This is a genomic window from Microbacterium aerolatum, from assembly GCF_007988825.1.
Lineage (GTDB): Bacteria > Actinomycetota > Actinomycetes > Actinomycetales > Microbacteriaceae > Microbacterium > Microbacterium aerolatum.
Genome location: NZ_BJUW01000010.1, coordinates 1 through 56,521, shown reverse-complemented (window position 1 = coordinate 56,521; position 56,521 = coordinate 1). Strand labels below are relative to the sequence as shown.

55 protein-coding genes, 1 tRNA gene and 1 pseudogene (1 of these 57 cut by a window edge) are annotated in these 56,521 nt (G+C 68.2%); 32 read left to right on the top strand and 25 right to left on the bottom strand.

Annotated elements, in window-relative coordinates; translation table 11 throughout:
- A protein-coding gene (locus MAE01_RS11430) for a hypothetical protein (protein WP_147039686.1) crosses the window boundary here: on the top strand, positions 1-226 show its 3' portion. 227 nt of this gene lie to the left of the window's left edge; 226 of the gene's 453 nt are visible here — the last part of the coding sequence; the start codon falls outside the window, past its left edge; its stop codon occupies positions 224-226.
- Between the two features lie 6 nt (positions 227-232).
- On the opposite strand, the gene MAE01_RS11425 is transcribed toward MAE01_RS11430, so the two are convergent.
- The 3 genes from MAE01_RS11425 to MAE01_RS11415 form a co-directional block, all read right to left on the bottom strand.
- The gene (locus MAE01_RS11425) at positions 233-2,035 is read right to left on the bottom strand and encodes a thioredoxin domain-containing protein (protein WP_147039685.1); all 1,803 of its coding nucleotides are present in this window, start codon (positions 2,033-2,035) and stop codon (positions 233-235) included.
- Positions 2,036-2,161: 126 nt separating this feature from the next.
- The gene (gene msuE, locus MAE01_RS11420; RefSeq protein WP_147039684.1) at positions 2,162-2,728 is read right to left on the bottom strand and encodes an FMN reductase; all 567 of its coding nucleotides are present in this window, start codon (positions 2,726-2,728) and stop codon (positions 2,162-2,164) included.
- Between the two features lie 91 nt (positions 2,729-2,819).
- Positions 2,820-3,656 (bottom strand): aldo/keto reductase, encoded by an 837-nt coding sequence (locus tag MAE01_RS11415; RefSeq protein ID WP_147039683.1) that lies wholly within the window; start codon positions 3,654-3,656, stop codon positions 2,820-2,822.
- Positions 3,657-3,710: 54 nt separating this feature from the next.
- Between MAE01_RS11415 and hrpA the strand changes: the two genes are divergently transcribed.
- Together hrpA and MAE01_RS11405 are read left to right on the top strand one after the other, a co-directional pair.
- Positions 3,711-7,709 carry an ATP-dependent RNA helicase HrpA gene (gene hrpA, locus MAE01_RS11410; RefSeq protein WP_147039682.1) on the top strand — a complete coding sequence of 1,333 codons (3,999 nt, stop codon included), beginning with the start codon at positions 3,711-3,713 and terminating at the stop codon, positions 7,707-7,709.
- A gap of 124 nt (positions 7,710-7,833) precedes the next feature.
- A complete protein-coding gene (locus tag MAE01_RS11405; protein ID WP_147039681.1) occupies positions 7,834-8,778 on the top strand; it encodes a quinone oxidoreductase family protein in 945 nt (314 codons plus the stop codon).
- 10 nt (positions 8,779-8,788) lie between these two features.
- Here MAE01_RS11405 and MAE01_RS11400 read toward each other — a convergent pair whose 3' ends face one another.
- Positions 8,789-9,145: a winged helix-turn-helix transcriptional regulator gene (locus MAE01_RS11400; protein ID WP_147039680.1), complete on the bottom strand. Its 357-nt coding sequence runs from the start codon at positions 9,143-9,145 to the stop codon at positions 8,789-8,791.
- A gap of 117 nt (positions 9,146-9,262) precedes the next feature.
- Between MAE01_RS11400 and MAE01_RS11395 the strand changes: the two genes are divergently transcribed.
- From MAE01_RS11395 to MAE01_RS11330, 14 genes are all read left to right on the top strand, one after another.
- A complete protein-coding gene (locus tag MAE01_RS11395; RefSeq protein ID WP_147039679.1) occupies positions 9,263-9,904 on the top strand; it encodes an NADPH-dependent F420 reductase in 642 nt (213 codons plus the stop codon).
- 29 nt (positions 9,905-9,933) lie between these two features.
- Complete coding sequence (locus tag MAE01_RS11390; RefSeq protein WP_147039678.1) at positions 9,934-10,971, top strand: LLM class flavin-dependent oxidoreductase; 1,038 nt, start codon at positions 9,934-9,936, stop codon at positions 10,969-10,971.
- Between the two features lie 188 nt (positions 10,972-11,159).
- Positions 11,160-12,542 (top strand): LLM class flavin-dependent oxidoreductase, encoded by a 1,383-nt coding sequence (locus MAE01_RS11385; RefSeq protein ID WP_147039677.1) that lies wholly within the window; start codon positions 11,160-11,162, stop codon positions 12,540-12,542.
- 58 nt (positions 12,543-12,600) lie between these two features.
- Positions 12,601-14,142, top strand: a complete 1,542-nt coding sequence (locus MAE01_RS11380; RefSeq protein ID WP_222591676.1) for an ABC transporter substrate-binding protein — start codon at positions 12,601-12,603, stop codon at positions 14,140-14,142.
- Between the two features lie 19 nt (positions 14,143-14,161).
- Positions 14,162-15,196: an ABC transporter permease gene (locus tag MAE01_RS11375; protein ID WP_147039676.1), complete on the top strand. Its 1,035-nt coding sequence runs from the start codon at positions 14,162-14,164 to the stop codon at positions 15,194-15,196.
- Positions 15,193-16,053 (top strand): ABC transporter permease, encoded by an 861-nt coding sequence (locus tag MAE01_RS11370; RefSeq protein ID WP_147039675.1) that lies wholly within the window; start codon positions 15,193-15,195, stop codon positions 16,051-16,053. Before MAE01_RS11375 ends, MAE01_RS11370 begins: the two co-directional genes overlap by 4 nt.
- A complete protein-coding gene (locus tag MAE01_RS11365; RefSeq protein WP_147039674.1) occupies positions 16,050-16,862 on the top strand; it encodes an ABC transporter ATP-binding protein in 813 nt (270 codons plus the stop codon). The genes MAE01_RS11370 and MAE01_RS11365 overlap by 4 nt, the downstream gene beginning before the upstream one ends.
- A complete protein-coding gene (locus MAE01_RS11360; protein ID WP_147039673.1) occupies positions 16,855-17,691 on the top strand; it encodes an ABC transporter ATP-binding protein in 837 nt (278 codons plus the stop codon). The genes MAE01_RS11365 and MAE01_RS11360 overlap by 8 nt, the downstream gene beginning before the upstream one ends.
- Positions 17,692-17,755: 64 nt before the next feature.
- Positions 17,756-18,439, top strand: coding sequence for an alpha/beta hydrolase (locus MAE01_RS11355; RefSeq protein ID WP_147039672.1), 684 nt, complete (start codon positions 17,756-17,758; stop codon positions 18,437-18,439).
- Positions 18,436-19,749 carry an O-acetylhomoserine aminocarboxypropyltransferase/cysteine synthase family protein gene (locus MAE01_RS11350; RefSeq protein WP_147039671.1) on the top strand — a complete coding sequence of 438 codons (1,314 nt, stop codon included), beginning with the start codon at positions 18,436-18,438 and terminating at the stop codon, positions 19,747-19,749. Before MAE01_RS11355 ends, MAE01_RS11350 begins: the two co-directional genes overlap by 4 nt.
- A gap of 10 nt (positions 19,750-19,759) precedes the next feature.
- On the top strand, positions 19,760-20,818 hold the full coding sequence (locus MAE01_RS11345; RefSeq protein ID WP_229718284.1) for an LLM class flavin-dependent oxidoreductase: 1,059 nt from the start codon (positions 19,760-19,762) through the stop codon (positions 20,816-20,818).
- A 4-nt stretch (positions 20,819-20,822) separates the two neighbouring features.
- The gene (locus MAE01_RS11340; RefSeq protein ID WP_147039670.1) at positions 20,823-21,818 is read left to right on the top strand and encodes a Gfo/Idh/MocA family protein; all 996 of its coding nucleotides are present in this window, start codon (positions 20,823-20,825) and stop codon (positions 21,816-21,818) included.
- Positions 21,811-22,782, top strand: coding sequence for an NYN domain-containing protein (locus MAE01_RS11335; RefSeq protein WP_147039669.1), 972 nt, complete (start codon positions 21,811-21,813; stop codon positions 22,780-22,782). The genes MAE01_RS11340 and MAE01_RS11335 overlap by 8 nt, the downstream gene beginning before the upstream one ends.
- Positions 22,782-23,744: an epimerase gene (locus tag MAE01_RS11330; protein WP_147039668.1), complete on the top strand. Its 963-nt coding sequence runs from the start codon at positions 22,782-22,784 to the stop codon at positions 23,742-23,744. The genes MAE01_RS11335 and MAE01_RS11330 overlap by 1 nt, the downstream gene beginning before the upstream one ends.
- On the opposite strand, the gene MAE01_RS11325 is transcribed toward MAE01_RS11330, so the two are convergent.
- Positions 23,741-24,148: a PLD nuclease N-terminal domain-containing protein gene (locus MAE01_RS11325; RefSeq protein ID WP_229718283.1), complete on the bottom strand. Its 408-nt coding sequence runs from the start codon at positions 24,146-24,148 to the stop codon at positions 23,741-23,743. The genes MAE01_RS11330 and MAE01_RS11325 overlap by 4 nt on opposite strands.
- Positions 24,149-24,157: 9 nt before the next feature.
- On the opposite strand from MAE01_RS11325, the gene MAE01_RS11320 reads away from it, so the two are divergent.
- Together MAE01_RS11320 and MAE01_RS11315 are read left to right on the top strand one after the other, a co-directional pair.
- The gene (locus MAE01_RS11320; RefSeq protein WP_147039743.1) at positions 24,158-24,751 is read left to right on the top strand and encodes a GNAT family N-acetyltransferase; all 594 of its coding nucleotides are present in this window, start codon (positions 24,158-24,160) and stop codon (positions 24,749-24,751) included.
- A gap of 70 nt (positions 24,752-24,821) precedes the next feature.
- The gene (locus tag MAE01_RS11315) at positions 24,822-25,436 is read left to right on the top strand and encodes a flavodoxin family protein (protein WP_147039667.1); all 615 of its coding nucleotides are present in this window, start codon (positions 24,822-24,824) and stop codon (positions 25,434-25,436) included.
- Between the two features lie 55 nt (positions 25,437-25,491).
- Here the strand turns inward: MAE01_RS11315 and MAE01_RS11310 are convergent, their stop codons facing one another.
- The 7 genes from MAE01_RS11310 to nrdH form a co-directional block, all read right to left on the bottom strand.
- On the bottom strand, positions 25,492-27,003 hold the full coding sequence (locus tag MAE01_RS11310) for a glycoside hydrolase family 3 C-terminal domain-containing protein (protein ID WP_222591675.1): 1,512 nt from the start codon (positions 27,001-27,003) through the stop codon (positions 25,492-25,494).
- A complete protein-coding gene (locus MAE01_RS16105; RefSeq protein WP_222591674.1) occupies positions 27,000-27,383 on the bottom strand; it encodes a hypothetical protein in 384 nt (127 codons plus the stop codon). The genes MAE01_RS11310 and MAE01_RS16105 overlap by 4 nt, the downstream gene beginning before the upstream one ends.
- Before the next feature lie 416 nt (positions 27,384-27,799).
- Positions 27,800-28,009, bottom strand: a complete 210-nt coding sequence (locus tag MAE01_RS11305; protein WP_147039665.1) for a hypothetical protein — start codon at positions 28,007-28,009, stop codon at positions 27,800-27,802.
- A gap of 49 nt (positions 28,010-28,058) precedes the next feature.
- Complete coding sequence (nrdF, locus tag MAE01_RS11300; RefSeq protein ID WP_147039664.1) at positions 28,059-29,036, bottom strand: class 1b ribonucleoside-diphosphate reductase subunit beta; 978 nt, start codon at positions 29,034-29,036, stop codon at positions 28,059-28,061.
- 43 nt (positions 29,037-29,079) lie between these two features.
- A complete protein-coding gene (gene nrdE, locus MAE01_RS11295) occupies positions 29,080-31,224 on the bottom strand; it encodes a class 1b ribonucleoside-diphosphate reductase subunit alpha (RefSeq protein WP_147039663.1) in 2,145 nt (714 codons plus the stop codon).
- Positions 31,221-31,673, bottom strand: a complete 453-nt coding sequence (gene nrdI / locus MAE01_RS11290; RefSeq protein WP_147039662.1) for a class Ib ribonucleoside-diphosphate reductase assembly flavoprotein NrdI — start codon at positions 31,671-31,673, stop codon at positions 31,221-31,223. The genes nrdE and nrdI overlap by 4 nt, the downstream gene beginning before the upstream one ends.
- A 34-nt stretch (positions 31,674-31,707) precedes the next feature.
- Positions 31,708-31,941, bottom strand: a complete 234-nt coding sequence (nrdH, locus tag MAE01_RS11285; protein ID WP_147039661.1) for a glutaredoxin-like protein NrdH — start codon at positions 31,939-31,941, stop codon at positions 31,708-31,710.
- Between the two features lie 368 nt (positions 31,942-32,309).
- On the opposite strand from nrdH, the gene MAE01_RS11280 reads away from it, so the two are divergent.
- The 4 genes from MAE01_RS11280 (at position 32,310) to MAE01_RS11265 (ending at position 36,503) form a co-directional block, all read left to right on the top strand.
- Complete coding sequence (locus tag MAE01_RS11280) at positions 32,310-33,524, top strand: MFS transporter (RefSeq protein WP_186806220.1); 1,215 nt, start codon at positions 32,310-32,312, stop codon at positions 33,522-33,524.
- The gene (locus tag MAE01_RS11275) at positions 33,521-34,432 is read left to right on the top strand and encodes a sugar kinase (RefSeq protein WP_147039659.1); all 912 of its coding nucleotides are present in this window, start codon (positions 33,521-33,523) and stop codon (positions 34,430-34,432) included. Before MAE01_RS11280 ends, MAE01_RS11275 begins: the two co-directional genes overlap by 4 nt.
- 146 nt (positions 34,433-34,578) lie before the next feature.
- On the top strand, positions 34,579-35,334 hold the full coding sequence (locus MAE01_RS11270) for an alpha/beta fold hydrolase (RefSeq protein WP_147039658.1): 756 nt from the start codon (positions 34,579-34,581) through the stop codon (positions 35,332-35,334).
- Positions 35,331-36,503 carry an acyl-CoA dehydrogenase family protein gene (locus MAE01_RS11265; RefSeq protein WP_147039657.1) on the top strand — a complete coding sequence of 391 codons (1,173 nt, stop codon included), beginning with the start codon at positions 35,331-35,333 and terminating at the stop codon, positions 36,501-36,503. Before MAE01_RS11270 ends, MAE01_RS11265 begins: the two co-directional genes overlap by 4 nt.
- Before the next feature lie 323 nt (positions 36,504-36,826).
- Here the strand turns inward: MAE01_RS11265 and MAE01_RS11260 are convergent, their stop codons facing one another.
- Entirely contained in the window at positions 36,827-37,099 is a 273-nt protein-coding gene (locus tag MAE01_RS11260; protein ID WP_147039656.1) for a metal-sensitive transcriptional regulator, read from the bottom strand.
- A 57-nt stretch (positions 37,100-37,156) separates the two neighbouring features.
- On the opposite strand from MAE01_RS11260, the gene MAE01_RS11255 reads away from it, so the two are divergent.
- The 3 genes from MAE01_RS11255 to MAE01_RS11245 all read left to right on the top strand — a co-directional run bounded on the left by MAE01_RS11255 (position 37,157) and on the right by MAE01_RS11245 (position 39,860).
- Positions 37,157-38,434 (top strand): DUF445 domain-containing protein, encoded by a 1,278-nt coding sequence (locus tag MAE01_RS11255; RefSeq protein WP_147039655.1) that lies wholly within the window; start codon positions 37,157-37,159, stop codon positions 38,432-38,434.
- Between the two features lie 2 nt (positions 38,435-38,436).
- Positions 38,437-39,375 carry an arginase family protein gene (locus tag MAE01_RS11250; RefSeq protein WP_147039654.1) on the top strand — a complete coding sequence of 313 codons (939 nt, stop codon included), beginning with the start codon at positions 38,437-38,439 and terminating at the stop codon, positions 39,373-39,375.
- A gap of 68 nt (positions 39,376-39,443) precedes the next feature.
- A complete protein-coding gene (locus tag MAE01_RS11245) occupies positions 39,444-39,860 on the top strand; it encodes a hypothetical protein (RefSeq protein ID WP_147039653.1) in 417 nt (138 codons plus the stop codon).
- Here the strand turns inward: MAE01_RS11245 and hutI are convergent.
- From hutI to hutH, 3 genes are all read right to left on the bottom strand, one after another.
- The gene (hutI, locus tag MAE01_RS11240) at positions 39,857-41,011 is read right to left on the bottom strand and encodes an imidazolonepropionase (protein WP_147039652.1); all 1,155 of its coding nucleotides are present in this window, start codon (positions 41,009-41,011) and stop codon (positions 39,857-39,859) included. The genes MAE01_RS11245 and hutI overlap by 4 nt on opposite strands.
- Positions 41,012-41,102: 91 nt before the next feature.
- On the bottom strand, positions 41,103-42,827 hold the full coding sequence (hutU, locus tag MAE01_RS11235) for a urocanate hydratase (protein WP_147039651.1): 1,725 nt from the start codon (positions 42,825-42,827) through the stop codon (positions 41,103-41,105).
- Entirely contained in the window at positions 42,820-44,367 is a 1,548-nt protein-coding gene (hutH, locus tag MAE01_RS11230) for a histidine ammonia-lyase (RefSeq protein ID WP_147039650.1), read from the bottom strand. The genes hutU and hutH overlap by 8 nt, the downstream gene beginning before the upstream one ends.
- Before the next feature lie 52 nt (positions 44,368-44,419).
- Here hutH and MAE01_RS11225 point away from each other — a divergent pair, with 52 nt between their 5' ends.
- Positions 44,420-45,184, top strand: coding sequence for an IclR family transcriptional regulator (locus MAE01_RS11225; protein ID WP_371861774.1), 765 nt, complete (start codon positions 44,420-44,422; stop codon positions 45,182-45,184).
- 73 nt (positions 45,185-45,257) lie between these two features.
- Here the strand turns inward: MAE01_RS11225 and MAE01_RS16245 are convergent, their stop codons facing one another.
- The gene (locus tag MAE01_RS16245; RefSeq protein WP_267237934.1) at positions 45,258-45,392 is read right to left on the bottom strand and encodes a hypothetical protein; all 135 of its coding nucleotides are present in this window, start codon (positions 45,390-45,392) and stop codon (positions 45,258-45,260) included.
- Between the two features lie 144 nt (positions 45,393-45,536).
- Here MAE01_RS16245 and MAE01_RS11220 point away from each other — a divergent pair, with 144 nt between their 5' ends.
- Together MAE01_RS11220 and MAE01_RS11215 are read left to right on the top strand one after the other, a co-directional pair.
- Positions 45,537-46,457: an AEC family transporter gene (locus MAE01_RS11220; protein WP_147039649.1), complete on the top strand. Its 921-nt coding sequence runs from the start codon at positions 45,537-45,539 to the stop codon at positions 46,455-46,457.
- 30 nt (positions 46,458-46,487) lie between these two features.
- Positions 46,488-47,393 (top strand): metallophosphoesterase, encoded by a 906-nt coding sequence (locus MAE01_RS11215; RefSeq protein WP_147039648.1) that lies wholly within the window; start codon positions 46,488-46,490, stop codon positions 47,391-47,393.
- Between the two features lie 106 nt (positions 47,394-47,499).
- On the opposite strand, the gene MAE01_RS11210 is transcribed toward MAE01_RS11215, so the two are convergent.
- From MAE01_RS11210 to galU, 5 genes and pseudogenes are all read right to left on the bottom strand, one after another.
- Positions 47,500-48,582 (bottom strand): PQQ-dependent sugar dehydrogenase, encoded by a 1,083-nt coding sequence (locus MAE01_RS11210; protein ID WP_147039647.1) that lies wholly within the window; start codon positions 48,580-48,582, stop codon positions 47,500-47,502.
- A 72-nt stretch (positions 48,583-48,654) separates the two neighbouring features.
- Positions 48,655-48,730, bottom strand: a tRNA-Ala gene (locus MAE01_RS11205).
- Positions 48,731-48,784: 54 nt separating this feature from the next.
- On the bottom strand, positions 48,785-49,657 hold the full coding sequence (locus tag MAE01_RS11200) for a hypothetical protein (protein ID WP_147039646.1): 873 nt from the start codon (positions 49,655-49,657) through the stop codon (positions 48,785-48,787).
- A gap of 74 nt (positions 49,658-49,731) precedes the next feature.
- A pseudogene (locus MAE01_RS11195) lies at positions 49,732-50,362 on the bottom strand (GNAT family N-acetyltransferase).
- Positions 50,363-50,384: 22 nt separating this feature from the next.
- Positions 50,385-51,272: a UTP--glucose-1-phosphate uridylyltransferase GalU gene (gene galU / locus MAE01_RS11190; protein ID WP_147039645.1), complete on the bottom strand. Its 888-nt coding sequence runs from the start codon at positions 51,270-51,272 to the stop codon at positions 50,385-50,387.
- A 51-nt stretch (positions 51,273-51,323) separates the two neighbouring features.
- On the opposite strand from galU, the gene MAE01_RS11185 reads away from it, so the two are divergent.
- The 3 genes from MAE01_RS11185 to mscL are packed head-to-tail and all read left to right on the top strand — an operon-like array spanning position 51,324 to position 52,647.
- The gene (locus MAE01_RS11185) at positions 51,324-51,920 is read left to right on the top strand and encodes a 5-formyltetrahydrofolate cyclo-ligase (protein ID WP_147039644.1); all 597 of its coding nucleotides are present in this window, start codon (positions 51,324-51,326) and stop codon (positions 51,918-51,920) included.
- 16 nt (positions 51,921-51,936) lie between these two features.
- The gene (locus MAE01_RS11180; RefSeq protein ID WP_147039643.1) at positions 51,937-52,209 is read left to right on the top strand and encodes an FmdB family zinc ribbon protein; all 273 of its coding nucleotides are present in this window, start codon (positions 51,937-51,939) and stop codon (positions 52,207-52,209) included.
- Positions 52,210-52,233: 24 nt separating this feature from the next.
- Positions 52,234-52,647, top strand: a complete 414-nt coding sequence (gene mscL / locus MAE01_RS11175; RefSeq protein ID WP_147039741.1) for a large conductance mechanosensitive channel protein MscL — start codon at positions 52,234-52,236, stop codon at positions 52,645-52,647.
- Between the two features lie 103 nt (positions 52,648-52,750).
- Here the strand turns inward: mscL and MAE01_RS11170 are convergent, their stop codons facing one another.
- The 3 genes from MAE01_RS11170 to MAE01_RS11160 form a co-directional block, all read right to left on the bottom strand.
- Entirely contained in the window at positions 52,751-53,689 is a 939-nt protein-coding gene (locus MAE01_RS11170) for a putative endonuclease domain-containing protein (RefSeq protein WP_147039642.1), read from the bottom strand.
- Positions 53,690-53,843: 154 nt separating this feature from the next.
- On the bottom strand, positions 53,844-54,041 hold the full coding sequence (locus MAE01_RS11165) for a hypothetical protein (RefSeq protein WP_147039641.1): 198 nt from the start codon (positions 54,039-54,041) through the stop codon (positions 53,844-53,846).
- The coding region (locus MAE01_RS11160; RefSeq protein ID WP_186806219.1) for an AAA family ATPase at positions 54,034-56,521 on the bottom strand (2,488 nt) is incomplete at its 5' end. The genes MAE01_RS11160 and MAE01_RS11165, both read right to left, overlap by 8 nt.

Sequence of the window (56,521 nt, the reverse complement as noted above, 5' to 3'; positions counted from 1 at the left end):
CGACGATCTGCTGTTCGCGCTCGGCATCTACGTGTCCGAACCATGGTTGTTACCCGACCGCATCGATCGCGACGTTCAGCTGCGCTTCGCCGAGGCGCTCTCCGCTCAGCTGATCTCCTGGCGCCTGATAGATCAGTGGGACTTGAGCTGCGCGATCCTCGAGGTGCGCGGATCGATTCGCCGGGCCAAACTCGAGCAACGTGCACGCACACGCACCCCGCGATGACCGGTCTCAGCGCCGGCGCGTCAATTCCGAGGCAGCCGCAACCGGCAGCCGGCACACGAATGCCCGGCAGTCGTACGCCAGCTCCGCGGCGGCGGACTTCCCGGCGAACAGCTCGAACCCGGCATCCTCGAACGCCTGCGCCTGCGCGGGAGAGACGACCGCGATGACATCGGCATCCAGCCGTCGGGATGCCGCGGCGAGCGCACTCGCGCGATCTTCCGTCACCACGACTACCTGGCGAGGTGGCTCCGCCAGACCCGCCGCGACGCCCAGTAGAGAGCCGTGCCCGAACGGATGCTGCAGAGCGGATGCCGCGTGCGCCCGGACCTGCTCTTCGGCGGCGGCGCGATAACTCTCACCCGCGCCCAGCCGCCAGGCGGTGAGGGCGGCGACGGCCAGCGCGGAGACTCCGGACGGCAGGTCGCCATCCGTCTGGTCTGGGGCGGCGACGACGCCGTGCGCGGCCAGCACTGGATCACCCTCGGCGCCTGAGGCGATCAGGTCGTCGAGGATCGCACGACCCTCCACGGCCCACGTCGCATCCCCGGTCGCCACGGCGAGCGCGAACAGACCGGCCGCCAGCAATCCCAGATCGACCAGCGTCGCCACTGCAGCGGACGCCTGCCCGTCGAGCGAAGATCGCACGAGCCGCCCTTCCTGCGACCGGTTCACCCGCAGCACGAAGTTCGCGGCCTCGGCGGCAGCAGCCACCCACGAATCCTCCCCCAGCGCGGCACCCGCCCGCGCGAGCGCAGCGATCGCGAGACCGTTCCAGGCGGTGATGACCTTGCCGTCGACCACCGGCGGCTCGAGACCTGCCCGCTCAGGAACCGGTCGCAGGTAGTAGCCGCCCTCGCTTCGCGCCCCGTCGATCACCGATTCGGAATCCTGTGCGGCACCGAAACCCGCGCCGTCCCGCCGAAGCACGTCGAGCAGAAAGTCCGCGATCCCCCGCGCCGTCCCTTCGTCGCCGGCCCGCAGCGCGACATCGAGCAGCTGCGCGTTGTCGGTCAGCATCCGCTCGTAATGCGGCACGGTCCAGTCCCGCTGCGTCGCGTAGCGGAAGAAGCCGCCGTCCGCGTCGCGCAGATCCGAGGCCGCCATGGCCTTCAGCGCGCGTTCGGAAGCGGCCGCGGCGTCCGGTGCCTCGCGGCGCACAGCCGGCTGCTGCAGGAAGCCGAGCGTCGTCGCCACAGGGAACTTCGGCGCTCCTCCGAAGCCGCCGAACATGGCATCCTCGCGGGCGGCGATCGCCTCCGCGGCGCCCGCCAGCGACGCGGCGGTCGGCAGATCGGAGGGCGTGGTCTCGGCGGCTTGCGCGAGCGCTGCGGCGACGGCATCCGCCGATTCGATCGCCTGCTCGCGGCGCATCGTCCAGGCCTCCTGCACGGCGGCGAGCACGTCTGGGAAGCCCGGCATCGGGCCGCGCGCCTCCGGCGGCCAGTATGTGCCGGCGTAGAACGTGCGCCCCTGCGGCGTCGCGAACACCGTCAGCGGCCAGCCGAGATTCTGCGTGAACGCCGATGCCGCCGCCATGTATGCGCCGTCGACGTCGGGATGCTCCTCCCGATCGACCTTGACCGCAACGAACTTCGCATTGATCTCCGCAGCGATCTCCGGCGATGAGAACGACTCGCGCGCCATCACGTGGCACCAGTGACACGTCGAATATCCGATCGAGATGAGCAGCGGCACGTCCCGGCGCTGCGCCTCTGCGAACGCATCCGCTCCCCACGGCCACCAGTCGACCGGGTTGTCGGCGTGCGCGCGCAGATACGGGCTGAGCGTCTCGGCGAGGCGATTGGTCATGCCCGACACGCTACGCGCGTCGGGACCTGGTCGCCCGCCCGTGCTGGACGAGTTCAGCTGGTTCTGAGCGCGGTGTGATCGACGGAAAGCATCCCGCGTGCGTGCCGACGCACGGTGCGCCGCGTCTCAGACCAGGGCCTCCACCGAGCGCGATGCGGCGTAGCCGACCAGCGGCAGCGCGCGGTCGGCCGCGAGCGCGATGCGGGCCTCGAGCAATTCGGAGTTCACCCGGTACCCGTCGAAGTCGGTGTTGCTGGCGTAGACGCCGACCGGCAGCGTCAGCGCCTGGAAGAACGCGAACAGCGGCCGCAGCTGGTGCTCGATCATCAGCGCGTGCCGCTCCCCTCCGCCGGTCGCCGCGAGCAGCACCGGCTTGCCGACGAGATCGTACTGCCCGACGAAGTCGAACAGGTGCTTGAACAGCCCAGTGAACGATGCACGGTAGACCGGGCTGCCGACGATCAGCAGGTCGGCCTGCTCGATCGCGACGAGCTGCTCCTCCACGTGCGGCGGAAGCCCGTCGCGCTGCAGAGCACCGGCGAGCGAGGGGCCGATCGCGGTGAGTTCGATGAGCTGCACCTCGGCGTCGGCGCGCTCGGCGACGGCGTCCGCGATCGCGCGGATCAGTGCGGTCGTCTTGCTGGGCTCGTGGAGCGAACCGGAGACGGCGACGATGCGGTACGGAGCTGTCATGCAGGCGACGCTAGCGACGATGACGCCCTGCGTCGCATGCAGCGACACAGGGCGTCATCGAACGCAATGCAGCGTCTCGGAGAGCGATGTCTCAGTTGAACTCGTTCGGGTGGCTGCCCACGCGGCCGGAGCCGTCCAGGGGGTCGAGGCCGTCGATCGCCGAGATCTCGACGTCGCTGAGGGTGAAGTCGAACACGTCGAGGTTCTCGCGGAGGCGCTCGATCCGCACCGACTTCGGGAACACGATGTTGCCCTTCTGCAGGTGCCAGCCGAGCACGATCTGCGCGGGCGTCTTCTCGTGCGCCGCAGCCGCATCGGCGACGGCCGGGGTGCCGAACAGGTCGTATTTGCCCTGGCCGAGCGGCCCCCACGCCTCGATGCGGACGCCGTGGTCGGCCGCCCACGCGGTGACCTCGCGCTGCTGGTAGGCGGGATGCAGCTCGATCTGGTCGACGGCGGGCGTGACGCCGGTCTCCTTGACGACGCGCTCGAGGTGCTCCACGAGGAAGTTCGAGACGCCGATGCTGCGCGTCAGCCCCTGCTCGCGCAGCTCGATGAGCTTCGCGAACGCGTGCACGTAGTTGTCCTTGGCGGGCGTCGGCCAGTGCACGAGGTAGAGGTCGACGTGCTCGAGGCCGAGCTTCCCGAGGCTCTCGGCGATCGCCGCATCCGGCTCGTCGCCCTCGTGGCGGTCGTTCCACAGCTTCGTGGTGATGAACAGCTCGTCACGCGCGATGCCGCTCTTGGCGATCGCGGCGCCCACGCCCTCTTCGTTGCCGTAGATCGCGGCGGTGTCGATGTGGCGGTAGCCGACCTCGAGCGCCTCGCTCACCGTGCGCTCGGTGTCAGCGGGGTCGACCTTGAAGACCCCGTAGCCGAGCTGAGGAATCGTGCGTCCGTCATTGAGAGTGATGAGGGGAATCGTCATCCCGCCAGCGTACAACCTGTGATGACAAGTCCGATCGTCATACGATGGAGGGCTATGTCTTCGCCATTGATCTCCTATCCCCCGGAGCTGCCGGTCAGCGCTGCTCGGGAGGAGATCGCCGCCGCCATCCGCGACCATCAGGTCGTCGTCGTCGCCGGTGCCACCGGGTCGGGCAAGACGACGCAGCTGCCGAAGATCTGCCTCGAGCTCGGGCGCACCAGCATCGCTCACACGCAGCCCCGGCGCCTCGCCGCCCGCACCATCGCCGAGCGCGTGGCTGAGGAGCTGCAGGTCGAGCTGGGCGGACTCGTCGGCTACAAGGTGCGCTTCACCGATCAGGTGTCGGCCGACACGAAGATCGCGCTGATGACCGACGGCATCCTGCTGAACGAGATCCATCGCGACCGGCTGCTGCGCCGCTACGACACCATCATCATCGACGAGGCGCACGAGCGCTCGCTGAACGTCGACTTCCTTCTGGGATACCTCACCCGCATCCTCCCCGAGCGGCCGGACCTGAAGGTCATCATCACCTCGGCCACGATCGACCCGGAGAGCTTCGCGAAGCACTTCGCCGCCCCTTCGACCGGCTCAGGGACCGATCCGGTTCCGGCGCCGGTCATCGAGGTCTCCGGACGCACCTATCCGGTCGAGATCCGGTACCGCGGGCCCTCCGAGGAGGACGAGGAGGATGCGAACGAGGATGAGGTGTCCGCGATCGTCGCAGCCCTACGTGAACTCGATCGCGAGGCACCGGGCGACGTTCTCGTCTTCCTGCCGGGCGAGGCGGAGATCCGGGATGCCGCGGATGCCGTCCGCGCCGCGTACGCGTCGACCAAGGCGCCGGTCGAGGTGCTCCCCCTGTACGGGCGGTTGTCCGCCGCCGAGCAGCACCGGGTGTTCGAAAAGAGTCGTGTGGCGGGTCTGCGCCGCCGCGTCATCCTCGCCACGAACGTCGCCGAGACGAGCCTCACGGTCCCCGGCATCAAGTACGTCGTCGACACCGGCACCGCCCGCATCTCGCGGTACAGCAACCGCTCCAAGGTGCAGCGACTGCCGATCGAGCCGATCTCGCAGGCATCGGCGAACCAGCGGTCCGGACGCGCCGGCCGCACCAGCGACGGCATCGCGATCCGCCTGTACGGCGAGGAGGACTTCGAGAAGCGCGCGGAGTTCACCGAGCCCGAGATCCTGCGCACCTCGCTCGCCTCGGTCGTGCTGCAGATGCTGTCGCTCGGCTTCGGCGACATCACCGCGTTCCCGTTCCTCACACCTCCCGACTCGCGCGGCATCAAGGCCGCGTTCGATCTGCTCACCGAGCTCGGCGCCGTTGACACCACTCGCGACACCCCCAGACTGACGAAGATCGGCCGCGACATCTCGCGGATGCCGATCGACCCGCGCTTCGCGCGCATGCTTCTGGAGGCCCAGCGCACCGGCGTCGCCGGTGATGTCCTCGCGATCGTCGCCGGCCTCACGATTCAGGACGTGCGCGAGCGTCCGTCGCAGGACGCCCCTCAGGCGGTGCGGGATGCCGCAGACCGGATGCACGCACGCTTCGCGGACCCGACCAGCGACTTCCTGGCCGTCCTGAACCTGTGGAACCACCTGCGCGAACAGCAGCGCGAGCTCGGCTCCAGCGCGTTCCGGCGGCTGTGCCGGTCGGAGCATCTGAACTACGTGCGCGTGCGCGAATGGTTCGACGTGCACCGGCAGCTCCGATCCCTCGTGCCGAAGCAGAAGGACGGGAAGGACCGGCTTCGACCCCCTTCGGCCGCTCAGCCCGTTTCGTCTTCGGCGGCTGCGCCGTCTTCGCTCAACGACCCGCACGGCAAGACGTCCGGCGCACCCCAGGACGGCCACGCCAACGGCGATGCCATCCATCGCGCGCTCCTGTCAGGGCTCCTGTCGCAGATCGGCATCCTCGACGAGCGCAACGTCACGAGCGCCAACAAGGGCAAGGACAAGAAGGACAAGCGCCGCATCGCGGAGTACCGTGGCGCGCGCGGCATCCGGTTCTCGATCTTCCCGGGATCCGGGCTGCGCAAGCAGAGCCCGCGTGCCGTGATGGCCGCCGAGATCGTCGAGACCTCGCGCACCTTCGCCCGCACCGTCGCGGCGATCGATCCGGCGTGGGCCGAGTCCCTCGCGGGCGACCTCGCCAAGCGCCAGGTGTCAGAACCGCACTGGTCGAAGGATGCCGGCGCCGCCGTCGCCTATGAGAAGGTGACGCTGTTCGGGGTGGAGATCATCCCCCGCCGCCGCATCCAGTTCGCGCGCATCGACCGGGCGGCGTCCCGCGAGCTGTTCGTGCGGCATGCCCTGGTCGAGGGCGAGTGGGATCCGGGGCGGATCGACAAGCGCGTCAGCGCATTCTGGCGCAGCAACCTCGAACTGCGTCGACGCCTGGAGAAGCTCGAGGAGCGTGAGCGGCGTCGCGACATCCTCGCCGGCGACGAGGCAGTGTTCCGGTTCTACGACGAGCGCATCCCCGCCGACGTGTTCGACGTCCGCTCGTTCGAGAACTGGTGGCGCGGGGCGCTGCAGCAGACGCCCAAGCTGCTGGTCATGCGCGAGAGCGACCTCATCGAGGACGACGATCGCGCGGACAAGGACGAGTTCCCCACGCGCTGGACGCAGGGCGATCAGGTGCTCGGCCTCGCCTACCGGTTCGAGCCGGGCGCGGCGGATGACGGCGTGAGCGTCGTCGTCCCGCTCGCGCTGCTGGCTCAGATCGAGGATCGCGGATTCGACTGGCAGGTGCCGGGTCTGCGGGCCGAACTCGTCACCGCGCTGCTGCGCGCGCTGCCGAAGGCGATCCGCAGGCACGTCGTTCCCGCTGCCGACTGGGCCGACAAGTTCGGCGAGGTGCTCGCGGAACAAGGCCCCGAGCGCTACGAAGGCTTCCCCGAGCGATCGTTGAAAGAGGCGCTCGCCCGCCTCATTCAGCCGCTCGCCAACCAGCCGGTGTCGGCCGCGGACTTCGACGACGAACGCGTGCCGGGGCACCTGCGCATGAACTTCCGCGCCGTCGACGAACGCGGCCGCGTCGCCGAATCCGCGCGGGACCTCGGCGAACTGCAGCGGTCGCTGTCGGATCGCGCGCGGGCGAGCGTGGCACGGTCCATCTCGCGGCCGACGGCTGCAAGGCGTGCGAAGCCCGACGTGACGGCGGTTGCTGCGGCATCCACTTCTATTGAGAAGTCCGGCCTCACGAACTGGACGTTCGCGGACCTGCCGCAGGTGCTCGACACCAGGGTCGCGGGCGGCGTCGTGCGCGGCTACCCGGCGATCGTCGACCAGGGCAAGACCGTCGCTGTGCGCGTGGAGGCGACAGCGGATGCCGCGGAGAAGGCGACGCGCGGCGGTGTGATGCGGCTGGTACTACTGAACGTGCCGTCGCCCGCGTCGTACGTGCAGGAGCACCTCACCTCCCAGGAGAAGCTCGCGCTGGCGGCGTCGCCGTACTCGTCGGTCGCGGCGCTCATCGAAGATGCCCGCACAGCCGTCGTGGGTGCGCTCCTGCCGTGGGCCACGATCCGCACCGAGTCCGCATTCGCCGCGGCGCGGGATGCCGTCAATGCGAAGCTCGTGGACGACCTGTTCCAGACCGTGTCGCTCGTCGCCCGCGTCCTCACGAAGTCACGCGACGTCGAGCGCGGCATCAAGTCGCAGAACTCGCTCGCACTCCTCGGTCCGCTGAACGACATCCGCTCGCAGCTCAGCGGCCTGCTGCATCCCGGGTTCATCTCGGCGGCGGGCACCGAGCGGCTCGCACACTTCCCCCGGTATCTCGACGGCATGCTCGACCGGCTGAAGACGCTCGAGAACGAGCCCGGCCGGGATCGCGCGCGCATGACCGAGTACGAGCGCGTCGCGCAGGCGTATGAGGATGCCGGCGGCACGATCCCGCTGCCCGCGGACGCACCCGCGGGGCTCACCGAGATCCGCTGGCTGCTCGAGGAGTACCGGATCAGCGTGTTCGCGCAGCGGCTGGGGACTGCTCAGCCGGTGTCTCCGCAGCGCATCCAGAAGGCCCTGCGCGAGATCTGACCCTCCCCGTGCACGACTTCGGATCACAGCGCCAACACGCCGCCTCGTGACCTGCACAGCTCAGCGTGTCGGGCGCGGCAGCCGAAGTTGTGCGCGGCGCGAGGGGCGCGGGTAGCCTGGCGGCATGGCTCGCGCGATCGTCTACACAGAACTCGGTTCCCCTGACGTCCTCCAGCTCGTGGAGATCCCGGACCCCGTCGCTGGTCCGGGCGAGGTGGTGGTCCGCATCGAGGCGGCGGGGGTGAATCCGCTCGATGCGAAACGGCGCAGCGGCAGGCGGCCGATGCCTCCGATCACCGAGCCGCGCCGCGTCGGGTTCGACGGCGCCGGTGTGGTCGAGTCGCTTGGCGACGGCGTGACCGGGTTCGCCGTCGGAGACCGCGTGGCGATCCGTGACGCCGTCGGCACGTACGCGACGCACATCGCCATCGCCGCCGACCGCCTGTACCCGCTCCCCGATTCGGTGACCGCAGCCGAGGCGGCCGGACTCGCCATCCCGGTCGGCACCGCCTACCAGTGCCTGCGCTCGCTTGAGGTCGGCGAGGGAGACATCCTGCTCGTTCACGCCGGCTCCGGTGCCGTCGGTCAGGCCGCGATCCAGTTCGCCGTCGCATGGGGAGCGACGGTCGTGGCCACCGCGAGCCCCTCGCGCCACGAGCAGGTGCGCGAGCTCGGCGCGATTCCGGTCGCCTACGGCGAGGGCCTGACCGACCGCGTCCGCGAGGCGGTCGACGGCGATATCACCGTCGCGCTCGACTGCGCGGGCACCGACGAGGCCATCGAGACCTCGCTCGAGCTCGTGGCCGACCGGAACCGGATCGCCACGATCGTGCGCGGACCGGATGCCGCCGACTTCGGCATCCGCGCGTTCAGCGGCGGATCGCCCGAGCCGCTCACCGCGCAGGAGATCGCCTGGCGCGCCGAGGGCGTCGCCGTCGCGATCGATCTGATCGCGAGCGGCGACTTCCAGGTGGAACTGGGCGCCGAGCTGCCGCTGAGCGAAGCCGCCGAGGCGCACCGGCTGATCGAGGCGCACGAGGCACGCGGCAAGATCACGCTCGTGCCGTGAGGCACCGCCGTCATCGATTGGCGGTCGTGATCGCGCTCGCCGGAGTCTGCTCCCATTTCTGGGACCACTGCACCAGCGGGTGAAGAATCTCGATCAGATCGCTGCCGGCCGGGGTGAGTCGATACAGGATCTGCACGGGCACCGTCGGGACGACCTCGCGGGCCACGAGCCCATGGGACTCCAGCTCACGCAGTCGAGCGGCGAGCAGACGGTCTGAGAGGCCATCGACGGATCCGATGATGCTCGAGAATCGGTCGGCGCCGCGGGACAGTGCCAGCAGGATCGCAGCATTCCATTTCTTGCCTGCCAGCTCTGCTGACTGACGGAACGCTCGGCAGAGTTCGTCGTCGATGTGCTGCGAATCCATCGTGGCCCCCCTCCGGCCCAACTAACTAATAGTAAGCAGCTTATCACCAACTAGCGACTTCAGAATCGGCGCCACAGACTTGAGAAACGGGTCGCGTACGACGGATGAGGAGTCACATTGACGACGGTTGCAGTTCTGGGTGTCGGGCGAGTGGGGTCGGCGGTGGCGCGCACGGCGCTGCGGGCGGGCTTCGACGTCCGCGTCGCGGGTTCCGGCCCCGCGGAGGACATCGCCTTGATCGCCGAGATCGTCATTCCTGGAGCCGTCGCCATGACGACAGCAGATGCCGTCCGCGATGCGGACATCGTCATCGTCGCGGTGCCGCTGCACAAGCATCACTCCGTCGACCCGGCTCCCCTGGCCGGCAAGGTGGTGATCGACGCCATGAACTGGTGGACGCCCGTCGATGGCGAGAGCGAAGAGTTCGAGCACGACGACACCCGCACGAGCGAGGTCGTGGCACAGCACTTCATCGGCGCTCGACTCGTCAAGACGCTCAATCACATCGGCTACCACGACCTCGAGGAGCACGGCGTAGACGTCGGCGCCCCGGGGCGACGCGCCCTCGCCGTGGCGAGCGACGACGAGGATGCCGCGCGGCTCGTGGCGACCATGATCGACCGCTTCGGATTCGACGCCGTCTACGCGGGACCGCTCCGCGCCGGCCGGGCCTTCGGTCCGGGCACACACATCTTCAACAGCATCCTGACCGCGGGCGAACTCGAAGCCGCGCTCCCGGCCCACGAAGTCGCGCTGTGAACCCGACCCTCACTACACAGGAGACCACCATGGAACTCGGCGCCTACAGCTTCGGCGACACGCAACGCGACGCGGACGGCACCCTCCGCTCGACCTCCGAGGCGATCGCCAACCTCTTCGAGGCGATCGTGCACGCCGATCGCGCGGGGCTCGACTACTTCGCGGTCGGCGAGCACCACACGTTCGAGATGCCGGCGTCCTCCCCCGGCGCGATGATCGCCGCCGCCGCGGGCGCGACGACGCAGATCCGGCTCGGCTCGGGTGTCAGCGTGATCAGCACGGATGACCCGGTCAGGGTGTTCCAGCAGTTCGCCACCGCCGATGGGATCTCGGGCGGGCGGGTCGAGATCACTGCCGGCCGCGGCTCATCAGTCGAGTCGTTCCCGCTGTTCGGATACGACCTGCGCGACTACGACCGGCTGTACGAGGAGAAGCTCGATCTGCTGACGCGGATCAACGACTCAGAGAGGGTCACGTGGCACGGCACGGTCCGACCCGAACTTGACGATCTTCCGGTCGTGCCTCGCCCGCTGAACGGGTCGCTGCCGATCTGGCTCGGAACCGGCGGCAGCGCGCCTTCGTCCGCTCGCGCCGGCCGACTCGGCCTGCCGATCAGCTACGGGATCATCGGTGGTGCACCTCATCGATTCGCGCCGCTCGCCGAGCTCTACCGGGCCAGCGCCGCGAAGGCGGGCCACACCGGCTCAGCGATCAAGGTCTCCGTCGCCGCGTTGGGCCTGGTCGCTCCAACCAAGAACGAGGCCCTCGAGCGCTTCTACCCCGGCTGGCGCAACCTCAACGCGTCGATGGCCAAGCTACGCGGCTGGGCAACGCCCAGCGACGACGACTACTACGCGCAGGCGCACGCGCCGGGCGCGTACTACGTGGGAGACCCCGACGACGTCGCGGAGCGCATCGTCCACCTGCACGGCTACATGGGGCACATGCGTCACTTCCTGCAGATGGATCTCGGCGGGCTGCCGCAGGAGCACCTGCTCGAGTCGCTCACACTGCTGGCCACCGAGGTGAAGCCGCGGGTGGAGAGGCTGCTGCTCGCCCGCGCGTGAGTCCTCCGCGCCGCGTCAGTCGCCCACGCCTCCTCGTCGCTGTCGGCGGTGGTTGGCAGCGACGCACGATATCGTGCCGCAAAACTTCGACGTCATCTGGCGTCACGTTGCCACACAGAATGACACGTAGCCCATAGGTCCGTTCGCTCCCCTCAGAATCGTCGAAAGCACGATGAGAGGAATCGAGCATGGCAAACGCGGCAGATCGACGTCAGATCAAATTCGGGGCGATCCTGACGGGTACCGGCGGCCCGGGCGACCAGCTCCGGTGGCTCGACCCGGAGATCCCCGGAGACGCCAGCGTCGACATCGACTGGTACATCGAGTACGCCCGCCTCGCGGAGAGGGCGAAGTTCGATCTCGTCTTCATCGTCGATAGCCAGTTCATCACCCCACACTCACCTCCTCACTATCTCAATCGCCTCGAGCCGCTGACGCTGCTGTCGGCGCTCGCGGTCGCGACCGAGCGCATCGGGTTGGTCGGTACGGCGACGACGTCCTACAACTCGCCGTACAACCTGGCCCGCCGTTTCGCTTCACTCGACCTCATCAGCCGGGGCCGCGCGGGGTGGAACGTCGTCACCAGCGGAGACGCCGGAACCGCGACCAACTACGGCCTGGACGAGCACTTCGACTACCCGACCCGGTATCGCCGCGCGGCCGAGCACATCGAGGTGTCTCAGGCGCTGTGGGACAGCTACGAGGACGATGCGTTCCCGCGCGACCGCGAGACGAAAGTGTTCCTCGACCCCGAACGGCAGCATCAGATCAACCATGACGGCGAGTTCTTCCGGGTGGCCGGACCGCTGAACATCCAGCGCTCCCCCCAGGGGCAACCCGTGATCTTCCAGGCCGGAGACAGCAACGACGGCAGGGACCTCGGAGGCCGTTACGCGGACGGGATATTCACCCACGCATCGAACATCCGCGACAGTCTCGCCTTCGCCGAGGACATCAGGGCACGCGCGGCCGCAGCCGGCCGCAACCCGCAACACGTGCTGATCCTTCCTGGTGCTCGAATCGTAGTGGGAGACACCGATGACGAGGCCCGGGCGATCGAACGCGCACAGCATGAGCTGAGCAACTCGTTCGATATCGCGTTGGCGGAGCTGGGGCGCCCGTTCGGCTGGCATGACTTCACCCAGTACGACTTGGATGCCCCGTTCCCGGATGTTCTGCACCTCGCGCAGCGCAGCTTCCGCACGAACGCCGAATCGATCGTGGCGTTCGCAGAGAAGGATTCTCTGACGCTTCGCCAGGTGGTCGAACGACTCTCGGCCTTCCGCCCTTCACCGTTCGTCGGCACGGCATCCACGGTCGCCGATCGACTGCAGGAGTGGTTCGAGTCCGGTGCCGTCGACGGCTTCAACGTCTATGTGTCTCATCCCGCACAGTTCCGTCGTTTCGTCGATGAGGTCGTGCCGATCCTGCAGGAGCGCGGTGTGCACCGCGCCGAGTACGAGGGCAAAACCCTGCGCGAGCACCTCGGGCTCCCCTTCCCCGCGAACCGCTACGCAGCGTCGACGGTCGTGGAGACGATCGCGGACGACACCTTGAGTGCCGTCCGCTGACACTTACTGAAACATCCAAATCCACGTCCCCCGAACCCGCACAGAAAGCAGAACGACCGTGACCAGATCCTGGCGCCCCTTCGCCGCAGCAGCCCTCGCAGTGACCCTCACCGCCGGCATGGTTGCCTGCGCCGGCGGGGACGGCAGCGATCCGGCGTCGAACGACGGTGAATCTGTACTCCGGTGGTCGCTCGGACTCCCGACGTCCTGGGATCCGGTCACGAGCCGCACAGGGTTCGACATCAACACTATCAGCCTCCCGTACGCATCGCTCACTCGCTTGGACGCGGACGGTGATGTAGAACCGAGCCTCGCCGAGTCGTGGGCGTATGACGAGACCGGCACCGCGATCACGTTCACCCTTCGGGACGACCTCACTTTCAGCGATGGCACTGTTCTGGATGCCGAGGCCGTGAAGGCTCACTTCGAACGAGGCAAGGAGCAGGCCGACTCGCATCTGCGCGATCAGCTTGCCGGTCTTGAGAGCGTCACCGCCGACTCCGAGACGGAAGTCACCCTGCACCTGAGCGACGTCGACTATCAGATCCCATACCTGGTCGCCGGGCGCACCGGCGCGATCGCCAGCCCCACCGCAGCCGAAGACCCGACGAAGCTCGCCGTCGCCCCTGTCGGGGCCGGCCCCTTCGTGCTGACGGAGTTCGTAGCCGAGTCTCACGCGACGTTCGTGAAGAACGACGATTACTGGGATGCCGACAACATCCACATCGACAAGTTCGAGCTGACGACAGCACTGGACGCTGCAACGGTCGTCTCCGCCGTGCAGTCCGGCTCGGTCGACGTCGCACGTCTGCCTGCCACTCAGATCGAGCAGGCCGAGGGCGCCGGACTGACCGTGACCGTCGCCGGAACCCTCGCGGCGAGCGACGCGTCGCTCAACCTCAACAAGGCACCGCTCGACGATCCTGCCGTGATCGAAGCCCTTCGTTACGCATTCGATCGTCAGGCGTTCGTCGACGCGGTCACAGCGGGCACGGGCACGATCACCCACCAGCCGTTCCCCGAGGGGTACGTCGCTTTCAATCCTGAGATCGAGGACATCTGGAGCTACGACCCGGACAAGGCCCGTCAGATCCTCGGCGATGCCGGGTACGAAGACGGTGAGCTCAGCATCGAGATCACTGCCCATGCCGGCAGCGAGATCGACGCGCAGCTCACCCAGTCGCAGCTGGCGGACATCGGAATCGGCTCCACCATCAGCCTGGTGCCGGCCGGTTCCACCACCTGGCAGGACGAGGTCTACGTCGCAAAGTCTCCGCAGCTCGCTCTCGACGGAACCATCGGCCGCGAGTCGCCGGTTGCCAATCTCTTGGCAACGTACGGCCCCGAGGGGATCATGAACCTCAGCGGTCCGCACTCATCCGACGAGTTCCTCGCCGCTCTGGATGCCGTACGTGCGACCCCGATCGATTCTCCGGAGTACCAGGAGACACTCTGGAACGCGGTGCGCGTAGGAGTCGAGCAGTCGCCGACGAACTACCTCTACAGCAGTCCGTGGGTGTTCGTTTCCCGCTCCACCGTGAGCGACCTCAATCTGCTTCCATCGCAGGTTCGCTGGGAAGGAGTGGAGGTCAGCGGCTGATCCCGCCGACCCGAGCGTCATGGTGACACTGGCTCCCGCCACCGCACCGGTTACAGCGACGACCTCGCCGCAGCCGTCCACCCCGCGAGCCTGGGGTGGACGGCTGGCCGGACTGCTGGGCAGCACTGTCCTGATCGTCGTGCCCGTGTTCATCTTCGCGACGCTCATCACGTTCCTTCTGGGAGCCGTGAGCGGACTCAGCCCCGCCGCCTCGCTGTCGGGTGACGAGGCGACACCAGAACGCATCGCGCAGATCAACGCTGAGCTGGGCATCGACCAGCCGCTGATCCTGCGCTACCTCAACTGGATGGGCTCCCTGCTCACCGGTGACCTCGGCGTCAGCTGGTACAACGGCTTCAGCGTGTCCGAGCTGATCGGTCAGCGTCTGGCGGTGACCGCCTCGATCGTGTCGGTCGCCCTTGTGCTCGGAGTCTCCGTCGGGGTGCTGCTGGGCATCGTCGCCGCGGTCAACCAGGGACGACCGATCGACCGTGCGATCACAGCGGTCACCACCGTGGTCTCAACCCTCCCGCCGTTCGTCGTGTCGATCGGTTTGATCGTGATCTTCAGCGTCTGGCTCCATCTGCTGCCGTCCTCTGGATACGTCCCTTTCGGCGAGAATCCCGGTCTCTGGTTCCAGCTGATCATCATGCCTGCCGTGGCACTGAGCCTCGACCCCGCCGCGGATCTGGCCCGCCAGCTTCGCACCGGCCTGGTCCATACGCTGGCGCAGCCGTACATCACCGGTGCGGTCGTTCGGGGGCTTCATCCGCGCCGGATCCTCGTCGTCCATGCACTCCGCAATGGCGCGGGCCCCGCGGTCGCCGTGCTCGGGATGAAGATCCCCGCGCTGCTCGGGGGCGCCGTGGTCACCGAGACGATCTTCAACATGCCGGGATTCGGTCTCCTGTCCGCCGACTCAGCACTGCGCGGCGATGTACCTGTTGTCCAGGGCACACTGGTCGTCGCCATCGTCCTGGTGCTGGCGTTCAACGTCTTGGTGAACGTCTCGTTGAACGCGCTTCAGCCGGGCTCTCGGAGGGCCACGACATGAAATTCGCGGCCATCATCCGCCCGACCAGCGCGAAGGTCGCGCTGGCAGTCCTCGTCATCGTGGTTCTGCTCACCGCGTTCGGCCCGCTGCTCGCGCCGCAGAATCCATACGCGCAGGACACCGCGGCGATGTTGCAGGGGCCGAGCGCGGCGCATCTGCTCGGAACCGACGAGTTGGGGCGAGACGTGTTCAGCAGACTGCTCACCGGTTCGCCGGTGTCCTTCCTCTCCGCTCTCATGGCCGTCGCCATCGGGCTCTTCCTCGGCGTGATCCCAGCACTGCTGTCGATCCAGCTGTCCAGAACCTTCGAGTGGTTCGCGCTCCGGCTGACGGACGCGCTCATGACGCTGCCCTTCCTCGTCTTCGCGATCGCGATGACCTCGTTGCTGGGCAACGGAGTTCCTCAGGCCATGGGTGCTGTCGGCATCCTCATCTCTCCGGCATTCTTCCGAGTGACTCGCGCGGCCGCCCTCACGGCATCACGATCGCAGTACGTCGAAGCGGCCGATCTGATGGGCGCGTCGACGATGTGGATCCTGCGCAGACACGTGTGGCGGCAGGTGCTGCCGGCGATCACCGTCACCGCTGCAGGGCTCACCGGGGCTGCGCTCGTCATCGTCGCCTCCCTCACCTTCCTCGGGATCGGCGTCGTCCCGCCTGAACCGACCTGGGGCGGTCTTCTCGCAAGCGATCTGAAGTACCTGTATCAGCGCCCGCTGGGGCCTGTCGCGCCGGCAGCGCTCATCGTCGCGACCGTCTGGGCCTTCAATGCTCTGGCAGACGCGCTGCGCGACGCGGAGACGCATCGCAGCTCCGAACGCGCCGACTCATCCACACCGCAGGAGGTACCCGCATGACTCTGCTCGAGGTCTCCCATCTGACGATCACGACCGCAACCGGTCGTCCACTCGTCGACGACGTCTCCTTCCAGCTTGAGCGCGGCGAGGCTCTCGGCATCGTCGGGGAGTCCGGCAGCGGCAAGTCGCTGTCCTGCCGAGCAGTCCTCGGCATCGTGCCCGCGTCGCTGGACGTGACAGCCGAGCGGATCGACTTCGACGGGACCGACCTGCGGTCTGCGACCGAATCGCAGTGGCGCCGGATCCGTGGAATTCGTATCGGCGCGGTGTTCCAGGACCCGGGAGCGTACCTGAATCCCTCGCTCAGTGTCGGAAGGCAACTGGCCGAGGTTCACTGGGTCAAGAAGGGTCAGCGTCGCCGGCAAGCCTGGGCATCAGCGGTCAACGGTCTGGGCGACCTGGGGCTGACCGCTCCTGAGCGTGTCGCACGGCGGCTCCCGCACGAACTGAGCGGAGGGATGCTGCAACGGGTGCTGCTCGCCATCGCCATCGCTGAGTCCCCGGAGCTGCTGATAGCCGACGAACCGACGACAGCGCTCGATGTCACCGTTCAGGCCGAGGTGCTCGACGTGATCGCGGGACTTCGCGCTGACACCGGCCTTGCCGTGCTGTTCGTTTCGCACGATCTGCCCGTCGTGTCTCAGCTGTGCGATCGCATCCATGTGATGCAACACGGCCGAGTGGTGGAGCACGGCACACCCGGTGAGGTGCTCAACGCGCCGGCTCACCCCTACACGCGTTCGCTCGTGACCGCGCACGCCGAGTACGGACTCGATCGGTTCCACCGGCAGGAGGCCGCCCGTGTCTGACCTGGTGCGAATCGAGAAAGCCGGGCTCGGCTACGGCGGCCGCTCTCGAGGACACGCAGTGCTTCGTGACATCTCGCTCACGATCGGCATCGATGAACGCGTCGGACTCATCGGTGAGACGGGCTCGGGCAAATCCACACTTGCACGCAGCCTGCTCGGGCTCACCACGGTGTTCTCCGGCAGCGTGCGCGTGGACGGAACTGACCTCGCGTCCCTGCGGGGAAGAACGCTGCGTGCGTTCCGGAGATCGGGAGTCGTGCAGTACGTCTATCAGGATCCGTTGCGAAGCCTGGACCCAGATGTCGAGGTATCCGCGTCGATCGCGGAGGGACTGCTGATTCGTGCAGAGCTGTCGACGGATGAAGTCCGCCAGGCGGTCGATGACGCCATCCGGCTCGTAGGACTGGATCCGTCTCTGCGCAAGCGGTTCCCCGGCGAACTGTCTGGCGGGCAGCGGCAACGGATCGTGCTGGCCAGGGCGTTGGTGCTGTCACCGCAGCTGCTCATCCTCGATGAGCCGGTCAGCGCGCTGGACGCATCGAGCCGTGTGCAGATCCTCGACCTGCTCCGACTCGTCGCAGACGAACGACGGATGTCGCAGTTGTTCATCTCACACGACCTCGGCTCAGTCGCCGGTGTGACCGATCGGCTGATCGTTCTGTACCGCGGCGAGATCGTCGAGGACGGACCCACCGCTCAGGTGCTCGAAGAGCCCCGGCATCCGTACACGAAACTGCTCATCGAGTCCGCGCCGACTCTGGCCAAGCCGGGCGCTGACAGAGAACGAAGAAGAGAGCTGCGCGTCGCGCTGGAGAGCTTCACATCGTGACCTCAACTGCAACAGTTCGACACATCGCAGACAGCCCCCGCACCCCGCCCCGAGGATGGACCGCATGACCACCGACCTGTCCCCCGCCGCCGTCTGGCCAGCCGCCCGCGTGCGCGGCACGATCGCGCTCGTCACAGGACGCGGCGAGCTGGCCCCCGTCTACGAGCGCTTCGGCCGTCGCCTGAGCGCGGACGGATACACGGTCGCCATCTTCGAGGCGGACGCGGATGCCGCGGCATCCTGGATCTCCGCTGCCGACGCGCCCCGCGTCCTCGCCGGCTCCGACACCGGCGCGGCATCGATTCTTCGGGCGCTCGCACAGGGAGCGGAGGCGGACGCCGCGCTCCTCGCCGGCACGCCCGTCGACGCTGCAGCCGCGCAGCCCGCCGACGCCGAGCGCACCGCCTGCCCGTTGCACCTCGGGGTGCTCGGTGCGCCGGAGTCCCGCACGAATGCGGTCGCGGCAGAAGCCGTCCCGGACGCCGCCGACCTGGCCGCCGTCTCGGTGCCGGTGCTCGCCTTCCACGGCGCTGCAGACCCGGTCGCTCCCATCGTCGAAGCAGCCGCCGTGCTCAGCGCAGTGCCGGATCTCGAACTCATCGAGACGGTCGACGGGCTGCATGACGCGCTCAACGACCAGTCGCACCGCAGCGTGGCCGCCACGATCGTGTTGTGGCTGGAGCGCCTGCGCACCGGCGACGTGCGCGAGCCCGTCGTACGGCCGCACCGCCAGGGAGCACCGGTATGACGGAGCCCACCCGCGGCTTCTCCACCGCGCAGGTGCAGACCGGCTACGACTCCAGCACGCCCCAGAACAGCGCGGTTCCGCCGATCCACCAGACGGCTGCGTACGAATTCGCCTCTCTCGCCGACGCGGCCGACATCTTCGCACTGCGCCAGATCGGCAATCTGTACAGCCGCAGCTCCAGCCCGACGCAGCTGATCCTCGAGCAGCGCGTCGCCGCACTCGAGGGCGGCACCTCCGCCGTCGCCGTCGCCTCCGGACAGGCCGCGGTCGCCGTCACGCTGCTGGCGCTCGCCGGCCGCGGCGGCCACATCGTGTCGGCCCACCAGCTCTACGGCGGCACCGTCGACCTGTTCCAGGACACCTTCGCCGACTTCGGCATCGAGGTCACCTTCGTCGATCAGGACGACCCGGATGCCTGGCGCTCCGCGATCCGGCCCACCACACGCGCCGTGTTCGCCGAGTCGATCGCGAACCCGATCGCACAGGTGCTCGACTTCGAGACCGTGGCGCAGATCGCGCACGACGCCGGCGTCCCGGTCGTCATCGACAACACCGTCGGCACGCCGCACCTGGTGCGCCCCGGCGAGCACGGGGCCGACTTCGTCGTGCACTCAGCCACGAAGTTCCTCGCCGGGCACGGCACCTCGCTCGGCGGCGTGGTCGTCGACCAGGGGACCTTCGACTTCGGCGCCGACCCCGAGCGCTGGCCGCAGTTCACCGCCCCGTACCCGCGGTTCGGCGACCTCGTGCTGTGGGAGCGGTTCGGGATCGGGCAGGCGTTCGCGGCGCTTGTGAAGACGAAGTACGTCCACGACCTCGGCCCCTCGCTCTCGCCCTTCAACGCATGGCAGATCCTCCAGGGCATCGAGACGCTCGATCTTCGCGTCTCACGGCAGTCCGCGACGGCGCTCGCCCTCGCGGAGCACCTGGCGCAGCATCCGAAGGTCGCCGCCGTCCACCACCCCGGCCTCCCTGGCAACCGTTGGCACGGCCTCGCCGAGCGCTACCTGCCGCGCGGAGTCCCGTCGGTCTTCTCCTTCGACCTCACCGAGGACGACGCCGGCGGCACAGCCGATGTGCACGCCCGGGTCGCACGCGTCGTCGACGCCCTGGAGGTCTTCCGACTGGTGGCGAACATCGGCGATGCGCGCAGCCTCGTCTCTCACCCGGCATCCATGACGCACTCGCATCTGAACGCCGCCCAGCGCGCCACCGCCGGCATCTCGCTGACCACCATCCGACTGAGTGCCGGTCTGGAAGACCCCGCCGACCTCATCGCCGACCTCGACCGCGCCCTCGCGCGCATCTGACCGGAGCATCATGGGCATCAACCTCGGATACTGGACCCCCGTCTACGGCGGATTCCTCCGCAACGTCACCGAAGAAGGGCGGATGGCCGCCACCTGGGAGTACATCCGCGAAGTTTCAACGACGGCCGACCGGCTGGGCTTCCACACCACGCTCGTGCCCGAGCTCTACCTCAACGACCGCAAGGGCACCGACGCACCGAGCCTGGAGGCGTGGTCGCTGTCGGCGGCGATCCTCGCCGTCACCGAGCAGCTGCGCGTGATGACCGCGGTCCGGCCCGGATTCCACCTCCCCGCCGTCCTGGCGAAGACCGTCAGCACGCTCGACAGCGTGGCCCCGGGGCGCGTCGCCCTCAACGTGGTGGCCGCGTGGTGGGCCGAGGAGGCGCGCCAATTCGGCGGCGACTTCCCGGCGCATGATGCCCGGTACGCGCAGGCCAAGGAGTTCGTCGAGGTGCTGAACGGCCTGTGGTCGCAGACCCCGTTCACCTTCAGCGGCGACCATTACGAGTTCGAGGAGACGATCGTCGAGCCGAAACCGTCTGTGCACCCCGTCGTGTTCGCCGGCGGTGAGAGCGAGGCCGGTCGGGAGGCGATCGCAGACTTCGCCGACGCCTACGTCATGCATGGCGGCACGCTCGACGAAGTGCGCAGCAACGTCACCGACATGAACGCGCGGTCAGAGCGACTGCACGGCCGCCCCATCGCAGAGTTCGGGATGCCGGCGTACGTCATCGTCCGCGACACCGAGGCCGAGGCGCAGCGCGAGCTCGAGCGGATCACGACGGTCGACGAGAACTCCCCCGGGTACGCCTCGTTCGAACAGTTCCGCCGCAACTCGCAGCTCTCTCTCGAGGTCAGCCGTCGGGAGTACTCGGTCGGCACACGCGGACTGCGCCCGAACCTCGTCGGCACCGCGGAGCAGGTCGCCGAGCGCATCCACGATTATGCGGATGCCGGAATCACGCTGCTGCTGATCCAGGCGTCGCCGCTCGATGAGGAGCTGGAGCGCATCGCAGAGCAGGTCTTCCCGCTCGTGCCGCAGGAGGCGCTCACGTCTGCTCTACGCTGAGAGCATGACTGGTCTTCGCTGGGGAATCCTCGCCACAGGCGGCATCGCATCCGCCTTCGCCTCCGATCTGCGCACCGCAGGACTCGATCTCGTCGCCGTCGGCTCGCGCTCCCAGGCGTCCGCCGATGCGTTCGCGGCGAAGTTCGACATCCCCCGCGCGCACGCCTCTTACGAGGCTCTCGTCGCAGATCCCGACGTCGACATCATCTACGTCTCCACGCCGCATCCGATGCATCATGCCGGCGCGAAGCTCGCCCTCGAGCACGGCAAGCACGTGCTCGTCGAGAAGGCCTTCACGGTCAACCGGGCCGAGGCCGAGGACCTGCAGCGCATCGCGACCGAGCGCGGGCTGCTCGCCATGGAGGCCATGTGGACGCGCTATCTGCCGCACATGGTGCGCATCCGCGAGATCGTCTCCAGCGGCGCGCTCGGCGAGATCCGCGCGCTCACCGCCGACCACACCCAGAAGCTCTCTTCCGACCCCGCGCACCGTCTGAACGCACTCGAACTCGGTGGCGGGGCGCTGCTCGATCTGGGCATCTACCCGATCTCGTTCATCTGGGACATCCTGGGCGCCCCCGAGACTGTGCAGGCCACCGCCCGCCTCGTTGAAACCGGAGCCGACGCCGAGGTCGCGACGATCATGACCCACGCAGGGGGCGCGATCTCGACCAGCCTGTCGTCCTCGCGAGCCGCAGGCCCCAACACGGCAGCGATCATCGGCACCGAGGCGCGGATCGAGATCGATCGCATCTGGTACGCACCGACCTCCTTCCGGGTCGTCGCGCCGGACGGCGAGGTGCGCGAGAGCTACGAGTCGCACGTCGACGGCCGCGGCATGCAGTACCAGGCGCAGGCGGCCGAGCGGCTCGTGCGTGACGGCATCCTCGCCGGTGACATCCTGCCGCTCGCCGAGAGCGTGGCGATCATGGGGACGCTCGACGAGATCCGGGCGCAGATCGGCGTCCGGTACCCGAGTGAGGAGCGCAGCAATGGCTGACACCCAGGAGGCCCGCGTCGCCGTCTACCTGGACTTCGACAACATCGTCATCTCCTGGTACGACCGCGTGCACGGCCGCAACGCGTACGGCAAGGATCGTCAGCGCATCGCGGAGAACCCGCATGACCCTGAGGTCGCCGAGCGGCTGAAGGACGCCATGATCGAGGTCGGCGCCATCATCGACTACGCCGCCTCGTTCGGCACGCTGGTGCTCACCCGCGCCTACGCCGACTGGTCGTCGCCCGTCAACGCCGAGTACCGCTCGCAGCTCGTCGCCCGTGCCGTCGACCTCGTGCAGCTGTTCCCCGCCGCGGCGTACGCGAAGAACGGCGCCGACATCCGGCTCGCGGTGGATGCGGTTGAGGACATGTTCCGGCTGTCCGACCTCACCCACGTCGTCCTCGTCGCCGGGGACAGCGACTACGTCCCCCTCGCTCAGCGCTGCAAGCGGCTGGGGCGCTACGTGATCGGTGTCGGCGTCGCCGGCTCCACGGCGAAATCGCTGGCCGCCGCGTGCGACGAGTTCGAATCGTATGACTCGCTGCCCGGCGTCGCGCGTCCTGCGGCCAAGAAGACCGCAGCCCCGGCCCCGGCCACTGCCGAGGCGGATGCGACCGCGGCCACCGACACCGAAACCCCGGCCAAGACCAAGACCGCCACCCGCAGCCGCGCGAAGAAGAGCGCGAAACCGGCCGAGGCCGACACCGAGGCGACGCCGCTGAGCGAGCAGGACGAAGCCACCGCCCTGCTGCAGCGCGCCCTGCGCCTCGGGCACGACAAGTCCGACGCCGACGAGTGGCTGCACAGCTCTGCGGTGAAGACCCACATGCGCCGCATGGATCCGTCCTTCAGCGAGAAGGCTCTCGGCTACCGCTCGTTCTCCGACTTCCTGAAGTCCCGCGAGCAGATCGCCGAACTCGAGGAGACCGGGCACGAGCGACTGGTCAGGCTGCGCGACCGCTGATGAGCGGCAGGGTCGTCATCGGCGGATCGTCCGGATTCATGGGGCGGAGACTGCAGCAGAAGTACCGTGACAAAGGACGCGAGGTCATCACGATCTCGCGCTCGGGTGCGGATCTGACCTGGGACGACCAGGCCGGCATCGAGCGAGCGGTGGATGGCGCAGCCCTTGTGATCGGGCTCGCCGGCAAGAGCGTCAATTGCCGGTACACGCCACGCAATCGCGCGGAGATCTTCCGCTCGCGCCTGGACACCACCGCCTCTCTCGGCCAGGCGATCGCGGCGGCAGCCAATCCGCCGGCGCTGTGGCTGAACTCGTCGACCGCGACGATCTACCGTCACGCCGAGGACAGGCCTCAGACGGAGTCGAACGGCGAGATCGGCGCGGGGTTCTCGGTCGAGGTCGCGAAGGCGTGGGAGGAGGCGCTGTTCGCCGACGAACTGCCGCGCACCCGCCGGGTGGCCCTGCGCAGCACGATCGTGCTCGGCCACGGCGGCGTCCTCGGGCCGCTGAAGAACCTCGCCCGGATCGGTCTCGGCGGAGCGCAGTACGACGGCTGGTGGCCGGTCAGTCGTGCGCGCAGAGCAGCCGGCACCGCCCATGACCCCGGCGCGGGGCGCGGTACGCAACGCTTCAGCTGGGTGCACATCGACGACGTCGCCCGCATCATCGACTTCGTCGAACAGCATCCGGAACTCGACGGCCCGATCAACGCGGCATCGCCGGACCCGGTCGACAACCGCACGTTCATGGCGACGGTCCGGCGCGTTCTCGGCGTGCGCTTCGGCCCGCCGACCCCGCGATGGATGCTGGAGATCGGTGCCATCGGCATCCGCACGGAGACCGAACTCATCCTCAAGAGCCGCTGGGTGCTCCCGGAGAAGCTCACGAACGCGGGGTTCGAGTTCGCCTATCCGACGCTCGAGCCGGCGCTGCGCGAGTCCTTCGACGCCGAGAGCGCCTAGACCGCGCCGTCCTCGCGCTTGCGCTTGGCGATCTCCTCGCGCAGCCGCCACTCCTCGATCTCGCGATCGAGGTCGGCGATCTGCTGCTCGGTCGTGCGCGCATCGGCCGGCGGGGCCCACTGCGCCGCTGCGGGCCGTGGTGCGCTCGCGCGGGCCTGGCGGCGCGGCATCCGCGGGAGGGATACGCCGCCCTCGCCGTACTCGCGCCCGAGGGTGAACCACAGGATGCTGCCGATCAGAGGGATCAGCACGACCAGGATCACCCAGACCATCTTCGGGAGGTGCTTCACCTGGGACTGGTCGCGGGTGATCACGTCGATCAGCGCGCCGATCATCAGGGCGAGGATGAGGAGCGAGACGAACGGCATGCTCTCAGCGTAGACGAGCACTGATTGAATGGGCACGTGGCTTTTCTGACTCCTCCTGCCCCTCTCGTCCTGACCGGTGAGTTCGTCGAACTGCGACCTCTCGATCGCAGCCACCGCGGCGGCCTCGTCGACGCCGTGCAGGAGGGAGACCTCTGGCAGAGCGCCTGGTACACGTCGGTGCCGGCGCCAGACGGAGTCGCCGACGAGATCGAGCGGCGCCTCGCCTTGAGCGAGAAGGGCGAGATGGTGCCCTTCACCGCGTTCGACGCCGCTGGACGCGCGATCGGGATGACGACGTACTACGACCTCGACGGCTCCGTGCCGCGGCTTCACATCGGGTACACGTGGAACCGGCCGTCCGCACACGGCACGGGGACGAACGCCGAGTCGAAGCTGCTGCTGATGAGGCACGCGTTCGAGGTCCTGGGCGTGTATCGCGTCGGGTTCACCACCCAGTGGGTGAACTTCCAGTCCCGCACGGCGATCGAGCGGCTCGGCGCCAAACAGGACGGAGTCATGCGCGCCATCTCGCGCTACCGCAACGGCGCCCTGCGCGACAGCGTGGAGTACTCGGTGATCGAGCCGGAATGGCCCGCCGTCAAGGCGAACCTGGAAGCGCGGCTGGCGAAGCGGCGCTGATCCACTACCCCTTCGGCTCGCCTCGCGAAACCCCCTCTGCGCCCAGAGGGACCTGTCCTACCGTGCGGGTATGGACACACAACTGACCGCACTGATGATCAACTGCACTCTCAAGCCGTCCCCTGCCGAGTCCAGCTCCGATCTGCTGGGACGGCAGATCCTGTCGGCCCTGGCCGGCCATGGTGTCGGCATCGACAGCATCCGTGCCATCGACCATGACATCAGGCCAGGCGTCCAGGCGGACATGGGCGATGGCGATGAGTGGCCGAAGCTCCGCGAGCTGGTGCTGGGAGCGGACATCATCGTGTTCATGACGCCGACGTGGCTCGGCCAGCATTCCAGCGTCGCGCAGCGGGTGCTCGAGCGACTGGACGCCGAGCTCAGCGAGACGGACGACGAGGGACGCCCGACGCTGTTCGACAAGGTCGCGATCGCCGGCATCGTGGGCAATGAGGACGGTGCGCATCACATCACCGGCATCCTGTACCAGGCGCTGGGCGATGTCGGGTTCACGATCCCGGCGCAGGGGGTCGTGTACTGGAACGGCGAGGCCATGCACGGCACCGACTACAAGGATCTCGACAGCACGCCGGAGAAGGTGGCCCAGTCGACCATGACGGCCACCGCGAACGCCGCGCACCTGGCGCAGCTGCTGCGCGAACAGCGGTATCCGGTGTCGTCCTGAACGCATGAAGGCGCCGCCCGGGTTCGTCCCCGGGCGGCGCCTTTTCGTGCTGTCGTCAGTCCTGGTAGCTGAGGCCGAATCCGTACGGGAACAGCGCCCCGTCGGTCGTCTCCTCGTATCCAGGAGTGTCGCTGTTCTGCTCGAGGATGGCCTCGGGCGTCCCGGCGAGCGCGAAGGGGAGCTTGCCCTGCGGGTTGAACTCGCCCGAGACGATGTCCATCAGCGACGCGGTGGTGTTGCCGAAGTTGGCGAGGATCGCGCCTGCGTCACGCAGGCCGCTCTCCTCGTCGAGCACGAACGGCTGACGGAAGTAGATGTCGAGAACGGTGTTCTCGGCTCCCACCTCTGCCATCACCTGCTGCACCGTGTCCAGGCCAGGGGTGACCTCCCATGACTCCGCCTCGGACATGCCGGAGAAGTCGATCACGCTCGACTCCCACGGCAGCGATCCACCGAAGCGCAGACCGTTGTCGGTGCACGCCGCTGCACCCGTCGCGACGCAGGCGTCGGCGGCACCGTACGGGCTCTGCCCGTCGAGCCCTGCGAAGCCGTCGATCACGCTGGGGTTGGTGTGCTCGGGGTTCAGCCCGCTGGCCGGATCGTTGCTGACGTAGCTGCCGGTGTTCACATTGCGCGCCGTCATCGAGATGAGCGCGACATCGGCGTCTGCCGCGGTGCGCTGCTCGTCGGGGTTGTTCCCGTCGATGACGTCGAAGCCGGATGCTGCGACCTCCGCCGCGTCGACGTTGCCGAGCACGTAGACGGTCTCCCCGCCCTTGAGCGGGAGGAGCGAGTCCTCGTTCTGCAGCAGGACGGTGGACTTGCGCTGCAGGTCGAGGGCCGTGGCGAGGTTCTCGTCGCTGCCGACGGTCTCGGTGGCGACCTCGGGGTCGACGTACGGGTTCTCGAACAGTCCCATCTGGAACATCGGCGTCAGCAGGCGCTCGGCGGCGAGCGTCACGCGCTCTTCGCTCACCAGGTCGGCTTCGACGAGATCCGTGATCGTCGCGACGTCGTTGAAGCCGGAGAGGGTGTCGGTGCCGCCGTTGATGGCCGCAGCGACGCGCTCGGGAACCGTGGCATCCTCAAGACCCCAGGCGCGCTCGTTGATGATGCCGGTGTCGGAGTTGACGTAGCCGTCGAAGCCCATCTGGTCGCGCAGCAGACCGTTGACGATCTGGTCGGAGAACGCCATGCCGACCTCCTCGTAGTCGACGCCCTCGTAGGTGACGTCGACCGGCACACCGTAGTAGGGCATGATCGACGAGACGCCGGCCTCGATGGCTGCCTCGAAGGGCTTCAGGTGGTACCCGAACGCGTCGCCCATCACCTCGGCGAAGTCCTCGACGACCGACATGTCGCCGTCGGTGGCCTCGCCGTCGTTCAGCGCCTGCTCGCCGAGGGCGGCGGCGGCGATGCCGGCCTCCTTCGGGAACGGCGAGAACGCACCGGCCGACTCGTTGATGCCGGCACGGGCCTGCGGATCGATGTGGTTGCGGGCGTTCGACTTGTACAGCGCCGGGATGCCGAGACGCGTCGCCTCGCTCTTCTCCTGGATCGCGTTCATGAACTCCGCGGCCTCTCGGGGGGGGTGACCACGACGTTCGTCGAGAATCCCCCGCCGGACGGCTCGCAAGCCCCGCGGTCTCCGGCGGCCACGACGTTGCGGAAGATGAAGCGGTGCATCTGCTGTTCGCCGATGAAGTCGTCGGCGAGCTCCGGGACGGTGCCGAACTCGCCGGATGCCGGGTCGCATGCCGCGTTCAGGGTGTCGATGAGCATGAGGCCGGCCTTCTCCTCGAGCGTCATCTGATCCACGAGGTTCGCGACGCGATCCTCGACCGGCTTGCGCCAATCCTCATAGACGTCGAGCTTGCCGTTGGCGTTGAGGTCCTTGAAGTGGCGCCCCTTCACCTTGATCAGTGACTTGACGGTCGCCTCGAGCACCGGCGGCTTGCCGTGGTTGCCCTCGTTGCCATGGCCGTTGCCGTTTCCGTGGCCGTGGCCGTGGCCGTTTTCCTTGGCCCTTGCCGGTCACGGAGGTGGCCGCCCGATCAGCGTCCGCGGCTTGCGGCTCGGCTGCCACGGCGCCCACACTCATCGCCAGCGTCAGCGGAACGGCGAGCGCAACCGCCGCTATTCCTCGACGACGTGCCCTGCGTGAGAATCCACTCATCAAAGTTCTCCTTCGAACGGTTAGCGTGCGCCGCAAGCCTGGCCGTTGCCGCGCAGGGCAACAAGCGATTGCCGTCTGTTGCACGATGCTCGACAGCCAGGTGGCAAACCACGGCTCGGAGGAGAAACGCAGACGCCGCGCTGCCCCGGAGCAGGTCCGGGGTCCGCGCGGCGTCGGTCGACTCGCGTCAGTTGGTAGCGGGGCCGCCATCCCAGTTGTTCGAACGGCGGGTGGCTCCGCTACGGGTGGCGCGCATGATCCACGCCATCGACAGGCAGAACATGGCGAGCCCCGTGCAGAACAGGAGCGCCTCGAAGCCGGTGATCTCGAAGGAGATGCCCATCACCCACATGCCTCCGATGAAAAGGGCCAAGAAGATGATGAAACTGAGAATCACGGCTGCCTCCTGTTGTGAATGCTCCGTCCAGGATACCGGGACGTTCGCATCAGAAGTCCCAGTCGTCATCCTCGGTGGCTTCAGCCTTGCCGATGACGTACGAGGAGCCCGACCCAGAGAAGAAGTCGTGGTTCTCGTCGGCGTTCGGAGACAGCGCCGAAAGGATCGCCGGGTTCACGTTCGTCACGTCGGACGGGAACATCGGCTCGTAGCCGAGGTTCATCAGTGCCTTGTTGGCGTTGTAGTGCAGGAACTTCTTGACGTCCTCGGTGAGACCGACGCCGTCGTACAGGTCCTGTGTGTACTGCACCTCGTTGTCGTAGAGCTCGAACAGCAGGTTGAAGGTGTACTCCTTGAGCTCGTCGCGACGCTCCTGGGTCTCCTTCTCGAGCCCCTTCTGGTACTTGTAGCCGATGTAGTACCCGTGCACAGCCTCGTCGCGGATGATGAGGCGGATGAGGTCGGCGGTGTTCGTCAGCTTGGCCTTCGACGACCAGTAGATGGGCAGGTAGAAGCCCGAGTAAAACAGGAACGACTCCAGCAGGGTCGATGCGACCTTGCGCTTGAGCGGGTCATCACCCTGGTAGTAGTCCATGATGATCTGCGCCTTCTTCTGAAGGTTCACGTTCTCCCTGGACCACCGGAACGCCTCATCGATCTCCTTCGTCGACGCGAGGGTCGAGAAGATCGACGAGTAGCTCTTGGCGTGCACCGACTCCATGAACGCGATGTTGGTGTACACCGCCTCTTCGTGAGGCGTGATCGCGTCGGGGATCAGCGACACGGCGCCGACGGTGCCCTGGATGGTGTCCAGCAGCGTCAAACCGGTGAACACACGCATGGTGAGCAGCTGCTCTTCAGGCGTCAGCGTGTTCCACGACTGTACGTCGTTCGACAGCGGCACCTTTTCGGGCAACCAGAAGTTGTTCACCAGACGGTTCCAAACCTCGAGGTCCTTGTCGTCTTCGATGCGGTTCCAGTTGATCGCCTGCACATGGTCGACCAGCTTGAGCGATTCGGGCGTCATTTCTTCTTTTCTCTCTCAATCACCAAAACTATATTCACATGCATCAAAGCATGCAGCTGACGCACTCGGTCATGTCAGTACCCTCGAGGGCGAGCTGACGCAGACGGATGTAGTAGATCGTCTTGATGCCCTTGCGCCATGCGTAGATCTGCGCCTTGTTGATGTCGCGCGTGGTGGCGGTGTCCTTGAAGAACAGCGTCAGCGACAGGCCCTGGTCGACGTGCTGCGTGGCGGCGGCGTACGTGTCGATGACCTTCTCATAGCCGATCTCGTACGCGTCCTGGTAGTACTCCAGGTTGTCGTTCGTCATGAACGGCGCCGGGTAGTAGACGCGACCGAGCTTGCCTTCCTTGCGGATCTCGACCTTCGACGCGATCGGGTGGATCGAGGACGTCGAGTTGTTGATGTACGAGATCGAGCCGGTCGGCGGGACGGCCTGCAGGTTCTGGTTGTAGATGCCGTGCTTCTGGATGCTGTCCTTCAGCTCGGCCCAGTCCGCCTGCGTGGGGATGTGGTGGCCGGCGAAGAGCTCCTTGACCTTCTCGGTCTCGGGCTCCCATGCGCGATCGATGTACTTGTCGAAGTACTCGCCGGAGGCGTACTTCGACTCCTCGAACCCGTCGAAGGCCACTCCACGCTCGATCGACAGCCTGTTCGACGCGCGCAGCGCGTGGAACAGCACCGTGTAGAAGTAGATGTTCGTGAAGTCGATGCCCTCTTCCGAGCCGTAGTACACGTGCTCGCGTGCCAGGTACCCGTGCAGGTTCATCTGGCCGAGACCGATCGCGTGCGAACGGTCATTGCCGTCCTCGATCGAGCGCACCGAGGAGATGTGGCTCTGGTTGCTGACCGCGGTGAGGCCGCGGATGGCGGTCTCGACGGTGGCGCCGAGGTCTCCCCCGTCCATCGCGAGTGCGATGTTCATCGAGCCGAGGTTGCAGGAGATGTCCTTGCCGATCTGGTCGTACGAGAGGTCCTCGTTGTACGTGGTCGGCGTGTTCACCTGCAGGATCTCGCTGCAGAGGTTGGACATGTTGATCCGGCCCTTGATCGGGTTGGCCTTGTTCACCGTGTCCTCGAACATGATGTACGGGTAGCCCGACTCGAACTGGATCTCGGCGATGGTCTGGAAGAACTCGCGCGCGTTGATCTTGGTCTTCTTGATGCGCGGGTCGTCGACCATCTCGCGGTACTTCTCGGTGACAGAGATGTCGCCGAACGGTACGCCGTAGACCTTCTCGACGTCGTACGGGGAGAACAGGTACATGTCCTCGCCGTTCTTGGCGAGCTCGAAGGTGATGTCGGGGACGACGACGCCGAGCGACAGCGTCTTGATGCGGATCTTCTCGTCGGCGTTCTCACGCTTGGTGTCGAGGAAGCGCATGATGTCGGGGTGGTGCGCGTTCAGGTACACCGCACCTGCGCCCTGACGGGCACCCAGCTGGTTGGCGTAGCTGAAGCTGTCTTCGAGCAGCTTCATGACAGGAATGATGCCGCTGGACTGGTTCTCGATCTGCTTGATCGGCGCACCCGACTCGCGGATGTTCGACAGCAGCAGTGCCACGCCACCACCGCGCTTGGAGAGCTGCAGCGAGGAGTTGATGCCGCGCGAGATCGACTCCATGTTGTCTTCGATGCGCAGCAGGAAGCAGCTGACGAGCTCGCCTCGCTGGGCCTTGCCCGAGTTGAGGAAGGTCGGGGTGGCCGGCTGGAAGCGGCCGGAGATGATCTCCTCGACGAGGTCGATGGCGACCTGCTCGTCGCCGTCGGCGAGACCGAGCGCGGTCATGACGACGCGGTCCTCGAAGCGCTCGAGGTAGCGCTTGCCGTCGAACGTCTTCAGCGTGTAGCTGGTGTAGTACTTGAACGCGCCGAGGAAGGTCTCGAAGCGGAACTTCTTCGAGTAGGCGAGGTCGTTGAGCTTCTGGATGAACTCGAGCGAGTACTTCGCGATGAGGTCGCCCTCGTAGTACTCCTTCTCGACGAGGTAGTCGAGGCGCTCCTTGAGGGAGTGGAAGAACACCGTGTTCTGGTTCACGTGCTGCAGGAAGTACTCCCGCGCGGCCCGCTTGTCGGCATCGAACTGGATCTTGCCGTTCGCGTCGTAAAGATTCAGCATCGCGTTGAGGGCGTGATAGTCGAGACCCTCGTATGCCGGGTTCGCCTTGAACGCCACCTGCTCGGTCACTGCGTCATGCTCTTCGACTGCAATACCCACCATCGCTCCAATCCGTCGCTCACGCGATCTACGTCGTCCTGCGTGCCGAATACTTCGAAGCGGTACAAGTGCGGCACATGACACTTGCGGCTGATGATGTCGCCGGCGACGCCGAAGGAGTCGCCGAAGTTCGTGTTTCCTGCGGAGATGACTCCGCGAAGGTGACGACGGTTTCGCTCGTCGTTGAGGAACCGGATCACCTGCTTGGGAACCGCCCCCTTCTCCTCACCCCGACCCTGGCCTCCGCCGTAGGTGGGAGTGACGAGGACGAACGGCTCATCGATGACGAGCGGCTCGTCTGCACGGAGCAGCGGGATGCGCTGCGCCGGCAGGCCGAGCTTCTCGATGAATCTGGCTGTGTTGCCCGAGGTGCTGGAGAAGTAGACCAGGAGCGGCGCAGCCGTCGCGACTGTACGCATTGTCCACCCCGCTCCCTGAGCTGTGTCGAAGGGCTTACGCCAGACGGGCTGCGAGCTCGTCGATCTTGTCGGGACGGAAGCCCGACCAGTGCCCCGCGTCGGTGACGACGACAGGTGCCTGCATGTAGCCGAGCGCCTTGACCTGCTCGAGCGCCGCAGCGTCCTCGGAGAGGTCGTGAATCTCGTATTCGATGCCCTTCGCGTCGAGCGCGCGATAGGTCGCGTTGCACTGCACGCACGAAGGCTTGGTGTAGACCGTGATCGACATTTCTTTCCCCTCAGATCCAAAGTTTTTCCGACAGACCCCCGCCGGGATCTCAATACTACATATGGGGACGGACATTAGGAGTGACCACAAGGGCTAGTAGTTACATCCGTGTAGTTTTCCACCGTTCTCCACTGGTTACAACACAGGTTGTCCACCATTTCATCCACAGATCGCAACCTGATTTCCAAGCTCGCGAAGCGCATGATCTCGCGGTTCTGCGGAGCCGCTCGCGGATCCATCCACAGGTCGCACGCTACGCGGGGGTTCCGACGTCCGATTTCCTGTGGAAAGTGCGCCTCGGCGTGTCGCGGCGTGTCGGATCGCACCCCCGCGTGCGCACGACGATCGCGGCCCAGTAGCGTTGTCTCGTGGCGGGATATCGGGACCTTCTTCGCACCCCTGGCGTGGGGCGCATGATCGCCTCTCAGCTGACGGCGCGCTTCCCCAGTGGCATGACCTCACTGGCCGTGCTGCTGCACGTCGAACAGCAGACAGGCTCCTATGGTGCCGCCGGCCTCGTTCTCGCCGCGACCTCGATCGGGCAGGCCGTCGCCGGCCCGGTCACCAGCCGGTGGATGGGCGTGTGGGGCATGCGCCGGGTCATCACCCTCACGGCGCTCGTGTGCACGCTCGCCGTCCTGGCTCTGGGCGTGCTCCCCCTGAACGTTCCCGGCTACATGGCGTTCGGCATGCTCGCCGGCCTTTCCACACCGCCCATCCAGTCGGCGGTGCGCACCATCTATCCGAAGCTGGTCAACTCCTCGCAGCTGACACCTCTGTTCTCGCTGGACGCCTCGCTGCAGGAGATCATCTGGATCCTCGCCCCTGTGGTCATCACGCTCGTCTCCACCCAGGTCGGCACCACCGAAGGCCTGCTCCTGGTCGCGATCATCCTGGTGCTCGGCTGCGGCTGGTTCATCGCAGCGCCTGAGCTGGGGCGCGTCCGTATCCCGCGCAGCCGCCGCAGTCTCGGCAAGGTGCTGCTCAAGCCTCCTGTGATGCTGGCGACAGTCATCGGGTTCCTCCTGATCGGCGCCTGCTCGGCGGTCGAGGTCGGCGTCGTCGCCGCGTTCGATCACGGAAGCCTCGAGGCCGGCCTCGTGCTCGCGATCTTCGCGGTGGGGAGCCTGGTCGGTGGCCTCTCGTTCGGCCACATCCCGATCGGACCGTGGGCGATCGCCCGGCGGATGCTGATCCTCACGGTCGGCCTGACCCTGACCATGTTCGCGCTCAACATCTTCTGGCTCGGCGGTGCGCTGCTCATCGCGGGGCTCGGCATCGCTCCCGCCCTCGCCGTGCTGTTCGCGATCACGACCGCGAGCGTGAAGTTCAGCGAGACCGCCGAGGCCTTCGGATGGGCGGGCACGGGACAGCTGATCGGCGCCGCCGCGGGTTCGGCGATCGCCGGATTCCTCGTCGACGGCACGGGCGGCCCGCAGGGCGCGTACCTCGCCGCCGTGCTGTTCGCTATCGTCGGTGTCATCGTCTCGATCGCATTCGTGCGGTATCTGCCCGACCTGCGCGACCGAGACCCGAGCCCGTACCCCGACACCGAACCCGTCACGACGATCACTCCCACATGACTTCTGCCACGCCTGAGACCACCCTTCCCGAGATCGTCTGCATCGGCGAGACGATGGCGCTGTTGACGCCGACGGATGCCGCACTCGCAGACGCGCACGCTGCGACGATCAGCCTGGCCGGCGCCGAGTCGAACGTCGCCGCGGGCCTCGTCGCCGCCGGCCGCCGCGCAGCCTGGACTTCGCGACTGGGCGACGACCCGCTCGGCATCCGGATCTCGTCCGAGCTGTCCCGTCGCGGCATCCAGGTGTGGGCGGAACGCGACGCGGACGCGCCGACCGGGGTCATGTTCAAGGATCCCGGTGCCGAAGGCTCCTCCGTCTACTACTACCGGCGCGGCTCCGCGGCATCCCGTATGTCCCCGGGCCACCTGCCGGCCGAGCGTCTCGCCGGCGTCCGGATCGTGCACACCACCGGGATCACGCCGGCACTCTCGCCCTCCTGCCGCGCGATGGTCGATCAGCTGTTCGACGACGCACGCAGCGCGGGCGCTCTGGTGTCGTTCGACGTGAACGATCGCCGCGCGCTGTGGTCGATCGAGGATGCCGCGGCCACCCTTGCCCGTCTCGCGAACGCCGCCGACATCGCGTTCGTCGGCCGCGATGAGGCAGAGCGCGTGTGGGGCACCGCCACGGCATCCGAGATCCGGACGTTCCTGCCGGACTGCGCGCTGCTCGTCGTCAAGGACGGAGATGTCGGCGCCACCGCTTTCGACGGCGACGCCGAGCCGGTGTTCGTCCCCGCCCCGACCGTCGAGGTCGTCGAGCCCGTCGGTGCCGGCGACGCATTCGCCGCGGGCTTCCTCGCCGCGACGCTCGAAGGCCCACCGCTCGGCGCACGCCTGCAGGCCGGTCACGAGTCCGCAGCCCGCGTGCTGACGATCGCCGCCGATATGCCGCCACTGGACTGACTGCGCGAGCTTCTCCCGCGCTCCCGATCGGAAAACAGAGCGCAACACGGCCCGCACCGGCGCGTCACCGTGCGACGCGCCGCCGACACGCCAGATGGTCCGGGTTTTCCAAGCGCCGCGACCGCCCGCACTCTTAGGCTGATCTCGTGACCGCTGTGACTCTGCCCCGCATCTCATGGGGCGATCCCGCATCCGAGAAGACGGCGTTGCTCGTGCACGGGCTCGGCTCGTCCGGAGCGCTGATGTGGCGGCTCGGCGACGCCCTCGCGAACGCCGGATGGCACGCTGTCGCGATCGATCTGCGCGGCCACGGCGACGCCCCGCGAGCCATGGATTACACGGTCGGCGCATACGGCGACGACCTCATCGGCACGCACCCGGACCGTGGCGGCGCATGGGATGCCGTCATCGGGCACTCGCTCGGCGGTGCCTCGAGCACGGTGGCCGCGGCATCCTCCCCCGACTGGACGAAGCAGCTCATCCTCATCGACCCGGCCATCCTCGTGGACGGGCGCGACGCCTCGATCGTGCGCCGCAGCCAGGAGCGGGCGTTCGCGGACAACCGGATCGAGGTCGTGCAGGCGGAGCATCCGCACTGGCACCCGCAGGACCACGAGCTCAAGATCGACGCCGTCGCGCGCGGCAGCCGCTGGGCAGTCGAACAGACCAGCGCGCAGAACCAGCCGTGGGATGTTCGGGCGGATGCCGCGCGCCTGACGGTTCCCACGCACGTCATCGGCGCCGACCCCGAGGTCTACAGCCTGTTCACCGGAGAGGTCGCCGAGGAAGTGCTGACCTCGAACGAGAACATCTCGATGTCGATCGTCGCCGGTGCCGGCCACTCGCCGCACCGCGACAAACCAGAAGACACCATCCGCCAGCTGCTGGAGGCACTGTCATGAGTTCCGATCCCGCCGGTTTCGACCCCGCCGCCCACCTGCCCGACGATCTGCTCGACCGAATCCGCGAGCGCGCGCCGATCCATGACCGGGAGAACACGTTCCCCGAGCAGGATCTCGCCGAGCTTCGGGATGCCGGATACCTGAAGATCCTCGTTCCCGCCGAACGCGGCGGCGCGGGTCTCGGCCTCGAGCAGGCCGCGATCCTGCAGCAGCGGCTGGCGACGGCATCCCCGGCCACCGCGCTGTCGATCAACATGCACCTGGTGTGGACCGGGGTCGCGAAGGTGTTCAGCGACCGCGGCGTGCCGGGGCTCGAGTTCGTGCAGGACGGTGCCGTCGCCGGTGAGGTCTTCGCGTTCGGGATCAGCGAGGGCGGCAACGACCTCGTGCTGTTCGGCAGCGATACGGATGCCGTCCCTCACCCCGACGGGTCGTACGCGTTCACGGGGACGAAGATCTTCACCTCGCTCGCACCGGTGTGGACCAAGCTCGGCCTGCACGGCCTCGACACGACCAGCGACGACGCCCCGAAACTCGTGTTCGCCTTCGTCGACAGGACGGATGTCGTAACGACCAGCGACGACTGGGACACACTCGGCATGCGCGCGACGCAGAGCCGCACGACGCGGCTGGACGGCGCGATCGCACCCGCTTCCCAGGTCGTGCGCCGCATCGACCCTGGACCCTCGCCGGACCCGATCATCTTCGGCATCTTCAGCGTCTTCGAACTGCTGCTCGCCTCGGTATACACCGGCATCGCGCGGCGCGCACTCGATCTCGCCGTGGCGACCGTGCAGAAGCGGACCTCGAAGAAGACCGGCCTGGCGTACAGCCAGGATCCCGACATCCGCTGGCGCATCGCCGACATGAGCCTCGCCTACGACGCCCTGCCGCCGCAGATCGCCGCCCTGGCGCGCGATGTCGACGAACAGGTCGACAACGGCGCACGCTGGTTCACACTGCTGTCGGGCACCAAGCACCGTGCGGTCGTGATGGCCAAGCACGTCGTCGACCAGGCGATCCTCACCGCGGGCGGTGGCTCGTACTTCTCGTCGAACGAGCTCTCCCGGCTGTACCGCGACGTGCTGGCGGGCATGTTCCACCCGTCCGACCCGGAGTCGGCGCATTCCACCGCGGCGAGCGCGCTGCTCGGGCCACTCGAGGGCTGAACCGCGGCTTCGACTCGCCTTCGGCTCGCTCACCCCGTTTCGTCTCGCTGCGCTCGCTCAACGACCCGCAGAAGGGTTCGCCGAGAGTCGAGTGCAGCGGGCGGTATGCGGGTCGTTGAGCGAAGCGGCCGAAGGCCGCGAAGACGAAACGGCTTGAGCGAGCGCAGCGAGTCGAAAGCTCCCTCCGCCGCCGCGACTTTACTGCCGCTCGAGTCGAAAGCTCCCTCCGCCGCCGCGACTTTACTGCCGCTCGACTCGAAAGCTCCCTCCGCCGCCGCGACTTTACTGCCGCTCGACTCGAAAGCAACCTCCGACGCCGCGACCTACTTCCGCTCGAAGTCGAACGCCTTCAGCAGCTCGTCGACGGCCTGCTCACGCTCGTCGCCGCCCTCCTCGAACATGTGCGTGACGTGCGTGCGCAGGTGGTTCTCCAGCAGCAGGCGGTTCAGTGACTCGAGCGACTTCTGGATGGCGCGGGACTGCGTGATGATATCCATGCAGTACTCCTCGCCCTCGATCATGCGCGCGACGCCGCGCAGCTGACCCTCGAGGATGCTCGTGCGGTGCAGCGCACGCTTCTTGATGTCTTCGATCACGAATCGAGGCTACCCTTCGACCGGCTCAGGGACCGAGTGCGTGCGAGGATGACAGACATGCCGCGCACTCCGATGGCTCTGCTCTCCCCGGCCGATCAGGAACGCCTGCGCGCCCTGCGCGTGATGAAGGCGATCGCCCTCGGCGCGCTCGTCTTCATGGCGATCGTGTTCGTGATCGCGTTCTGGCTGCAGGCGCAGCATCCATGGCTCGCCTACGTCCGCGCCGCTGCGGAGGGCGGCATGGTCGGCGCGCTGGCCGACTGGTTCGCGGTGACCGCGCTGTTCCGCCGCCCATTGGGGCTGCCGATCCCGCACACCGCGATCATCCCGAACCGCAAGGACGAGATCGGCCGCACCCTCGGTGAGTTCGTCGAGACGAACTTCCTGGCAGCCGACGTCGTGCGCACCAAGCTGGCCTCCACGGCGATCGCCAAGCGTGCCGGCGAGTGGCTGCGTCACCGCGACCACGCCGAACGCGTCGCGGCCGAGGCCTCGACGATCGCGACGGCCGTGCTGAATGCGCTCAGCGATGATGACGTCCGCGATCTCATCACCGACCTGGCCCGTGAGCATCTCGTGCAGCCCGAGTGGGGTCCGCCGGCGGGCGCCTGGCTGGAGAAGATCGTCGAGTCCGACGCGCATCACGGCGCCGTCGATCTCGCTGCCGACAGCATCGCCACCTGGCTGGACGCCAACGCCGAGGCGTTCTCCGGGCTCGTCTCGCGTCGCCTGCCGGCGTGGGTGCCGCGCCTCGCGCACCGGTTCGTCGACGACACCGTCTACCACGAGGCCGTGAAGTTCGTGGATGCTGTGCGCGCCGACCCGCGGCATCCTGCCCGCCTCGCGATCGACGGCTATCTCGGCCGGCTCGCCGACAACCTGCAGAACGATCCGGTCACCCGGCGCAAGCTCGAGAACGCCAAGGCGTCGCTGTTCGACAGTCCGCGCGTCGGCGCACTGGCCGCCGAGGCGTGGAACACCGCCAAGAACGGGCTGATCCGATCGCTGGCCGACCCCGAGAGCAGCCTGCGTGTGCGCGCAGTGCGGGCCATCGAAGAGGTCGGCGAGCGCTTGACGACCGACGCCGCACTGCAGCGCCGCGTCGACTCGTGGGTGTCCGACGCCGCCGTGTTCCTCGTCGATCGCTACCGGCACGACATCGCCTCGATCATCACCGACACCGTCGAGCGGTGGGATCCCGCCGAGACCACCGAGAAGATCGAGCTGATGGTCGGCCGCGACCTGCAGTACATCCGCCTGAACGGCACAGTCGTCGGCGCCCTGGCCGGGCTCGCGATCTTCTCCGTCGCGCACGCCCTGATCCCCGGAGTGTGAACATGGCTCTCTCCCACGACCCGCTGTGGCCGCGCGCCGGTGCCTGGCCGGCATTCGAAGGCGAGGCGGATGCCGTGCTGCTCGGCGTACCCACCTGGCGCACGTCGCTGTCGCCGACCGGGGCCCACGCGACCCCGCGCGCGGTGCGCGAGGCGCTGCAGCGGTACAGCCCGACGCTGATGGGGCCGCCGGCTGTCGATCTCGATGCCGTCCTGGCGATCCGGGATGCCGGTGACATCGAAGAGCCCGACGGCGATGACGGTGAAGCCGCCACGATCGCCAGAGTGCGCGAGCTGTCCCCCGCCTTCGTCATCGCGCTCGGCGGCGACAACTCGCTGACATATCCGGTCGCGCTGGGCGCCGCGGCATCCGGTCTCATCACGTTCGACGCCCACTTCGACCTGCGCGACGGCATCTCGAACGGCACCCCCGTGCGGCGGCTCATCGAGGATGTCCCGGCCGCTGCGACGGTGCCCACCGAACGGATCGATCCGCGGCGGATCGTCCAGATCGGGATCGCGGACTTCGCGAACTCCGCCGCCTATGCGCAGCGCGCGGCCGACTGGGGCATCCGTGTGATCACGCTCGACGAGGTGCGGCGACGCGGTGTCGACGACGTCGTGGCGGAGGCGCTCGAGGTCGCCGGGGCGGGATCCGGCCGCATCCACCTCGACATCGACGTCGACGTGTGCGATCGCTCTGTCGCACCGGGCTGCCCGGCGAGCGTGCCGGGGGGCCTTCACGCGTGGGAGCTGCGGGCGCTCGCCCGTGCCGTCGCAGCGGATGACCGGGTCGTCAGCGCCGACATCGCCGAGGTGGATGCCACCGCGGATGCCGAGGACGGACGCACCGTGCGCCTTGCGGCGCTGTGCGTGCTGGAGCTGCTGGCCGGCGTCGCCGAGCGCACCGGCGGAGCGACGAGGGTACGCCCACCGCACTGACGACGCCACCCCCTCGCCCCGCCGCACCGGCACGCCGAGGATGGCTGCATCACAGAGGAGGCGGCGACATGTCGGCACGGATGTCACGGGCGCAGGTGTCACGGGCGCAGGTGTCACGAGCGCAGGCGAGGCGCGACCCCACGCGGATGGCGAATCAGCCCGCGCTCCGGTCGTCGGACGGCACGATCTGGATCGTGGTCGCCGGACTGTTCGTGTTGATCTGCCTGATCCCGCTGAGTCTTCTCACCGTCATCGACCCGCGCTCGTCCGCGCCGGTCGCCTGGGTCACAGCCATTCTCGTGATCGGCCTGTACGCGGCGCTGGTGGTGAGCCGGTGGGCGGTGGGCGACCGCGAACGGCGGTTGCGCCTCATGGCGGGGCTGATGATCGCCATCGCCGCGATCGCGCTTCTCGGACTGGTGATCTGTGCCGTGATCGAATGGTCGGCGGTGCCGGTGGCTCCGGTCGCCGGGTCTCTCCTCTAGACGCGCACGCCGTCCTTCCACACCGCACGCACAAGGGGGACGCCAGGGCGGTACGACAGGTGCACGTGGCTCGGTGCGTCCAACAGCACGAGGTCGGCGCGGGCGCCAGGCGCGATCACGCCGATATCGTCGCGGCGCAGTGCCGCCGCTCCCCCGGCGGTCGCCGCCCACAGCGCCTCGGACGGTGTCATGCCCATGTCGCGCACGGCGACGGCGATGCAGAAAGGCATGGACGAGGTGAAGCTCGACCCGGGGTTCGTGTCGCACGCGATCGCGACGGTCACGCCCGCGTCGATGAGACGCCGGGCATCCGGGTAGGGCTGGCGCGTCGAGAACTCCACGCCGGGGAGCAGAGTGAGGACCGTGTCGGAGGCCGCGAGCGCCGCGACGTCGTCGTCGGAGAGATAGGTGCCGTGGTCGACGGATGCCGCACCGAGCTCGACTGCCATCCGCACACCGTCACCGGGGCCGAGCTGGCCGGCATGAACGCGCGGAGCGAGTCCGCGCGCGACGCCTGCCTCGAGCACCCTGCGGGACTGCGCGACGGTGAAGGCGCCGGTCTCGCAGAAGACATCGATCCAGCGAGCGTGGGGGGCGCAGGCATCCAGCATCGGGCCCGTGACCAGATCGACGTAGGCGTCGGGGTCCTCGGCGTACTCCGCCGGGACGACGTGCGCGCCGAGAAAGGTCACCTCCGAGGTGACCTCGGCCGCCAGGCGCACCAGGCGCTTCTCCGTCTCGACGTCGAGCCCGTAGCCGCTCTTGATCTCGACCGTCGTGGTGCCCTGCGCGCGCATCTCGTCGATGAATCCGCGCAGCCGCGCCCGCAACTCGTCATCCGTAGCGGCTCGTGTGGCGGCGACGGTCGAGCGGATGCCGCCGGCGGCATACTTCTCCCCCGCCATGCGCGCCTCGAACTCCGTCGCGCGGTCGCCGCCGAACACGATGTGGCTGTGGCTGTCGACGAACCCGGGGATCACGGCACGCCCTTCGGCATCCACCTCCGCGTATCCCGCGGGGTCCGGGGGAGCATCGTCGGCCGACCCGACCCACGCAAATCTTTCGTTCTCGATGATCACAGCGGCGTCCCGAACCACACCGGCTTCCGTGTTCGTCGTCAACTCACCGATGTTCGTGATCAGAGTGCGCATCGGCATCCGCCTTCCGTCGAGCGTCGAAAGGGCGCTTGAGCACGGTGCCCACCCCCGACACTGTGCCGAACCGCCCTCTCGACTTCTAGCATCACAGCATCGGCACCTTCAGGCCACGGTCGCGGGCGACCTCGCGAGCGCGCTCGTACCCGGCATCCACGTGGCGCATGACGCCGGTGCCAGGGTCGTTGGTGAGCACGCGCTCGAGCTTCTCCGCCGCAAGCGCCGTCCCGTCGGCGACGGTGACCTGACCGGCGTGGATGCTGCGGCCGATCCCGACCCCGCCACCGTGGTGCAGCGACACCCACGACGCCCCGGATGCCGTGTTCAGCAGTGCGTTCAGCAGCGGCCAGTCGGCGATCGCGTCCGAGCCGTCGGCCATCGCCTCGGTCTCGCGGTACGGCGAGGCGACGGATCCGGCGTCCAGGTGGTCGCGGCCGATCACGATCGGCGCCTTCAGCTCACCCGACGCGACCATCTCGTTGAACTTCAGTCCTGCGAGGTGGCGCTCCTGGTAGCCGAGCCAGCAGATCCGGGCCGGCAGCCCCTCGAAGTGCACCTTCTCCGCCGCCTGGTCGAGCCAGCGGTGCAGCGCCGCGTCCTCAGGGAACAGCTCCTTCACGGCACGGTCGGTCGCGGCGATATCGGCCGGGTCGCCGGAGAGCGCGACCCAGCGGAACGGCCCCTTTCCCTCGGCGAAGAGCGGCCGGATGTACGCGGGAACGAACCCGGGGAACGCGAAGGCCCGCTCGAACCCACCGAGCTCGGCCTCGCGGCGGATCGAGTTGCCGTAGTCGAACACGGCGGCACCGGCATCCTGGAATCCGACCATCGCGGCGACGTGCTCTGCCATCGACGCGCGTGCGCGGCGGGTGAACTCCTCCGGATCGCGCTCGGCCTCCGTCTTCCACTCGGCGACCGAGACGCCCTGCGGGAGGTAGGCGAGCGGGTCGTGCGCGCTGGTCTGATCGGTGACGATGTCGATCGGGATGCCGCGGCGCAGCAGCTCGGGGAACACGTCGGCGGCGTTGCCGACGACCCCCACTGAGAGCGCCTCGCCGGCGTCTTTGGCGGCGAGGACATCTGTGACGGCCTGATCCAGGTCGGTCGTGTGGCGGTCGAGGTATCCGTGTTCGACGCGGCGGGCCAGACGCGTCTCGTCGACGTCGACGATGAGCACCGCTCCGCCGTTCATCGTCACGGCCAGCGGCTGCGCGCCGCCCATCCCTCCGGCGCCGGCGGTGAGGGTGAGCGTTCCGGCCAGCGACGCTTCGACAGGCTCAGCGACCGCTCTTGGAAGCGACCGCGCGACGGCCGCGAACGTCTCGTACGTGCCCTGGAGGATGCCCTGCGTGCCGATGTAGATCCATGACCCGGCCGTCATCTGCCCGTACATCGTGAGCCCGAGCGACTCGAGCCGGCGGAACTCGGGCCACGTCGCCCAGTCACCGACGAGGTTGGAGTTGGCGATGAGCACCCGCGGCGCCCACTCGTGCGTGCGGAACACACCGACCGGCTTGCCGGACTGCACGAGCAGCGTCTCGTCGGGCTCGAGCTCGTCGAGCGTGCGGACGATCGCGTCGTACGCCTTCCAGCTGCGGGCTGCGCGGCCGGTGCCGCCGTACACGACGAGGTCCTCGGGATGCTCGGCGACCTCAGGATCGAGGTTGTTCATCAGCATCCGCTTGGCGGCTTCGGCGCCCCAGCTCTTGGCGGTGCGCTCCGGACCGCGTGGCGCGCGAACGGAACGATCCCCGGTCCCTGAGCCGGTCGAAGGGCCCGGCACGGCAGTACCCGAAGCAGCGGTGTCAGACATGAGCGTTCTCCTTGGCGGTGCGGGCGATCGCGCCCGATCGGACGAGTTCGGTGACGGCTTCGATCTCGGGCGATAGGTACCGGTCGGGCCCTGGACCGGCAGCCACGGTGCGGACGAGATCGCGCACCGCACCCGTCGCGGGGCCTGCGAGCAGCGGTGCACGCAGGTCGAGCGCGCGTGCGCCGGTGATCACCTCGATCGCGAGCACCCGGGCGAGCCCGTCGATGGCGCGGCGCAGCTTCCGCGCTGCCGCCCAGCCCATCGAGACGTGGTCCTCCTGCATCGCCGAGGACGGGATGGAGTCGACGGATGCCGGCACTGCGAGGCGCTTGAGTTCGGAGACGATCCCGGCGGCGGCGTACTGGGCGATCATGAGTCCGGAGTCCACCCCGACCTCGTGCGCGAGGAACGGCGGCAGGCCGTGGCTGCGCGCGGGGTCAAGTGCCCGGTCGGTGCGGCGCTCCGACACAGAGGCGACGTCGGCGATCGAGATCGCGAGGAAGTCGAGCACGGCCGCGACCGGCGCCCCGTGGAAGTTGCCGTTGGACTCGATACGCCCGTCCACCGTGACGACCGGGTTGTCGATCACGCTCGCCAGTTCTCGCGACGCGATCGTCGCGGCGTGCGACATGGTGTCGCGGGCCGCGCCGTGCACCTGCGGCGCGCAGCGCAGCGAGTACGCGTCCTGCACGCGGCCGTCCTCCGGTCCGCGGTGGCTGGCGACCATGGGGGATCCGGCGAGGAAGGCGCGCACGTTGGCGGCGGACGCCGCCTGCCCGACCTGCGGGCGCATCGCCATGAGGTCGGCGGCGAAGACGGCATCCGTTCCGAGCTGGCTCTCGATCGACATGGCCGCTGCGAGGTCAGCCGTCGTGATGAGCGTCTCGAGGTCGTGCAGGGTGAGCAGCAGCATCCCGAGCATCCCGTCGGTGCCGTTGATGAGCGCGAGCCCCTCCTTCTCTTCGAGGATGAGGGGTTGGATGCCGGCGTCGGCGAGCGCCGCGGACGCTTCGACAGGCTCAGCGACCGATCCAGAGCCTTCGACGCGCACATCGCCCTCCCCCATCGCGGCGAGCGCGACATGCGCGAGCGGGGCGAGATCGCCGGAGCACCCCAGCGACCCGTACTCGCGGACGACCGGGGTGATGCCGGCGTTCAGCATGGCGGCGTAGGTCTCGGCGACAACGGTGCGCACCCCGGTGCGCCCGGTGGCGAGGGTCTGCAGACGCAGCAGCTGCAGCGCGCGCACGACCTCGGTCTCGACCTCGGCGCCCGTACCGGCCGCGTGCGAGCGGATGAGACTCGCCTGCAGCTGACGGCGTCGCTCCGGGGCGATGAAGGTCGTCGCGAGTGCGCCGAAGCCGGTGGAGACGCCGTAGTGCGGGTGCGGGTCGGCGGCGAGGCCGTCTATGACGCCGCGCGTCTCGGCGATCAGGTCGAGCGCCTCGTCGGCGAGTTCGATCCGTGCACCGTGACGCGCGATCGCGACGACCTCTGCGGGGGTGAGGACGTCGGCGCCGATGCGGATGGGATGGGGCATGTCTTGATTCCACACCCGGCCGGTGGCGGCGGACAGGGTCGCGTGGCATCCTGTGTCTGTGATCACAGACAACCCGCAGGTGCCCGCCGCAGACCAGACTCTGCGGATCCTGCGGCATCTGGCCACGCGTCCCGCCCCTGTGGCGGCAGCCGCCATCGCGCGCGAGCTGGGCCTCCCCCGCTCGACGGTCCACCATCTGCTGAACACCCTGGCCGAGCACGGGTTCGTCCTGCACCTGCGCGAGGAACGCCGGTGGGCACTGGGCACCGCGGCATCCGAACTCGCCGGCGGCTTCGCGCGGCAGCAGCCACTGGCGCGGCTCGGCCGTCCGCTCGTCGCAGCGCTCGCAGACCGCCTCGGCGAGAGCACGCACCTGGGTGTGCTGAGCGGATCCGATGTGGTCTACATCGTCGAGGAACGCGCGCCGCGGCGACCGGCGCTCGTGACGGAAGTGGGCGTCCGCCTGCCCGCGCACCTCACCGCCACGGGGCGGGCGATGCTCGCGGCCCTGCCGCGCGAGCAGGTGCGGGCGCTGTACCCGAGCGCATCGGCGTTCTCGACGCGCACCGGTCTCGGACCGGGCAGGCCCAGCGAGCTGCGCGAGCTGCTGCGCAGCATCCGCGCGGCAGGCCATGCGTCGGAGGACGGCGAGATCACGGACGGAACACGCTCGGTGGGTGCGGCCGTGCTCGACACATCCGGATGGCCGATCGCGGCCGTCGCCGTGACCTGGTCGATCGACACGGGACCGAGCGAAGCGGATGCCGCGACTGCCGTGACCGAGACCGCGGCGGAGCTGCAGCGGCGCCTGCGCTAGAGACGAGGAAGGGGGAGCCGCAGGTCACCCGCCTGCGACTCCCCCACCCCTCAGGGGCCGGTCCTTCAACTGGTCAGCCGGCCGCACCCTTGCGTGGCTTGATGAAGGATTCCGGCTCCTGCTTGGCGCGCTTGGCTGCTCGCTTCTCCTTGAGCGTCAGCTGCGCAGTCTTCTTCCCGGTCTTTGCTGTCGGCGTCTTTCCTGCCATCGGGACTCGCTTCCCCTCTCGTATCGGCTGGCGGGTGTGCCATTGACCATAGCCGGTTCCATAGGGAAGTCAAATTTCCCGGTGAGAAGGAAAAAACTGCTCTGTCGGGGCGGGTCGCCGAACCGCGAGCGCTAGGCTCGGAAAGTGCTCGAGACTCTCACCGGATTCGCCGTGGTGGGACTCGCCATCGCCGTCGGGTACATCATCGGACGCATGGATCTGCTCGGCCCGCATGCGCGCCACGTGCTGGGCCGGCTGACGTTCTTCGTCCTGTCCCCGTTCCTGTTGTTCACCGTGCTCGCGCAGGCCGACGCGCGGGTGCTGTTCTCGTCGCTCCTGCCGGTCTCGGCGATCGCCGCGATCGCCGTCATCGCGGCCTACGCGCTGGTGGCGAAGCTGGTCTGGAAGCGCGACGTGGGCGAGACCGTGATCGGCGCACTGTCTGCAGGCCAGGTGAACTCGAACAACATCGGCATCCCGCTGTCGCTGTATCTGCTGGGCAGCGCCGCCTACCCCGCGCCGGTGATCCTGATGCAGCTTCTGGTGTTCACGCCGATCTCGCTGACGATCCTCGACACCGTCACCAGCGGACGCACCTCGGTGTGGCGCACGTTCGTGCGCACGGCGACGAACCCGATCATCCTGGGGTCCGCGCTCGGGACGCTCGTGTCGGTGCTGGGTGTCGAGCTGCCGCCCATCGTCATGGAGCCGGCGACGTTGCTGGCGAACGCGTGCGTGCCGGTCCTGCTGATCAGTTACGGTATCTCCCTGTTCGGACAGCGGGTCCTCGGCACCTCGGGGCACCGGCGGGATGTGCTGCTGGCGAGCACGCTGAAGCTGCTGGTGATGCCGGTGCTCGCGTGGGTCGTGGCGGAGTTCGTGTTCGGCCTGTCGGCGCACGAGGTGCTGATCGTGGTCGTGCTGGCGGCGCTTCCCACCGCGCAGAACGTCTTCAACTACTCGCAGCGCTACGACATCGGCGAATCGATCTCGCGCGACACGGTGTTCATCACGACGATCGGATGCATCCCAGTGCTGCTCACGGCGACGCTGATTCTCGGGTGAGATGTCGTAGCTTTCTGGCAGAGTGAACGCATGAGCGGTCTGCGCATCCTTCATCTCAGCGACACGCACTTCTCGGGCGACGGCGGGCGCCACTACGGTGTGGTCGACACAGCCGAGCACCTTCGCCGTGCGCTCGCGCACGTCGGGCATCTGCTGTTCGACCTGGTGGTCGTCTCGGGCGACGTCAGCGAGGACGGCACCGAGGAGTCGTATCGCAGCGTCCGGGAGCAGCTCGACCCGTGGGCGCAGGCGCGCGGCGCGCGAGTGGTCTTCGCGATGGGCAATCACGATCGGCGCGATTCGTTCCGCACGGTGCTCGGGGGCGGACAGCCGGATGCCGGTGAGCAGGAGCTGCCTGGCGTGGATCTGGATCGTCCAGTGGCATCCGTCGTCGAGCATGACGGCTGGCGAGTGATCGTGCTCGACAGCTCGATCCCGGGAGTCGGCTACGGCGACCTCGAGGCGGAGCAGAAGCAGTTCCTCCGCGAGTCGCTCGCGACGCCCGCGGAGCGCGGCACCGTCGTGGTCGTGCACCATCCGCCGGTGCGCGCGCAGACGGATCTGCTGCAGGCGCTCGCGCTGGACGAGCAGGACGCCCACGAGCTCATCGACATCGTGCGCGGCACGGATGTACGTGTCATCCTCGCCGGTCACTACCATCTGCCGGTCACGGAGTACGTGGCGGGTGTGCCGGTGACCGTGGCGCCCGGCGTGACGAACCTCTCGTGCGCCTTCGGCGACCCGGCCGAGGAGGCCGCGGTGAACGGCTACGGAGGGTCCGTGGTCACAATCGAGGAAGATCGTGTGCGCGTCGTGCCGTTCCTGGAGCGCCTCGCGCCGGATGACCTCGTCTTCCACTTCGACGCGGATGTCGTGGCTGACATCATCCGCGATGCCGGCCGGCCGGTGGACCCGGCGGAGTCACTCGCGCCGTAGACCCGCCGCCCTACAGTCGCACCTCGAGACGGGGTTTGCCGCACGAGACGGGTGCTGGCAGCCGCCGTCTCGTGCTGCAAAGCCCGTCTCGGCGAGTGAACGCGGGTCAAGGAGCCCCGAGGCGCAGGATGCGGTCGCTATCCGGCCCGGCGCTGCCTCGACCGTCGGTGTTGTTCGTCAGCACCCAGAGTGCGCCGTCTGGCGCCACGACGACATCGCGCAGACGACCGTACTCCCCCACCCAGTGCTCGGTGGATGCGGCGAGATCGTCGAGCGGAACCTCGCGCAGTCGCTCACCGCGCAGGTTCGCGATGAAGATGCTGCCGTCGGCGATCGCGATGCCGCTCGGGCTCGCGTCCGCGGGGCGCCACTGCTGGACGGGGTCGATGTATCGGTCGTCCCCGGCGATCCCTTCGACCTCCGGCCAGCCGTAGTCGCCGCTCGCCTCGATGACGTTGAGCTCGTCCCACGTGTTCTGCCCGAACTCCGACGCGTACATCGCGCCCGAATCGTCCCAGGCGATGCCCTGCGGGTTGCGGTGGCCGTAGCTGTACACGGGCGAGCCGGGGAACGGGTTGTCGTCGGGAATGTCACCCGCGGGCGTCAGACGCAGGATCTTGCCGGCGAGGCTGTCGAGGTCCTGCGCGGCGGAGCCGTCGCCGGCATCGCCGGCGGTCGCGTACAGCATCCCGTCTGGGCCGAATGCGATGCGCCCGCCGTTGTGATTGCCGGACTTCGGGATGCCGTCGAGCACCGTCTGCGGATCGCCGAGCGCCAGGCCTCCGGCGTCTCCGCTGAAGGGGAAGCGCTCGATCCGGTTGTCATCCGCCGCCGTGAAGTACACGTAGAGGTGGTCGTCGTGGACTGCGATCCCCAGCAGGCCGCCCTCTCCCGATGGCTGCACTCCATCGATCACCGCGACCTCGCGCGCTGCGCCGCTCTCGTCGAGCTCGAGGATGCGTGCGCTGTCGCGTTCGCTGACCAGCGGGATGCCGTCGTGGAAGGCCACCGACCACGGCACGTCGAGGCCAGCGGCGATGACCGAGACGGCGGCAGTCGGCTGCGGCGATCCCGGAGGTGCTGTCGTCGTACTCACGCGGGGCGGGGGCTCCTCCGGAGCCGCACACGCGGTGAGCAGCAGCGCGGCGGTCGCCGCCACGGCGATGCCCCGCAGTGCTCGCGCGTTCATGCTCGGAGCTTACGCCGGACGAGCGGTTGGAATGAGGGAAGTCCCGGGCAGATGCCCGGGGCTTCCCTCTGGTGGTGGACCTAAGGGGATTCGAACCCCTGACCTCCTCGATGCGAACGAGGCGCGCTACCAACTGCGCCATAGGCCCGTGAACCTCAGCTAGATTATCACGCCCGAAAGGCCCGATGCGCCGAGGCGCTGCTCAACCCGCGGCACGGCGCTGCAGCATCTGACGCACGTGCTGCTCGATCTCCGCGTCATCCACGAATCCCATCCGCGAGTACGGCGAAGGCTCCTCCGCAGCAGCGGGAGCGGGCGGGGCGGGAAGCGCGACGGGCTCGGGCGGAGCCATCTGCGCCGCACGCCGGCGAAGCTCGGCGACACGCTCGGCACGGCGCAGTTCCTGCGCGGCTTCGATCTCGGCGCGGGCCGTGTGGGCGAGTGATCCGCTGACCTGCGCCATGGGCGCCGGCAGCGGGCGCGGGGTCCACGACGCTCGCCCCTGGTCGTGCAGCGGCGGCGAAACGCGCGGCGCCGGCTCCGGCAGAACCTCCGCTGCGGGGCGGCTCAGGCTGCGGCGGGCGACGGAAGCCATCTTCTGCAGCGCGACCGCAGCGACGACCGCCGGAGCCCCGCCGATCCAGATCAGCGCCTGTGCACCGCCGCTGACGAGCTGCCACACGCCGAGCCCGGCGATCGAGAGCCCCAGGATCAGGACGGATGCAGCGACCACGCGCACGCGGCGGCGCGCGCGCGCCTGGCGCAGCATCGGGTCCGCCCGTGTTGCGGCGAGTTCGGCCCGGAGGCGGATGAGCTCGCTCGCCTCCTTCTCGGACTGGAGGCGCTTTGCGAGCTTCTGCTGCGCGAGCGCGGTGCGGGCGTTGAGCTCGAGGCGGACCTCGTCCGGCGTCTCACTGGTCTCGGCGAGAACGCGCAGCGCCTGGTTCAGGCGCACGGCGTTCCGCTCGGAGGCGTTGTACTGATACCTGCCTCGCCACGAGGGCAGCAGATACAGCATCCAGAGCAGCACCGCGACGAGGACGATGACGCCCCCACTCAGCACCGGCCCATTCATAGCCTCAACGGTATGCGACAGCGCGGTCTGCGCCCCTCAGTTCCGACGCGTGTCGGATCCGACACGCGGGAAATTCAGATCGGAAGGCGATCCGAGGGAGGGATGCTGGCCGCATCCTGCGGGGCGTTGCCGCTCAGCCAGCGCGACAGCACGCCCTCGGGGACGTCATCTCGCGTCAGCGCGAATGCGTAGTGGTCTCGCCAGTCCCCGTCGATGTGGATGAAACGGCGCCGGAACCCCTCGTAGCGGAAGCCGAGCTTCTGCACGACCCGCAGGCTCGCCGCGTTCTCCGGCCGGATGCAGATCTCCATGCGGTGCAGACCGTACTCGCTGAAGCAGGCGTCGGTCGCGAGCGCGACAGCGGTCGGTGTGATGCCGTGCCCCGCGAACCGCTCGCTGACCCAATAGCCGATGGTCGCAGAGCACAGCGAACCGCGGGCGACCCCCCCACACGTTCAGCTGACCGGCGATCTCGCCGTTGTACAGCATCACGAACGGGTATCCGCCGCCGTCGCGGTACTGCTGCAGGAGCCTGCGGATGCTCAGACGCATGTCGAAGCCCGTCGCGCCGCCGGGGATCGTCGCCTCCCAGCGCTGCAGCCACGAGCGATTGTCCAGCAGCTCCTGCTGCAGGACGCGCGCGTCACGGGACCGGATGAGCCTCAGCTCGACCGGGCCGTGACTGTGTCCCTGCAGCAGTTCCATGCGATCCCCGCAGTCCGCGAGCTCAGAGGCCCGCGCTGAACTCCTTCAGCCACGGGCGAAGGTCTGCACCCAGGTCGTCGCGATCGGTCGCGAGCTGGACGATCGCCTTGATGTAGTCGACGCGGTCGCCGGTGTCGTAGCGGCGTCCGCGGAAGATCACGCCGACGACACCGGGGCCGTCGGAGTCGGCCGCGAGTTCCTGCAGCGCATCCGTCAGCTGGATCTCGCCGCCCTTGCCAGGCTCGGTGCGCTCGAGGATCGGGAAGACCGCCGGCGGCAGCACGTAGCGGCCGATGATGGCGAGGTTCGAGGGAGCGTCCTCCTGGGCCGGCTTCTCGACGAGACCCGTGACGCGCACGATGCCGTCCTGGTCGGTCGCCTCGACCGCCGCGGCGCCGTACATGTGGATCTGCGACGGGTCGACCTCCATGAGGGCCACGACGGTCGCGCCGGTGCGCTCGTGCTCGGCCATCATCGTCGTGATCAGCTCGTCACGGTCGTCGATGAGGTCGTCGCCGAGCATGACGACGAACGAGCTGTCGCCGACGTGAGTCTTGGCGCGCAGCACCGCGTGGCCGAGGCCCTTCGGCTCGCCCTGGCGGAGGTAGTGGATGTCAGCGAGGTCGCTGGACTTCATGACCCGCTCCAGGCGCTGCATGTCGCCCTTCTCGGTGAGCTTGACCTCGAGCTCGGGCACCGAGTCGAAGTGGTTGGAGATCATGTTCTTGTTGCGGCCGATGATCACGAGGATGTCGTCGATGCCAGCCGATGCGGCCTCTTCGACGACGTACTGGATCGCGGGCTTGTCCACGACCGGCAGCATCTCCTTCGGCATCGCCTTCGTGGCGGGCAGGAACCGAGTGCCCAGACCCGCTGCCGGAATGACTGCCTTGATTGACTGCTTTCCCATTCGGCCAGCTTACTGGGGGTCACCCGCAGGACCGCCACGTAGAATCGCAGCATGTCGCCCGACGTCGAACACGCCAAGCGCGCGCTGCGCGCAGAACTGCGCGAGCGCCGCCAGCTGCTGTCGGAGCAGCAGCGCGAGGTCGCGGCATCCGGCATCACCGCACAGCTCGACGAGCTGGTCGCCGCTCACGACGCCCGCTCGATCTCGTGCTTCCTCTCCACGACCACCGAACCCGACACCCGCGAGTTCATCATCGGCGCTGTGCGCCGCGGCATCCGAGTACTGCTGCCGATCACACGGGCGGACGGTCTGCTCGACTGGGCCGTCGCCGACGACACCGACGACGTCGCAGAGGGGCTGTTCGGTCTGCCCGAGCCCACCGGCGAGGTGCTCGGCCCGATCGCCGTCAACGACGTCGACCTCATGATCATCCCCGCGGCCGCAGTGGATGCCGAGGGCACCAGACTCGGCTGGGGCCGGGGCTATTTCGACAAGACCATCGGGTCCATGGAGAACTGCCCTCCTGTGTACGCCGTGACCTATGATTCCGAGGTACTCGACTCCCTCCCGCGAGAGCTCCACGATCAGCCGGTGACCGGCGTCGTTACGCCCACTCGCACGCTCCATCTGTCGCACGAGCGACCCTGAACACACTGAGAAGCACATGCCCACCTACGCCTATGTCTGCACGTCGTGCGATCACGCCTTCGACGCAGTCCAGTCCTTCACCGACGACGCCCTCACCCTCTGCCCCGAGTGCGGCGGATCGCTGCGCAAGCAGTACGGCTCGATCGGGGTGACGTTCAACGGATCCGGCTTCTATCGCACGGACTCGCGGAGTGGCGGTGGCGCGAAGAGCGGTTCCTCGGCATCATCGAAGACGGAATCGTCGACGAGCGCCAGCCCGGCGCCCGCTGCGACTCCGGCCTCGAGCTGAGGCGATCGACAGATGGGGGTTCCCGTGTTCCAGGGCTTCAAAGAGTTCATCACCAAGGGCAATGTCATCGACCTCGCGGTCGCCGTCGTCATCGGCGGTGCCTTCACGGCCATTGTCAACGCGGTCGTCTCGGCGATCATCACCCCGCTCGTCTCGCTGTTCTTCGACGCGGGCGCGACAGGCGAGATCGGCATTCAGATGACCGGCATCTACGGCCAGGAAGTCACCTTCCCGATCGGCGAACTGATCTCTGCCATCATCAGCTTCATCGCCGTCGCTCTCATCGTGTACTTCGTGTTCGTCGTTCCGATGAACAAATACAAGGAGCACCAGGCCGCGAAGAACCCCGCGGTCGAGGAGGAGACCCTGCCCAGCGAGCAGGAACTGCTCATCGAGATCCGCGATCTTCTGCGCAAGGATGCCGGCACAAGCGCCTGATCGCCACGCTCGTCTGATCGCTCACCGAGAGGGCGATTCGGCACGGTCGTTGCGTTCTGCACCGTGCTGAATCGCCCTCTCGGCGCATTCCAGGGCACCGAGCTCAGGCGAGCAGCAGCCGCAGCTGCGCGATGAGCGCATTGCGACGCGCCTCGTCAGTGAGGTCATCGGCGTTCACCCGGATCACCGTCCATCCCGCCTGCTGGAACGCCCGCACCCGTTCGAAGTCGCCGCGCCATCGCCGCCGATTCTCTCGATGCGCGTCGCCCTCGTACTCGATCAGCACACGTTTGGCGGGGTAGGCCAGGTCGGGTGTGAGGGGTCCGAGACGGGTCGGGATGATATGACCGATCGTGGGTTCGGCGACCCCGGCCCTGTGCAGCAGCAGTCGCAACTCGGTCTCCTTCGGCGAGTCGACACCGACGCGCATGAGTAAGAGTGCCGCTGCGAGCATCCGCGCACCCCGACCGGAGCCGTGGGCTATCACGGCGGCGCGCATCTCCTCGGGTGTGCACGCCGGATCACCCCGGATGCCCTTTGTGCGACGTCCGGTGATGAGGCAGTCGGCGACCGCGACCAGCGCCACGAGCATCTCGTCGTCCGAGAGATCATCGCGCTGCGACGCGAACTGGCACCACGCGGTCGCGGGCGCAACGGTCCGGAGTCCGTCAGGACTCAGACGCATCGGCGTGCCCGGAGCAAGCCTGTGACCGATGACACCGACGCGCCGCCTGCGGGTGGCACCGGGCGTGCCGATGTGCAGTGCGGCACCCGCCGCACCGAACTGTGCAGGCAGCGGCGCACCCCAGAGCCGGAGCGCCGTGCTGTGGCTGTACGCCTCTCCGTCATCCATGAACACTTCGGCGGCACGGCAGCGCTGCACGAGGTCACCGAGGTCGAGCCCAGCCGAGCGCACGCCGCGGAACGGCGTCTCCAGGTCGGCGGCCCGCATTCTGCTCCGAGAGATTCCGTGCTCGCCGGCGCGAGAAGTCGCGAACGCACCCTTCGCCAGGAAGTACGGCAGGGGTCGGCGCGCAGTCATGGACAGAGCATCCAGCAGCCGAGGCCATCTCCGCAGAAACTGTCCACAGACGTGCCCGCCCCGTCTCACGCCCTCTGAGCGAGAGGGCAATTGCGCACGGTCCGCGCACGTCGCACCGTGCCGAACTGCCCTCTCGAAGCTTCTGAGAGAGACCTCAGTAGTGCGGCGGGACGTCGCGCAGCAGCTGGTCGTCGTTCGGGCCGCGCCCCGTCGTGCGTGGAGGGCGCTCGGCCTTGGGCGCGACCTCAGGCGACGGATCGGTGCCCGGGGCGGGAGTCAGGCGCGCGCGGCGGCGCCCCGGAACCTTCTCGACCCGCTGGCGCTGCGGCTCATCGCCCTCCGGCTCAGACATCGCCCGAGAAGTCGATCGGCTGGGTGTCGTTCTCGGCGCGCACCGCGTCGGCCGAGATTCCCAGTACGGCTGCGATCCGGGATGCCGCCGTCACCGGGTCGCTGTACAGGTCGAAGGCGTGCACGCGCACGTAGTGCCAGCCCAGCCGCCGCAGGACGTGCGGTCGCAGTCGCAGCGTCTCGCGCAGCGACTCCCCCATGGTCTCGGGATCGGATTCGATGACGACGGCCTTGCCGTTGTGCTGCGCGACCAGAGGCAGCAGACCGCGGTAGTCGACGTCGACAGAAGCCCCCAGGCGGCGCAGTTCGCGCGCCAGTGCCAGCGTCAGCGGATCGGCGAGGTCTTCGAGACGCGAGTCCCTCCCCCGCGCCGCGAGGCCGCCGAGGATCGACATGAGCGTGGATGCGCCGTGCGCGAGCCGTCCATCGTCGAAAGACGACGGACGAATGGAGGAGACCAGCACCATCGACCGGCGCGCCCTGGTCATGCCGACCGTGAGCAGCCGCTCGCCGTCCGGGGTGGAGAGGTCGCCGAAGTCGCTGAGCACGCGGCCGTGCTTGGTGAGGCCGTAGCCGAGCGAGAAGATCACGCGGTCGCGGCTCTCGGCCACCGATTCCTCGAGCGTGAGCACGGCGAAGGGTTCGGCCGTGTCGCGGCCGACGAAGTCAGCGACGTCCGACCGTCCGGCGAAGGCCGTCGTGACAGCGGCGCGCACGCGCTCGGCGTGACGGGCGCTGGCCGTGATGACCATGAGCGACTCGGACGGGCGATGCACGGCATGCTCGACGACGAGCGTGACGACCCGAGCGACCTCGGCGTCCGGGCTCTCGACGGCACCCGAGACGGGGTCAGGAGCGCCGACGCCGCCCTCGACGTAGTCGACGGTCAGGCTGCCGCGGCCCAGGTATGAGCCGGCCCACGGCAGTGAGACGATCTCTCCGCCGTAGAAGGCGTCGTTGATGAGCTCGGCGAGGTCCTCGCCCCCGGCGCGGTAACTGCGCGTCAGCGTCATCACCGGCAGCAGCTCGGCGAGGCGCTCGAACACGCTGGTCTCGTCGAACGGCACCTCTACGTCCCAGTCGTCGCCGGCGTCCACGGCCATCTCGAACGGGGTCGGGCGCTGAGTCACCGGGTCGCCGAAGGCGACCACCTGCCGCGCGCGGCGGATCGCGGGGGCGGCCTCGGCGAGGTTGATGGCGGCGGCATCCACCAGCAGCACGGTGTCGAACTCCACCGAGTCCGGGATCTCCGGCACCAGATAGGGCGACGAGATCCACGCGGGCGCGAGCACGTCCATCAGCATCGGCGCGGCGGAGACGATCTCGGCGGTGCTCGGCGTCCCCTGCGTCAGCGCGCGACGGAGGTTCTTCGACTCGGTCGGCTCGTCGACGATCGCGATGCGCCACTGGTTCGCGAGCTGCCAGGCCAGCAGCGGACCTGCCATCGCCGCATGCGCCTCGTCGACCAGGCGGAAGTCGCGCTCGAGCCGGTCGACGACGGCGGTGTTCGCGCCGAGCAGCGCACGGTTGTCCTGCAGGGCCCGCTCCAGCAGCGACTGCCACCAGGCGAACTCGAGTTCTTCTGCGACCTGGTCCTCGGCGACGTGGCGGACCGAGAGCTCTGCCAGCAACGGCTCCAGGCCGAGGGTCGCGAGCTTGTCGCGGATCGTCGCGCGCTCGACGAGGTTGTCGAACACGTCGGATTTGGCGGCGAGACCGGCGAGGGTGCGCACGAGACGCTCCACCGGCAGGTTCGCGAGGGGCTCGCGCCGGCCGAGAGCGGCGTCGAGTTCGGCCAGCTCGGCGGTCACCCGCTGCCATGAGGCGTAGACCTCGCCGATGCCGAGCGGGATCTCGGGCGCGACGCCGGCGTCGACGAACCGCTGCCACTGCGTGCGCTGCTGCTGGATGCGCAGCAGGGCCTCGTGCATCTCGGAGATGTGCACGCCGGGGCGGACGTACTCCTTGGCGAGCCTGCGCAGCCTGCGGCGATTCGCACTGGACATCGCCGGCGAGTCCCGACGGGAGCCGTGCGCCTGGATCAGTTCGCCCAGGGGACGCTCGAACACGGTGGGGCTGAACCGGTCGAGGGAATCGCGGATGCCCTCGAGCAGGCGGAGGTACTCGCCGAGCTCGTCGATCGTGGCGAACGGACGCATCCGCGTCTGCGAGATCAAGGCGTACCCGCGTTCGAGGAGTGCGGGGACGCTCGTCGAGTGCAGTCTGCCTGCGAGGTCGTGAGCGGAACGGGCATCCTGCGTGCTGCGGAAGTTCACTCCGTACCAGGGCGAGTCGTTCGGTCCGAAGCGGAACTCTCCGAGGCGTGCGGCCTGCACCAGCGCCGCGGCGGCCTCGCTGCGCCCAGTCGAGAGCCTTCGCAGCGTGTCGAAGCTCAGCCGCGCGGTCGTGGACGGCGGCGTCGGAAGCGAGGCGAGGCGGGTGAGGTGGCGCGTCGCATCCAGGATCGTCGCGTCGAGACCG

Bases quoted from the DNA above. Each gene is read 5' to 3' on its own strand.
- MAE01_RS11425 (WP_147039685.1), bottom strand. From the start codon at position 2,035: ATGACCAATCGCCTCGCCGAGACGCTCAGCCCGTATCTGCGCGCGCAC.
- msuE (WP_147039684.1), bottom strand. From the start codon at position 2,728: ATGACAGCTCCGTACCGCATCGTCGCCGTCTCCGGTTCGCTCCACGAG.
- MAE01_RS11415 (WP_147039683.1), bottom strand. From the start codon at position 3,656: ATGACGATTCCCCTCATCACTCTCAATGACGGACGCACGATTCCTCAG.
- hrpA (WP_147039682.1), top strand. From the start codon at position 3,711: ATGTCTTCGCCATTGATCTCCTATCCCCCGGAGCTGCCGGTCAGCGCT.
- MAE01_RS11405 (WP_147039681.1), top strand. From the start codon at position 7,834: ATGGCTCGCGCGATCGTCTACACAGAACTCGGTTCCCCTGACGTCCTC.
- MAE01_RS11400 (WP_147039680.1), bottom strand. From the start codon at position 9,145: ATGGATTCGCAGCACATCGACGACGAACTCTGCCGAGCGTTCCGTCAG.
- MAE01_RS11390 (WP_147039678.1), top strand. From the start codon at position 9,934: ATGGAACTCGGCGCCTACAGCTTCGGCGACACGCAACGCGACGCGGAC.
- MAE01_RS11385 (WP_147039677.1), top strand. From the start codon at position 11,160: ATGGCAAACGCGGCAGATCGACGTCAGATCAAATTCGGGGCGATCCTG.
- MAE01_RS11375 (WP_147039676.1), top strand. From the start codon at position 14,162: ATGGTGACACTGGCTCCCGCCACCGCACCGGTTACAGCGACGACCTCG.
- MAE01_RS11370 (WP_147039675.1), top strand. From the start codon at position 15,193: ATGAAATTCGCGGCCATCATCCGCCCGACCAGCGCGAAGGTCGCGCTG.
- MAE01_RS11365 (WP_147039674.1), top strand. From the start codon at position 16,050: ATGACTCTGCTCGAGGTCTCCCATCTGACGATCACGACCGCAACCGGT.
- MAE01_RS11355 (WP_147039672.1), top strand. From the start codon at position 17,756: ATGACCACCGACCTGTCCCCCGCCGCCGTCTGGCCAGCCGCCCGCGTG.
- MAE01_RS11350 (WP_147039671.1), top strand. From the start codon at position 18,436: ATGACGGAGCCCACCCGCGGCTTCTCCACCGCGCAGGTGCAGACCGGC.
- MAE01_RS11345 (WP_229718284.1), top strand. From the start codon at position 19,760: ATGGGCATCAACCTCGGATACTGGACCCCCGTCTACGGCGGATTCCTC.
- MAE01_RS11340 (WP_147039670.1), top strand. From the start codon at position 20,823: ATGACTGGTCTTCGCTGGGGAATCCTCGCCACAGGCGGCATCGCATCC.
- MAE01_RS11335 (WP_147039669.1), top strand. From the start codon at position 21,811: ATGGCTGACACCCAGGAGGCCCGCGTCGCCGTCTACCTGGACTTCGAC.
- MAE01_RS11330 (WP_147039668.1), top strand. From the start codon at position 22,782: ATGAGCGGCAGGGTCGTCATCGGCGGATCGTCCGGATTCATGGGGCGG.
- MAE01_RS11315 (WP_147039667.1), top strand. From the start codon at position 24,822: ATGGACACACAACTGACCGCACTGATGATCAACTGCACTCTCAAGCCG.
- MAE01_RS11310 (WP_222591675.1), bottom strand. From the start codon at position 27,003: ATGAACGCGATCCAGGAGAAGAGCGAGGCGACGCGTCTCGGCATCCCG.
- nrdF (WP_147039664.1), bottom strand. From the start codon at position 29,036: ATGACGCCCGAATCGCTCAAGCTGGTCGACCATGTGCAGGCGATCAAC.
- nrdI (WP_147039662.1), bottom strand. From the start codon at position 31,673: ATGCGTACAGTCGCGACGGCTGCGCCGCTCCTGGTCTACTTCTCCAGC.
- nrdH (WP_147039661.1), bottom strand. From the start codon at position 31,941: ATGTCGATCACGGTCTACACCAAGCCTTCGTGCGTGCAGTGCAACGCG.
- MAE01_RS11275 (WP_147039659.1), top strand. From the start codon at position 33,521: ATGACTTCTGCCACGCCTGAGACCACCCTTCCCGAGATCGTCTGCATC.
- MAE01_RS11265 (WP_147039657.1), top strand. From the start codon at position 35,331: ATGAGTTCCGATCCCGCCGGTTTCGACCCCGCCGCCCACCTGCCCGAC.
- MAE01_RS11255 (WP_147039655.1), top strand. From the start codon at position 37,157: ATGCCGCGCACTCCGATGGCTCTGCTCTCCCCGGCCGATCAGGAACGC.
- MAE01_RS11250 (WP_147039654.1), top strand. From the start codon at position 38,437: ATGGCTCTCTCCCACGACCCGCTGTGGCCGCGCGCCGGTGCCTGGCCG.
- MAE01_RS11245 (WP_147039653.1), top strand. From the start codon at position 39,444: ATGTCGGCACGGATGTCACGGGCGCAGGTGTCACGGGCGCAGGTGTCA.
- hutI (WP_147039652.1), bottom strand. From the start codon at position 41,011: ATGCGCACTCTGATCACGAACATCGGTGAGTTGACGACGAACACGGAA.
- hutU (WP_147039651.1), bottom strand. From the start codon at position 42,827: ATGTCTGACACCGCTGCTTCGGGTACTGCCGTGCCGGGCCCTTCGACC.
- hutH (WP_147039650.1), bottom strand. From the start codon at position 44,367: ATGCCCCATCCCATCCGCATCGGCGCCGACGTCCTCACCCCCGCAGAG.
- MAE01_RS16245 (WP_267237934.1), bottom strand. From the start codon at position 45,392: ATGGCAGGAAAGACGCCGACAGCAAAGACCGGGAAGAAGACTGCGCAG.
- MAE01_RS11215 (WP_147039648.1), top strand. From the start codon at position 46,488: ATGAGCGGTCTGCGCATCCTTCATCTCAGCGACACGCACTTCTCGGGC.
- MAE01_RS11210 (WP_147039647.1), bottom strand. From the start codon at position 48,582: ATGAACGCGCGAGCACTGCGGGGCATCGCCGTGGCGGCGACCGCCGCG.
- MAE01_RS11200 (WP_147039646.1), bottom strand. From the start codon at position 49,657: ATGAATGGGCCGGTGCTGAGTGGGGGCGTCATCGTCCTCGTCGCGGTG.
- galU (WP_147039645.1), bottom strand. From the start codon at position 51,272: ATGGGAAAGCAGTCAATCAAGGCAGTCATTCCGGCAGCGGGTCTGGGC.
- MAE01_RS11185 (WP_147039644.1), top strand. From the start codon at position 51,324: ATGTCGCCCGACGTCGAACACGCCAAGCGCGCGCTGCGCGCAGAACTG.
- MAE01_RS11180 (WP_147039643.1), top strand. From the start codon at position 51,937: ATGCCCACCTACGCCTATGTCTGCACGTCGTGCGATCACGCCTTCGAC.
- MAE01_RS11170 (WP_147039642.1), bottom strand. From the start codon at position 53,689: ATGACTGCGCGCCGACCCCTGCCGTACTTCCTGGCGAAGGGTGCGTTC.
- MAE01_RS11165 (WP_147039641.1), bottom strand. From the start codon at position 54,041: ATGTCTGAGCCGGAGGGCGATGAGCCGCAGCGCCAGCGGGTCGAGAAG.